Source organism: Pararhizobium sp. PWRC1-1, from assembly GCF_049897905.1.
Classification (GTDB): domain Bacteria; phylum Pseudomonadota; class Alphaproteobacteria; order Rhizobiales; family Rhizobiaceae; genus Pararhizobium.
Map to the genome: position 1 here is coordinate 57,165 of NZ_JAFCXE010000019.1, position 57,049 is coordinate 114,213.

Annotated in this window: 52 protein-coding genes and 3 pseudogenes (1 of these 55 running past the window's edge); 35 read left to right on the forward strand and 20 right to left on the reverse strand. The window is 57.9% G+C overall.

What is annotated here, in order from left to right; all coding sequences use genetic code 11:
- Nucleotides 1–107: 107 nt before the first annotated feature.
- The 4 genes from ACP7E0_RS24970 (at nt 108) to ACP7E0_RS24985 (ending at nt 4,350) form a co-directional block, all read left to right on the forward strand.
- A complete protein-coding gene (locus ACP7E0_RS24970; protein ID WP_426128784.1) occupies nt 108–1,364 on the forward strand; it encodes a glycosyltransferase family 4 protein in 1,257 nt (418 codons plus the stop codon).
- 435 nt (nt 1,365–1,799) lie between these two features.
- The gene (locus tag ACP7E0_RS24975) at nt 1,800–3,149 is read left to right on the forward strand and encodes a sensor histidine kinase (RefSeq protein WP_426128906.1); all 1,350 of its coding nucleotides are present in this window, start codon (nt 1,800–1,802) and stop codon (nt 3,147–3,149) included.
- Nucleotides 3,146–3,745, forward strand: coding sequence for a response regulator transcription factor (locus tag ACP7E0_RS24980; protein WP_426128786.1), 600 nt, complete (start codon nt 3,146–3,148; stop codon nt 3,743–3,745). Before ACP7E0_RS24975 ends, ACP7E0_RS24980 begins: the two co-directional genes overlap by 4 nt.
- Nucleotides 3,746–3,861: 116 nt before the next feature.
- The gene (locus tag ACP7E0_RS24985; protein WP_426128788.1) at nt 3,862–4,350 is read left to right on the forward strand and encodes a GlcG/HbpS family heme-binding protein; all 489 of its coding nucleotides are present in this window, start codon (nt 3,862–3,864) and stop codon (nt 4,348–4,350) included.
- Nucleotides 4,351–4,480: 130 nt separating this feature from the next.
- On the opposite strand, the gene ACP7E0_RS24990 is transcribed toward ACP7E0_RS24985, so the two are convergent.
- Nucleotides 4,481–4,795, reverse strand: coding sequence for a DUF6074 family protein (locus tag ACP7E0_RS24990; protein ID WP_426128790.1), 315 nt, complete (start codon nt 4,793–4,795; stop codon nt 4,481–4,483).
- Between the two features lie 399 nt (nt 4,796–5,194).
- On the opposite strand from ACP7E0_RS24990, the gene ACP7E0_RS24995 reads away from it, so the two are divergent.
- Genes ACP7E0_RS24995 through ACP7E0_RS25005 form a run of 3 tightly spaced genes read left to right on the forward strand, consistent with a single transcriptional unit; the run spans nt 5,195 to nt 8,039 of the window.
- The gene (locus tag ACP7E0_RS24995) at nt 5,195–5,749 is read left to right on the forward strand and encodes a MaoC family dehydratase (protein WP_426128792.1); all 555 of its coding nucleotides are present in this window, start codon (nt 5,195–5,197) and stop codon (nt 5,747–5,749) included.
- A complete protein-coding gene (locus ACP7E0_RS25000; RefSeq protein ID WP_426128794.1) occupies nt 5,749–6,909 on the forward strand; it encodes a CaiB/BaiF CoA transferase family protein in 1,161 nt (386 codons plus the stop codon). Before ACP7E0_RS24995 ends, ACP7E0_RS25000 begins: the two co-directional genes overlap by 1 nt.
- Entirely contained in the window at nt 6,906–8,039 is a 1,134-nt protein-coding gene (locus ACP7E0_RS25005; protein WP_426128796.1) for an extracellular solute-binding protein, read from the forward strand. Before ACP7E0_RS25000 ends, ACP7E0_RS25005 begins: the two co-directional genes overlap by 4 nt.
- 33 nt (nt 8,040–8,072) lie before the next feature.
- Here ACP7E0_RS25005 and ACP7E0_RS25010 read toward each other — a convergent pair whose 3' ends face one another.
- Nucleotides 8,073–8,909 (reverse strand): amidohydrolase family protein, encoded by an 837-nt coding sequence (locus ACP7E0_RS25010; RefSeq protein WP_426128798.1) that lies wholly within the window; start codon nt 8,907–8,909, stop codon nt 8,073–8,075.
- Between the two features lie 105 nt (nt 8,910–9,014).
- Nucleotides 9,015–9,800 carry an IclR family transcriptional regulator gene (locus tag ACP7E0_RS25015; RefSeq protein WP_426128800.1) on the reverse strand — a complete coding sequence of 262 codons (786 nt, stop codon included), beginning with the start codon at nt 9,798–9,800 and terminating at the stop codon, nt 9,015–9,017.
- Nucleotides 9,801–9,969: 169 nt separating this feature from the next.
- Here ACP7E0_RS25015 and ACP7E0_RS25020 point away from each other — a divergent pair, with 169 nt between their 5' ends.
- The 11 genes from ACP7E0_RS25020 to ACP7E0_RS25070 all read left to right on the forward strand — a co-directional run bounded on the left by ACP7E0_RS25020 (nt 9,970) and on the right by ACP7E0_RS25070 (nt 20,199).
- Nucleotides 9,970–11,286, forward strand: a complete 1,317-nt coding sequence (locus tag ACP7E0_RS25020; RefSeq protein WP_426128801.1) for a sugar ABC transporter substrate-binding protein — start codon at nt 9,970–9,972, stop codon at nt 11,284–11,286.
- 73 nt (nt 11,287–11,359) lie between these two features.
- A complete protein-coding gene (locus ACP7E0_RS25025) occupies nt 11,360–12,256 on the forward strand; it encodes a carbohydrate ABC transporter permease (protein ID WP_426128803.1) in 897 nt (298 codons plus the stop codon).
- Nucleotides 12,256–13,122: a carbohydrate ABC transporter permease gene (locus ACP7E0_RS25030; RefSeq protein ID WP_426128805.1), complete on the forward strand. Its 867-nt coding sequence runs from the start codon at nt 12,256–12,258 to the stop codon at nt 13,120–13,122. The genes ACP7E0_RS25025 and ACP7E0_RS25030 overlap by 1 nt, the downstream gene beginning before the upstream one ends.
- 4 nt (nt 13,123–13,126) lie before the next feature.
- On the forward strand, nt 13,127–14,224 hold the full coding sequence (locus ACP7E0_RS25035; protein WP_426128807.1) for an ABC transporter ATP-binding protein: 1,098 nt from the start codon (nt 13,127–13,129) through the stop codon (nt 14,222–14,224).
- Nucleotides 14,225–14,234: 10 nt separating this feature from the next.
- Nucleotides 14,235–15,347, forward strand: a complete 1,113-nt coding sequence (locus ACP7E0_RS25040; protein ID WP_426128809.1) for a mandelate racemase/muconate lactonizing enzyme family protein — start codon at nt 14,235–14,237, stop codon at nt 15,345–15,347.
- Nucleotides 15,348–15,359: 12 nt separating this feature from the next.
- Nucleotides 15,360–15,689 (forward strand): L-rhamnose mutarotase, encoded by a 330-nt coding sequence (locus ACP7E0_RS25045; RefSeq protein WP_426128811.1) that lies wholly within the window; start codon nt 15,360–15,362, stop codon nt 15,687–15,689.
- A complete protein-coding gene (locus tag ACP7E0_RS25050; RefSeq protein ID WP_426128813.1) occupies nt 15,682–16,767 on the forward strand; it encodes a Gfo/Idh/MocA family protein in 1,086 nt (361 codons plus the stop codon). Before ACP7E0_RS25045 ends, ACP7E0_RS25050 begins: the two co-directional genes overlap by 8 nt.
- On the forward strand, nt 16,764–17,213 hold the full coding sequence (locus ACP7E0_RS25055; protein WP_426128815.1) for a MaoC/PaaZ C-terminal domain-containing protein: 450 nt from the start codon (nt 16,764–16,766) through the stop codon (nt 17,211–17,213). The genes ACP7E0_RS25050 and ACP7E0_RS25055 overlap by 4 nt, the downstream gene beginning before the upstream one ends.
- A gap of 14 nt (nt 17,214–17,227) precedes the next feature.
- Nucleotides 17,228–17,962: an SDR family oxidoreductase gene (locus ACP7E0_RS25060; RefSeq protein ID WP_426128816.1), complete on the forward strand. Its 735-nt coding sequence runs from the start codon at nt 17,228–17,230 to the stop codon at nt 17,960–17,962.
- Between the two features lie 24 nt (nt 17,963–17,986).
- Nucleotides 17,987–18,832, forward strand: a complete 846-nt coding sequence (locus ACP7E0_RS25065) for a fumarylacetoacetate hydrolase family protein (RefSeq protein ID WP_426128818.1) — start codon at nt 17,987–17,989, stop codon at nt 18,830–18,832.
- Nucleotides 18,833–18,921: 89 nt separating this feature from the next.
- Nucleotides 18,922–20,199, forward strand: coding sequence for an L-fuconate dehydratase (locus tag ACP7E0_RS25070; RefSeq protein ID WP_426128820.1), 1,278 nt, complete (start codon nt 18,922–18,924; stop codon nt 20,197–20,199).
- Nucleotides 20,200–20,252: 53 nt separating this feature from the next.
- Here ACP7E0_RS25070 and ACP7E0_RS25075 read toward each other — a convergent pair whose 3' ends face one another.
- Complete coding sequence (locus ACP7E0_RS25075) at nt 20,253–21,296, reverse strand: class I SAM-dependent methyltransferase (protein ID WP_426128822.1); 1,044 nt, start codon at nt 21,294–21,296, stop codon at nt 20,253–20,255.
- Nucleotides 21,297–21,612: 316 nt separating this feature from the next.
- On the opposite strand from ACP7E0_RS25075, the gene ACP7E0_RS25080 reads away from it, so the two are divergent.
- Entirely contained in the window at nt 21,613–23,610 is a 1,998-nt protein-coding gene (locus ACP7E0_RS25080; RefSeq protein ID WP_426128824.1) for a putative bifunctional diguanylate cyclase/phosphodiesterase, read from the forward strand.
- A gap of 69 nt (nt 23,611–23,679) precedes the next feature.
- Here ACP7E0_RS25080 and repB (ACP7E0_RS25085) read toward each other — a convergent pair whose 3' ends face one another.
- Together repB (ACP7E0_RS25085) and repA (ACP7E0_RS25090) are read right to left on the reverse strand one after the other, a co-directional pair.
- Complete coding sequence (gene repB / locus ACP7E0_RS25085; RefSeq protein WP_426128826.1) at nt 23,680–24,705, reverse strand: plasmid partitioning protein RepB; 1,026 nt, start codon at nt 24,703–24,705, stop codon at nt 23,680–23,682.
- A 2-nt stretch (nt 24,706–24,707) separates the two neighbouring features.
- Nucleotides 24,708–25,907, reverse strand: coding sequence for a plasmid partitioning protein RepA (gene repA, locus ACP7E0_RS25090; RefSeq protein WP_426128828.1), 1,200 nt, complete (start codon nt 25,905–25,907; stop codon nt 24,708–24,710).
- A gap of 294 nt (nt 25,908–26,201) precedes the next feature.
- Between repA (ACP7E0_RS25090) and rpsU the strand changes: the two genes are divergently transcribed.
- The 4 genes from rpsU to ACP7E0_RS25110 all read left to right on the forward strand — a co-directional run bounded on the left by rpsU (nt 26,202) and on the right by ACP7E0_RS25110 (nt 27,643).
- The gene (gene rpsU, locus ACP7E0_RS25095; protein WP_113314708.1) at nt 26,202–26,435 is read left to right on the forward strand and encodes a 30S ribosomal protein S21; all 234 of its coding nucleotides are present in this window, start codon (nt 26,202–26,204) and stop codon (nt 26,433–26,435) included.
- A 98-nt stretch (nt 26,436–26,533) separates the two neighbouring features.
- Nucleotides 26,534–26,980 carry a hypothetical protein gene (locus ACP7E0_RS25100; RefSeq protein ID WP_426128830.1) on the forward strand — a complete coding sequence of 149 codons (447 nt, stop codon included), beginning with the start codon at nt 26,534–26,536 and terminating at the stop codon, nt 26,978–26,980.
- 150 nt (nt 26,981–27,130) lie between these two features.
- The gene (locus ACP7E0_RS25105) at nt 27,131–27,379 is read left to right on the forward strand and encodes a DUF982 domain-containing protein (RefSeq protein ID WP_426128831.1); all 249 of its coding nucleotides are present in this window, start codon (nt 27,131–27,133) and stop codon (nt 27,377–27,379) included.
- A gap of 33 nt (nt 27,380–27,412) precedes the next feature.
- Nucleotides 27,413–27,643 (forward strand): DUF982 domain-containing protein, encoded by a 231-nt coding sequence (locus tag ACP7E0_RS25110; protein ID WP_426128908.1) that lies wholly within the window; start codon nt 27,413–27,415, stop codon nt 27,641–27,643.
- Between the two features lie 54 nt (nt 27,644–27,697).
- Here the strand turns inward: ACP7E0_RS25110 and ACP7E0_RS25115 are convergent, their stop codons facing one another.
- Nucleotides 27,698–28,603 carry a S1C family serine protease gene (locus tag ACP7E0_RS25115; protein ID WP_426128833.1) on the reverse strand — a complete coding sequence of 302 codons (906 nt, stop codon included), beginning with the start codon at nt 28,601–28,603 and terminating at the stop codon, nt 27,698–27,700.
- Between the two features lie 378 nt (nt 28,604–28,981).
- Nucleotides 28,982–31,831, reverse strand: a complete 2,850-nt coding sequence (locus tag ACP7E0_RS25120; protein WP_426128835.1) for an ATP-binding protein — start codon at nt 31,829–31,831, stop codon at nt 28,982–28,984.
- 311 nt (nt 31,832–32,142) lie between these two features.
- Between ACP7E0_RS25120 and ACP7E0_RS25125 the strand changes: the two genes are divergently transcribed.
- From ACP7E0_RS25125 to ACP7E0_RS25155, 7 genes and pseudogenes are all read left to right on the forward strand, one after another.
- Nucleotides 32,143–33,177, forward strand: a complete 1,035-nt coding sequence (locus tag ACP7E0_RS25125; protein WP_426128837.1) for an enoyl-CoA hydratase/isomerase family protein — start codon at nt 32,143–32,145, stop codon at nt 33,175–33,177.
- Nucleotides 33,178–33,230: 53 nt separating this feature from the next.
- Nucleotides 33,231–34,028, forward strand: a pseudogene (locus ACP7E0_RS25130) (SDR family NAD(P)-dependent oxidoreductase); the annotation flags it as partial.
- Nucleotides 34,029–34,163: 135 nt separating this feature from the next.
- Nucleotides 34,164–34,760, forward strand: a complete 597-nt coding sequence (locus ACP7E0_RS25135; RefSeq protein WP_426128910.1) for a VOC family protein — start codon at nt 34,164–34,166, stop codon at nt 34,758–34,760.
- Nucleotides 34,761–34,842: 82 nt separating this feature from the next.
- Complete coding sequence (locus tag ACP7E0_RS25140) at nt 34,843–35,226, forward strand: cupin domain-containing protein (protein ID WP_426128912.1); 384 nt, start codon at nt 34,843–34,845, stop codon at nt 35,224–35,226.
- 25 nt (nt 35,227–35,251) lie between these two features.
- The gene (locus ACP7E0_RS25145; RefSeq protein ID WP_426128839.1) at nt 35,252–36,568 is read left to right on the forward strand and encodes an epoxide hydrolase family protein; all 1,317 of its coding nucleotides are present in this window, start codon (nt 35,252–35,254) and stop codon (nt 36,566–36,568) included.
- 132 nt (nt 36,569–36,700) lie between these two features.
- The gene (locus ACP7E0_RS25150; protein WP_426128841.1) at nt 36,701–37,414 is read left to right on the forward strand and encodes an SDR family NAD(P)-dependent oxidoreductase; all 714 of its coding nucleotides are present in this window, start codon (nt 36,701–36,703) and stop codon (nt 37,412–37,414) included.
- 66 nt (nt 37,415–37,480) lie between these two features.
- Nucleotides 37,481–37,720, forward strand: coding sequence for a tautomerase family protein (locus tag ACP7E0_RS25155; protein ID WP_426128843.1), 240 nt, complete (start codon nt 37,481–37,483; stop codon nt 37,718–37,720).
- Nucleotides 37,721–37,776: 56 nt separating this feature from the next.
- Here the strand turns inward: ACP7E0_RS25155 and ACP7E0_RS25160 are convergent, their stop codons facing one another.
- The 4 genes from ACP7E0_RS25160 to ACP7E0_RS25175 all read right to left on the reverse strand — a co-directional run bounded on the left by ACP7E0_RS25160 (nt 37,777) and on the right by ACP7E0_RS25175 (nt 42,470).
- Nucleotides 37,777–39,663: an adenylate/guanylate cyclase domain-containing protein gene (locus tag ACP7E0_RS25160; RefSeq protein WP_426128845.1), complete on the reverse strand. Its 1,887-nt coding sequence runs from the start codon at nt 39,661–39,663 to the stop codon at nt 37,777–37,779.
- A 316-nt stretch (nt 39,664–39,979) separates the two neighbouring features.
- Nucleotides 39,980–40,333 carry a hypothetical protein gene (locus tag ACP7E0_RS25165; protein WP_426128847.1) on the reverse strand — a complete coding sequence of 118 codons (354 nt, stop codon included), beginning with the start codon at nt 40,331–40,333 and terminating at the stop codon, nt 39,980–39,982.
- Nucleotides 40,334–40,725: 392 nt separating this feature from the next.
- Nucleotides 40,726–41,727, reverse strand: coding sequence for a sensor histidine kinase (locus ACP7E0_RS25170; RefSeq protein ID WP_426128849.1), 1,002 nt, complete (start codon nt 41,725–41,727; stop codon nt 40,726–40,728).
- 89 nt (nt 41,728–41,816) lie between these two features.
- Nucleotides 41,817–42,470, reverse strand: coding sequence for a TetR/AcrR family transcriptional regulator (locus tag ACP7E0_RS25175; RefSeq protein WP_426128851.1), 654 nt, complete (start codon nt 42,468–42,470; stop codon nt 41,817–41,819).
- A 124-nt stretch (nt 42,471–42,594) separates the two neighbouring features.
- Between ACP7E0_RS25175 and ACP7E0_RS25180 the strand changes: the two genes are divergently transcribed.
- The 5 genes from ACP7E0_RS25180 to repC all read left to right on the forward strand — a co-directional run bounded on the left by ACP7E0_RS25180 (nt 42,595) and on the right by repC (nt 51,187).
- The gene (locus ACP7E0_RS25180) at nt 42,595–43,962 is read left to right on the forward strand and encodes a cytochrome P450 (protein ID WP_426128853.1); all 1,368 of its coding nucleotides are present in this window, start codon (nt 42,595–42,597) and stop codon (nt 43,960–43,962) included.
- Nucleotides 43,963–44,561: 599 nt separating this feature from the next.
- The gene (locus ACP7E0_RS25185; RefSeq protein ID WP_426128855.1) at nt 44,562–44,963 is read left to right on the forward strand and encodes a hypothetical protein; all 402 of its coding nucleotides are present in this window, start codon (nt 44,562–44,564) and stop codon (nt 44,961–44,963) included.
- 2,512 nt (nt 44,964–47,475) lie between these two features.
- The gene (gene repA, locus ACP7E0_RS25190; protein ID WP_426128857.1) at nt 47,476–48,690 is read left to right on the forward strand and encodes a plasmid partitioning protein RepA; all 1,215 of its coding nucleotides are present in this window, start codon (nt 47,476–47,478) and stop codon (nt 48,688–48,690) included.
- Nucleotides 48,687–49,706 carry a plasmid partitioning protein RepB gene (gene repB, locus ACP7E0_RS25195; protein WP_426128859.1) on the forward strand — a complete coding sequence of 340 codons (1,020 nt, stop codon included), beginning with the start codon at nt 48,687–48,689 and terminating at the stop codon, nt 49,704–49,706. Before repA (ACP7E0_RS25190) ends, repB (ACP7E0_RS25195) begins: the two co-directional genes overlap by 4 nt.
- 179 nt (nt 49,707–49,885) lie before the next feature.
- A complete protein-coding gene (gene repC, locus ACP7E0_RS25200) occupies nt 49,886–51,187 on the forward strand; it encodes a plasmid replication protein RepC (RefSeq protein ID WP_426128861.1) in 1,302 nt (433 codons plus the stop codon).
- A gap of 836 nt (nt 51,188–52,023) precedes the next feature.
- On the opposite strand, the gene ACP7E0_RS25205 is transcribed toward repC, so the two are convergent.
- From ACP7E0_RS25205 to ACP7E0_RS25240, 8 genes and pseudogenes are all read right to left on the reverse strand, one after another.
- Entirely contained in the window at nt 52,024–52,362 is a 339-nt protein-coding gene (locus tag ACP7E0_RS25205; protein ID WP_426128916.1) for a hypothetical protein, read from the reverse strand.
- Nucleotides 52,250–53,392: pseudogene (locus ACP7E0_RS25210) on the reverse strand (site-specific integrase). Before ACP7E0_RS25210 ends, ACP7E0_RS25205 begins: the two are co-directional and overlap by 113 nt.
- A 343-nt stretch (nt 53,393–53,735) precedes the next feature.
- The gene (locus tag ACP7E0_RS25215) at nt 53,736–54,038 is read right to left on the reverse strand and encodes a PfkB family carbohydrate kinase (RefSeq protein WP_426128863.1); all 303 of its coding nucleotides are present in this window, start codon (nt 54,036–54,038) and stop codon (nt 53,736–53,738) included.
- A 110-nt stretch (nt 54,039–54,148) separates the two neighbouring features.
- Nucleotides 54,149–54,412, reverse strand: a pseudogene (locus ACP7E0_RS25220) (IS6 family transposase); the annotation flags it as partial.
- Between the two features lie 117 nt (nt 54,413–54,529).
- Nucleotides 54,530–54,874: a cytochrome C oxidase subunit IV family protein gene (locus tag ACP7E0_RS25225; RefSeq protein ID WP_426128865.1), complete on the reverse strand. Its 345-nt coding sequence runs from the start codon at nt 54,872–54,874 to the stop codon at nt 54,530–54,532.
- Between the two features lie 11 nt (nt 54,875–54,885).
- A complete protein-coding gene (locus ACP7E0_RS25230) occupies nt 54,886–55,605 on the reverse strand; it encodes a heme-copper oxidase subunit III family protein (protein WP_426128867.1) in 720 nt (239 codons plus the stop codon).
- A gap of 11 nt (nt 55,606–55,616) precedes the next feature.
- Nucleotides 55,617–56,324 carry a cytochrome c oxidase subunit 3 gene (locus tag ACP7E0_RS25235; RefSeq protein ID WP_426128869.1) on the reverse strand — a complete coding sequence of 236 codons (708 nt, stop codon included), beginning with the start codon at nt 56,322–56,324 and terminating at the stop codon, nt 55,617–55,619.
- Nucleotides 56,321–57,049, reverse strand: partial view of a cytochrome c oxidase subunit I gene (locus tag ACP7E0_RS25240; protein WP_426128871.1) — the 3' portion only. The gene runs 1,050 nt beyond the window's last position; 729 of the gene's 1,779 nt are visible here — the last part of the coding sequence; its start codon lies off the right edge, out of view; it ends in the stop codon at nt 56,321–56,323. The genes ACP7E0_RS25235 and ACP7E0_RS25240 overlap by 4 nt, the downstream gene beginning before the upstream one ends.

Sequence of the window (57,049 nt, forward strand, 5' to 3'; positions counted from 1 at the left end):
GGGGAGCTTGATAGCGCTGATCAATCACGCAACTCTGACGGTATTCAGAGCGCGCTTGCCAAGGACTTCGGTATGTCTGCGGAGCCGGCCAGGAACAGAGGAACGCAATGCGCCTTCTCGTCTACCCGCATGACCTCTCGATCGGCGGCAGCCAGATCAACGCCATAGATCTTGCGGCAGGAGCCGCTGGTGCTGGACATGATGTCATCGTTTACGGCATTCCAGGGCCGCTCGTTGACTACATAGCCGAACGCAAGTTGCTGTACATTCCGGCAAGCCCCCTCCACTATCGCCCCGCGCCGACCCGGATCGCACAACTTGCCAAGATTGCCTTTCAGAACAAGATCGACCTCATCCACGCCTACGAATGGCCGACATGCCTTGATGCCTACTATGGTGCTTCGCTGCTTCTCAATGTGCCGGTGCTTTGTACGGTCCTGAGCATGGAAGTGATGCCTTTCGTTCCACCATCCGTGCCACTGATCATGGGAACCGCTGATCTGGGTGAAGAAGCGCTGAAGACCCACCGTAGCAACGTCTGGGTTCTGGAGCCGCCCATTGATGTTGAGCGGGACAATCCCGGCATAGACGGTAGCTATTTCCGCCGCAGACATACCTCTTCGACGGAGAACTTTCTCATCGTCAGCGTCTCGCGCCTCGCGCTCGATCTCAAGCTTGATGCGCTGGTTCGTGCCATCGACGCCGTTGATCTGCTTGCCGCATCGTATCCGCTGAAATTGGTCCTGGTTGGCGACGGTCCAGCCCGCGAGGCGCTGGAAGCACGGGCAAAGGCCGTCAATCTGCGGCATGGACGGGCTGTCGTCGTCCTTCCCGGCGCGGAAATGGACCCCAGGGCCGCCTATGCCGGCGCCGATCTGGTGGTTGGTATGGGAAGCTCGGCCTTGCGCGCGCTATCGATCGGCCGGCCGGTGATCGTTCAGGGGGAAGAAGCGTTTTCCGAGATTTTTGAACCGAAAACCTATGATCTTTTTCTGAAGCAAGGGTTTTATGGCCTGGGCGACGCAAGGCCGGGCGCGCATCAGCTTGCGCGACAGATCGAAGAATTGGTTGTCGATCCACGCCGGCGTGCGGAACTCGGCATCTTCGGTCGGCGCATGGTCACTGAACGTTTCAGCTTGCGGCGAGCCATCGATTTGCAGCTGGGTATCTACCAGGAGGTTTTGGCCAACCCGCCACGCAGAAGCCTGGCTGATGCCGCTCGCTCAGCCCGCCTTGCCCTGGAGTTGGAATTTGCAAATCATGCCCCCTCCCGGAAACGCAACCGCAAAACCCGCGAAAGCGCTGTTCTGGACGCCGCTCGATCTGGACGCTGGCCGCCTCAGGCTGTCGAACACGGCCGTTAGAGGCGGGGCGTAGCGCCAAACAGGCCGAAAATCCGAAGCGCGCAGGCGTGCATTGATCGTCACCCCATCTCCGGCAATCGGTTCTAGGGTTACACCCTGCCATCCCTTGACAGGTTTATGCGTGATATCACCGGATTGTCTGTATCCTCTCCGGTAAGGTGAGCTATGGTAGTGCTTGCTGGCTCCCCCAATGCAGATTGAGTTTGCGTGACGAAAACCACTTTCAGATATTGGCTTGCCGGCGTTGGGCTTTGGCTCGCGGCGGTTTTCTCGTTTGCGTTCTATACAATCGATACGACTGAGCAGCACCTGTCCGATGAGCTGGAGGCGACCGGCCGGACCCTGCATCGCCTGATCTCGCAACGCGTGGCGCAGCATGATGCGCATATGACCAGCCTGATCGCCGTCACCAGCGGCGGTGCCGTCCGCCAGGTGATGGAGAGCATTACCCGGTTTTATCCGCGCATTGTTTGGATTGCGCTTGTTTCACTCGAGAGTGATGACACCTCGGCATCCCCTGGCGGCACCGTGATCAGGCCGCTGTTGGAAGTGCCTGATGGCGAGAACCAGGACCTTTCTCCGCTGGCAAACGAAATCGCCCGGCAGAGACCCGGAAAGATCAGTGTTTACCAAGGCCGTAACGGCCGGTACCTTTTGGCAAAACGGGCGCCGGCACCGTCCAATGCGGCAGTCGTGCTTGCCATCGATGCGCGGCTTTTGCTGGAGCCAGAAGAGCGGCCTGCATGGGCACGGCTCAGACTGATATTGGACGGGCAAGCTTTGCTCGACGTGCCGGCGGTGGACGCTGGAGATGCCCGTTTGCCGTACATCGCCGAGCCGCATTTTGAATCGGTGATCGACGGCGAAAGCCAGCGCCTATCCCTTACGCTCGACAGGCCGGTATCACTTGCGGACTTTTTGCCGGTGAAACAGCTGTTGGGCTTTGCCGCTGTGAGTGGGCTGGCTTTGTTTGTGATGATGTTTGCGCTGCGTCAACGCGCGGTCACGATGGAGTCACAGCGGACGATCCAGAAAGTAGAAGCTCGCGCCCTCCTGCGGGAGCGCGAGACGCTGCTTGCGCATGCTTCGCGCGTCAACGCGATGGGGGAAATGGCATCTGGGATTGCCCATGAACTGACGCAGCCGCTGACTGCGATTCTGAGCCGCAGCCAGGCCGCGCTCCGGCTGGCCAGCGCGGACAAGCCCGATATCCGGCCAATCTCCGAAGCACTGGAAATCAATGTGCGCGAAGCCAAGCGGGCCGGAGAGATGCTGAAACGCATGCGCGATTACGCCTCCAACAGAGCACCGAAACCGGTTACAAGTTCAATCAACGCAATCGTCACCGAAACCGTGGCCCTTACCGCAGCCGACCTCCGGCAACGGGGTATCAGTCTGGAATGCGGCCTGGCGCCGGAGCCGGTGCAGGCCTTAGTCGATGCCATCGAGCTGGAGCAGGTGCTGCACAATCTGATCCGCAACGCGGCCGATGCACTGGAAGGTGCTGGAGCCAAGGCAGCGCTCATCCGCATCGAGACTGAGGCGGTGAACGGCGAGGTCCAGATCGTGGTCGGGGACAACGGTCCGGGGATTACGCCCGATGCGCTGCAAAAGCTGTTTCATCCGTTCTTCACCACCAAACCGGAAGGCATGGGCCTCGGCCTGTCCTTGTGTGCAACGCTGGTGGAACGCGTCGATGGAAGAATAGAAGCGGCAAATATCCCCGGCAGCGGCGCAAGTTTCACCATCTTCTTGCCTGAAGCACAGGCACAGGACACGGCATGAGCCAACATCGGGTTTACCTTATCGACGACGACGAGGCTGTTCGCGAAGCGATCGCCTTTCTGCTCGGCACCTACGGCGTCAGTGTCGAGACCTTTGGCGACCCCAGGACGTTCCTGGCCCATATCAACGAGGAAAAGCCGGGTTGCATTTTGGTCGATCTTCGCATGCCGCTGGTTTCGGGATTGCAGCTCCATGCACAACTCACTGGGCGCGGTATCGACTGGCCGACGATCATGATCACCGGCCACGGCGACGTCGTAGCCTGCCGGCGTGCCTTCAAGGTGGGGATCCAGGACTTTTTGACCAAGCCGGTCGATGGCGAAGTCCTTATCGAGGCCCTACAGCAGGCATTTGCGAGCCTGGACGCTCATCTGGAAAGGCGCGAGGCGCGGTCACAGCTTGCGCGACTGACCGAGCGCGAACGCGAGGTCCTCGACATGGTCGCCGGCGGCTGGGCGAGCAAGGAGATTGCAGCAGCGCTCGGCGTGTCGGCACGAACCATCGACGCGCACAGGGCAAAGATCGCCGAAAAGCTTAACACCACGTCGGTGGCCGAGTTCGTCCGGCTGACTCTGGCCGACAAGGGGGCGTCATAGGTAGTTCTACCGAGACAACGTGGTGGTATCGCGGATTCTGCGATCCCTGTGGTTTTGATAGGTCTCGGCTCGAACAAGCGAAACGCTTTTTCCGAACAAGGGACTGGAACCACGCCATGATCAAGAGCTTTCTTCTCGCCACGTCGACAATCGTCCTCACCATCAGCGCCGCCCAGGCGGAGTTGCTGACCGAAAAAAATATCCCGTCGAGCCTTGCAGTTGAGATCGCCAGCAATGCTGTTCAGGCTTGCGCCGCAGACAAGTACAATGTGACTGCCGCCGTTGTAGACCGCGCTGGCGTTCTACGCGCCCTCGTCCGGGCCGACAATGCAGGACCCCATTCGGTCGAGGCCGCCCGCGCCAAGGCTTATACCTCGGCATCGTCGCGCACACCGACATCGAAGATGGCCGAGAATGTTGCCAACAACCCTGCGGCGGCCCAGCTCGTCAGTATTCCCGGTTTCCTGGTGCTTGCCGGCGGCGTGCCGATCAAGGCTGGTGACGTGACGATCGGCGCAATCGGCGTCGGTGGCGCTCCCGGCGGCAATTTCGACGAGGCATGCGCTGTTGCCGCGATCAAGAAAGTCGCCGACCAGCTGAAATAAGCACAGTTTCAATCCAAAAACCTCGCCTCCGGCTGCCACCGGGGGCGAGGTTCGTTTTGCGATTGGAGCGTTTCAGTCACACGATTTCGGGCAACTGCGGAGCAATCACTGCTGGTCTGGAATACTGCGATTATTGATTGAGACCGTAGCCGCTATGCGCCTCGGCGGCCAAGCGGTCAGAATAGCGCCGCATCATTTCCACCTGGACTTCCGTCTGGAAAGCCATGACCTGGTTGCGGATGGCATCTTCGGAGCATCCCAGATTGCTCAGCCGTTCCGCCAGCGCACGGCACTCGGTTTTCCAATACTGCAGAGCCTCGTTGCCATGGACATTTTCCAGCTCGCGGGCGCAGCGTCTGATGGTGCTTGCCTGTCCCGACAGAGGAAACGGCACGACCCGTTCTTCCATTTCCGAAAAACGCACATCCATCAACGCAGCACTCATCAGGCGGTTCTCCATGTTGGTGATTCTGATTTACAAAGCATATAGTTAACGCTTGGTATCCAGAGCGCGGCTTTGCCAATTTTAGCGGCCGAAACACCCATTTCGGATCGGATAAAGTGTGGAGTGGCTGAGCCAACCAATAATTCCCAGCATCGTGTCACAGCCGTCTGCCGGCGTTCACACCGCTGCACCGAGGCCTCTCCAGCGCATTCCTCCTCCGTACCGTGGCACCTACTTTTTGACGAACCGTTCACAGTCGCCTGGGCAAACACGAGGGCCAAAGCGTGAGGTTGCCCCTTGCAAAAATCATCCATATGTGAAAATATTCTTTAAATAAGAAAACTGGAGGACGCACATGGACATCATTTGGTCGGCAGTAATTTACGAGGGGTTCACGCGATGAGCGCCGCCGCACCAACCGTGGGCGTGTCCTCGACCCACCCTTCGGACATGCCAACGGACCATGCGTCGCTGCCTGTCTGGAACGCCGAAAACTGGCTCTATGAAGATTGGCCGGTCGGCCAGCGCATCCGCTCTTTGCGGCGCACGATGGCCGAGGGCGACAGCCACATGTTCAACATGCTGGTCACCGATATTCACCCTTACGTTCAGGACCAGATGTTTGCCGAGCGCGAAGGCATTTTCGGCAAGCGGCTGATTGCCGGTGCCTTCGTGTTTTCAGCCGGCCTTGGGCTTGTCGCCACCAACTGCGTCAATGCTTTTTCCTATGGCTATGACAAGCTGCGCTTCATCAAGCCGGTCTTCATCGGCGACACCATCTACACGATCCGCACCAACCTCGATAAACGCCCGCGCTACAAGGACATGGGCCTGATCCGCGCTAGCTATGAGGTGTTCAAGGGCGAAGGCGAACTGGTGCTCTACTGCGAGCATCTGCAGACCGTGAAATACAAGAACCCGGCCGATCTTGCCGGCAAGACGGAAAAACAATAATGTCAGCCGATACCGACCTTCCCCTCGCCGGTCTGATCGTCGTCGATCTCAGCCAGTTTCTCTCCGGCCCCTACTGTTCCCTGCGGCTGATGGATCTCGGCGCCCGCGTCATCAAGATCGAGCGGCCCGATGGCGGCGACCTCTCACGCCGCCTCTATCTCAGCGATACCGAGATCGGTGGCGATTCCACCATCTTCCATGCGATCAACCGGGCCAAGGAAAGCCTGGCCCTCGATCTGAAGGACGAGAAGGATCTGGCCTCGCTGCGGAAATTGCTCGCCAGGGCCGACGTGCTGATCCAGAATTTCCGGCCCGGTGTTATCGAACGTCTCGGGCTCGATTACGAGGTAGTGAAGGCGATCAATCCGCGCCTCGTCTACGCCTCGATCAGCGGCTACGGCGAGGAAGGTCCCTGGGTCAAGCGGCCGGGACAGGACCTTTTGGCGCAATCGCGTTCGGGCGTGATGTGGCTGAACGGCGATGAGGATCAGGGGCCGGTTCCTTTCGGTCTGGCGATCGGCGACATGCTGGCCGGTGCTGCGCTCGCCCAGGGCATTCTGGCGGCGCTCGTCCGGCGCAGCATCAAGGGAACCGGCAGCCATGTCGAAACCAGCCTGCTCGAAGCTCTGGTCGATTTCCAGTTCGAGGTTTTGACGACCCACCTCAACGATGGCCGGCGGCTACCAAAGCGGGCAAATTTCCGCAGCGCCCACGCCTATCTCTCCGCACCCTACGGCGTCTATGCAGCGGCCGACGGCTATCTCGCCATCGCCATGACGCCGATCCCCAAGCTTGCCGACCTGCTCTGCATGGATGAGCTTGCGCGTTACCGCAACAACTCATCCACCTGGTTTACGGCTCGCGACGAGATCAAGGCGCTGATCGCCAAGCGCATCGTCACCAAGACCACCGATGAGTGGTTGGCAATTCTCGAACCGGCCGATATCTGGTGCGCCCGAGTGTTGAACTGGAACGAGCTTCTGGCGAGTGATGGCTTTCAGGTTCTCGACATGCTGCAGACCGTCACCCGCGAGGACAATATTTCGATCACCACGACGCGCTCGCCGCTGCGCGTCAACGGCGTGCGGGCCAAGGTAGATCGCGCCGCACCACGCATCGGTGAACACAGCCAAGCCATTCGCGAAGAGTTTGGCCTATGACCATCACACTCAAAGGCATGACCTGGAACCATCCGCGTGGCTACGATCCGATGGTCGCCTGCTCGCACCGCTGGTTCGATGAAGCCGGCGTCAGGGTCGAATGGGAAAAGCGGTCGCTGCAGGATTTCGAGACGTTTCCGGTCGAGGAATTGGCAAGGCAGTTCGATCTCATCGTCATCGATCACCCGCATGTCGGTCAGATCACTCACGAGAAATGCCTGCTGCCGCTGGATATCGCCGGACGCGAAAGCGAGCGAGGCGCGTTGGCGGCCGCCAGTGTCGGCCAATCCTTTTCCAGCTATACCTGGCAGGGCCGTCAATGGGCATTCCCGATTGATGCAGCAACGCAGGTTCAAGCCTGGCGCCCTGATCTGCAGGCCGCGCCGACCGCCAACTGGGCCGAGGTACTTGAATTGGCGCGTTCAGGAAAAGTCCTCATTCCACTTCGCCCGCCGCATTCGCTGATGAGCTTTTATACGCTCTGCGGCAATCTTGGGCGGCCCTGCGCCGTCGAAGGGCCGGGTGAACTGATCGACATCGGCACGGGCGCGCAAGTTTTCGAAATGCTGCGCGAAATCGCCGCTCTGATCGATCCGGCCTGTTTCGAGATGGACCCGATCGCGGTTCTCGAGCGGATGGCGGCGCCCGAGACAAAAGCTGTCGTCTCGCCGCTGATCTATGGTTATGTAAGCTATTCGGTGAAGGATTTCCGGCCGGGCGTCCTCCGTTTCGGCGATATTCCGCCGGCGGGCAAGAGCGGGCCGGTCGGCTCAGCGCTGGGCGGAACCGGCATTGCCGTCTCGGCTTTTTCCAAAAACCCGGACGCTGCCATCAATTTTGCCTATTGGATCGCCAGCGGCGAAGTTCAGAAAGCCGATTATGCCACTGGTGGCGGCCAACCTGGCCATGCGCACGCATGGGAAGATGCGGTCGTCAATGTCGCCACCGCCGACTTCTATCGCGCCACCCGCGCAACGCTCGATGCTGCCTGGGTCAGGCCCCGCCACGACGGCTATATGTCCTTCCAGCAAGCGGCATCGGACCGCTTGAACAAAGGCCTGTTACAGCGTCAACCGGCCAGGACGGTCGTCAGTGACATCAACCGATTGTTTGCTGAGAGCTTTCGATAAGAAGCAGGCCGGCGGATCACGCCGGCCGCCTGATTAGAGCCGCCAAAGTTTCTTGGCGTTGCCCGACAAAAGCTTCTCGCGCTCGCCTTGCGAACAACCGGTCAGCAGCGCGTGGGTCGCGGCCATCCAGGTCGACAGGCCACCGCCCAGCGTGCAAACCGGCCAGTCGCTGCCCCAAACGACACGATCCCAACCGAATTGCGCGATGGTGTGCTCGACATAGGGGCGAAGCGTCTCGACAGACCAGCTTTCCGCTTCGGCATACGCAACGACGCCCGAAATTTTGGCGGTTACATTTTGGCGTTTGGCGATCTCGGTCATATTGTCCCGCCACGGCTGCACCGCGCTGGACGCGATGGCTGGGACGCCACAATGGTCGAGGATGAACTGAACGTGCGGTGCCAGGTCGGCAAGCGCAATGGCTTTGGGGATCTGATGCGGCAGGACGCAGAGGTCGAAGGACAGGCCGGTTCCGCCAAGCCGTTTGATATTCTCGCGAAACAGCGCGCCTTCCGACACATCATCGGGAACGACATGCAGCACGCGACGGAAACCTTTGACGAACGGGTTGGCTCGCTGACGCTCGAGATAGGCGGCAAAAGCCGCCTCTTCCGGACGGCAGGCGGCGATAGCGCCGGCAATCAGGTTTTCGGGGCGCTTGGAAAGATCCTGGACATAGTCGATTTCAGCTTCGGCCTGCGTCGTATCGACATCGACCTCCATATGAATGGCGGCGCCAATGCCGCAGCGTTTTGCCTCTGTCGCATAGGTTTCATAGAGAAAATCTCGATCAAGCGCCGGTACGCCCGATAGCCACGGATAGGCAAGAGCTGCCCTATCGATCAGGTGCAGATGGGTGTCGATGATCATCGTCCGTGTCCTCCCAAGCGTGGCAACCGACTATTTCACACAAGAAGATATTATTCAAATAAGAATTTTGGCGCGCAACCACGCTTCATTCCACTGGAACGGTGCTCATTCCGTGTGATTGACGTCCGATCCGGCCAGCAGCGAAAGCTGGGCAGCCGTCTTTTGCAGGAGCGCAATGCTCTCGGTGATATCGGGTGCCGATGGGGCGTTGACCAGCGCGATATAGGGGCAGGTCAATGCGGCAATGCCGCGGCCGTCAGGTCCCAGGATCGGGGCAGAAAGGTTGTAGACGCCGGCGGTCTGGGCGCTGGCCATCATTTCGTAGCCACGCTGGCGGATGCGATCGAGCCGTTCGAGAAAGTCGTCGGACAGCGGTGGCTCCGACTGGCTTTTGACATGCTCTGAAATCATCATCTGGCGTTCTTCTTCACTACGGAAAGCGAGCAGAACATGGCCAGATCCGGTATCGAACAGACTGATATGCGAGCCGACCCGGATCGAGATCCCCCAGTAATCTGGAGCTTCCTGCTGGGCAATCACCACGGCAAAGCCACGATCGAACACCGCCAGATGGTTGGCCTGGCGGCTGCGTTGGGCAAGATCGCGCATCAGCGGCGTCGCATAGGATGCCAGTCGCCGGACCGGCGCATGCAGTTGCGCCAGGCCGAACAGCTTGAGCGTCAGCGAGTAGCGGTCACCATCAATCCGCGTCACGTAACCACGCCGCACCAGCCGGTCGAGCATGCGGTAGAATTCGTTCGGACTGCGCTCCAGCTTCTTGGAAATCTCGGCCTGCGTCAGGCCGCCATCGACGCCGGCCAAAAGCTCGAGAATATCAAGCCCCTTGTCCAGCGCTGGTGCGCGGTATCTGTCGGATTCATCAGCGTCCATCAACACATCCCCCTGTGAATGAATTACTTCATATACGCATACGAGGCGCGCCACAAAGCAAAGTTGCGGCTTGACGCAAGGGTACATTTGCTGTTTGTATATAAATCAATTCCTCACAAATGAGGAATTCCCGCCATTGGGAATGGTGTGGACGTGAGGAGGAGAAATCATGAACAAGCTGCTTTCCGGCGTATCAGCCGGAGTAATGTTGTTTGCCTGCTCGGTCGCGGCACAGGCCGCAGACCTGCCCGGTAAATTCGACGGCGTGACCATCGATGCGAAGCTCATCGGCGGCCAGCAATACGAAAAACTCTATGAGCGCATCGGCGAGTGGGAAAAGGCGACAGGCGCCAAGGTCAACATCCTCTCGAAGAAGAACCATTTTGAGCTCGACAAGGAAATCAAGTCGGATATCGCCACCGGTGGCCTCAGCTGGTGCGTCGGCTCGAACCATTCGTCGTTCGCGCCGCAATATCCGGATATCTACACCAACCTGACGCCGCTGATCCCGGCCGAGGAAATCGCCAAGTTCGTGCCAGCACTGATTGCCGCCTCGACCCTCAACGGCAAGCTGGTGATGCTGCCGCGCGCCCAGTTCGACGTTTCGGCACTCTATTACCAGAAGAGCCTCTATCAGGACGAAGCCAAGAAAACGGCCTTCAAAGCCAAATACGGCTACGACCTGACGCCGCCTGATACCTGGGCGCAGGTCTCCGACCAGGCCGAGTTTTTCTCCTCGCCGCCGACATTCTACGGCACGCAGTTTGCCGGCAAGGAAGAGGCGATCAACGGCCGCTTCTACGAGATGCTGGTTGCCGAAGGCGGCGAATATCTCGACAAGGATGGCCGCCCGGCCTTCAATTCAGACGCCGGCGTGCGCGCGCTCGACTGGTTCGTCAATCTCTACAAGAACAAGGCCGTACCGGCCGGCACCACAAACTATCTCTGGGACGATCTCGGCCAGGGCTTCGCGTCCGGCTCGATCGCGCTTAATCTCGACTGGCCTGGCTGGGCGAGCTTCTTCAACGACCCAAAATCTTCCAAGGTTGCCGGCAATGTCGGCGTGAAGGTTCAGCCAGCGGGTTCGTCCGGCACGCGCACCGGCTGGTCCGGTCACCATGGTTTCTCGGTCACGGAATCCTGCGCCAACAAGGAAGCCGCTGCATCACTGGTCTGGTGGCTGACCAACGAAGACAGCCAGAAGCTGGAATCGGCGACCGGTCCGCTGCCGACACGCAGCGCCGTCTGGGATTTCAACATCAAGGCCGCCGAAGGCGACACCTACAAGACCGAAGTGCTGCAGGCCTTCCTGGAAGCGGCAAAGCATGCCTTCCCGGTTCCGCAGACAGCCGAATGGATCGAGATTTCCAACTCGGTCTATCCGGAACTCCAGGCTGCTATCCTTGGTGACAAGACATCCAAGCAGGCGCTTGATAGCGCCGCCGAGAAAGCCACGACCATACTGCAGGATGCCGGCAAGCTTTGATTGAACTGACGCGGCGCAACGGCTTTCGCCGTGGCGCCGCTTTCAATTTCCGGCGCAAATCAAAGGGGGCGACATGAAACTTTCCAGATTATCGGCACCGGTGCTGCTGCTGTTTCCTGCGTTCCTGGTTCTTGCGGCAGTCGTCGTCGTGCCTCTGGCGCTCTCCTTCTATTCGAGCTTCACGCCGTTCCGCCTCACCAAGCCGGAATCGCTCTATGTCTTCATCGGCCTGCGCAACTATATCACCGTCATTTCGAGCTGGGATTTCTGGGTCGCGTTCGGCCGCACGGTGCTGTTCCTGACGATTGCGCTCAATGCCGAAATGCTGCTCGGCCTCGGTCTTGCGCTGCTGGTCTCCAAGGCCGTGCGCGGCCAGCGGCTGCTGCGCACCATGATGATGTTTCCGATGATGTTTTCGCCGGTACTCGTCGGTTTCCAGTTCAAATTCCTGTTCAATGACAATATCGGCCTGATCAACAACGGCCTGCAGGCGTTGGGGCTGACCGACCAAGCAATTCCGTGGCTGATCAATGGCAATCTGGCGCTGTTTTCGATCACCGTTGCCGAAGTCTGGTCTTCGACCTCCGTCTTTGCCATCCTAATCCTTGCCGGGCTTCTGGCGATGCCGCGGGATCCGATCGAGGCAGCTCATGTCGACGGCTGCACGCCGCTGCAGACCTTCCGCTACATCACCTGGCCGTATCTCATGCCGTTCGCCTTCATCGCCATGACCATCCGTTCGCTCGACGTTGCAAGAGCCTATGACATCGTCAAGATCATGACGGATGGCGGCCCCGCCAAGCGCACCGAGCTTTTGTGGACTTTGGTCGGACGCACCGCCTATGGCGACGCTCGCATGGGGTTGGCCAATGCCATGGCCTATTTTGCCATCGTGCTGTCGATCCTCTTCACCGTCTATTTCTTCCGCAAGCTCGCAGCCGCGCGCCAGCAGATCGGAGCTGAGTGGTAATGGATATCAATTCGTCCCACCGCCTGCGCAAGCGCCTCTATTCGCTCGCCCATATCATCACGCTGTTTGTGGCGATGCTGCTCATCTGCCTGCCCGGCTTCTGGATCATCCTGTCGTCGCTACGCCCGACTGTTGAGATCATGGCAAAGCCGCCCGTCTGGATTCCGCAGGAACTGTCGCTCGACGCTTACCGATCGATGTTTTCTGGTGCCGGCCAGGGTGGCATTCCGGTCTGGTCTTATTTCCGCAATTCGTTGATCGTCTCGATCACCTCGACATTTATTGCGCTCGGGATCGGCATGGCCGGCGGCTACGCCTTCGCGCGCTACAGGTTCAAGGGCAAATCGGCGATCTTCCTCGGCTTCATGCTCACCCGCGCCGTGCCCGGGATCGCGCTGTCACTGCCTTTGTTCATGATCTTTGCCCGCACCGGCATTATCGATACGCATTTCGCACTGATCCTCACCTATGTTGCGCTCAACGTACCCTTTACCATCTGGCTGATCGACGGCTTCTTCCGGCAGGTGCCGAAAGATCTGGCGGAAGCTGCCCAGATCGACGGCTGCACGCGCTGGCAGGCTTTCTGGCAGGTGGAGTTTCCGCTGGCCGGCCCCGGCATCGCCTCGGCGGGTATCTTTGCCTTTCTGATCTCGTGGAACGAATATGCGCTGGCGTCGCAGATCACCCGCTCGGTAAATTCAAAGACGCTGCCGGTCGGCCTGCTCGACTATACCGCCGAGTTTACGATCGACTGGCGCGGCATGTGCGCGCTGGCCGTCGTGATGATCATCCCGGCGCTTACACTCACCTTCGTCATACAAAAACACCTCGTCTCCGGCCTCACCTTCGGCGCGGTCAAAGGATAATTTCATGGCTCCCGTCAGTCTCAAGAAACTGGTCAAGCGCTACGGCGCGCTGGAAGTGGTGCACGGTATCGACCTTGAAGTGAAGGACCGTGAGTTCATCGCCCTGGTCGGCCCGTCCGGATGCGGAAAATCAACGACACTGCGGATGATCGCCGGACTGGAAGATGTCAGCGGCGGCACGATCGAGATTGGTGATAATGTCGTCAACGACCTGCCGCCCCGCGCCCGCAACATTTCCATGGTATTCCAGTCTTATGCGCTCTATCCGCACATGACCGTTGGCGAAAACATGGGCTTTTCGCTGAAGATCGCCGGCCGGCCGATCGAGGAGATCAAGGAAAAGGTGGCGGATGCCGCCGCCATTCTCGACCTTTCCCATCTGCTCGAACGCCGCCCCTCGCAGCTTTCCGGTGGCCAGCGCCAGCGCGTGGCCATGGGCCGGGCAATCGTCCGGCGCCCGGATGTGTTCCTGTTTGACGAGCCGCTGTCCAATCTCGACGCCAAGCTTCGCACGCAGGTCCGCACCGAAATCAAGAAACTGCATGCCCGCATGCAGGCAACGATGATCTATGTCACGCATGATCAGGTCGAGGCGATGACGTTGTCCGACCGCATCGTCATCATGCGCGACGGCCATATCGAGCAGATCGGCACGCCGGAAGAGGTGTTCAACCGCCCGCTGACCAAGTTCGTCGCGGGTTTCATCGGCTCGCCGCCGATGAACATGGACGACGTGACGGTTGCCGACGGCAAGCTGGTCTTCGCCAGCGGCGCCACCCTGCCAATCCCGCCGAAATTCCGCCCGAGCCTGACGGCCGGTCAGAAGCTGACTTTTGGACTTCGGCCCGACGATTTCTTTCCAACCGGTCATGGCTTGAATTCCGGCGATGCCGAGGCGGTTGCCGAACTGGAGCTGCCGGTTTCCATCACCGAACCGCTGGGGAACGAGACGCTGGTCTTTGTCGGCTTCAACGGCCGCGATTGGGTGTCGCGTATGCTCAACCCGCGCCCCCTGCCCTCCGGCCAGACCATCAAAATGAGCTTTGATCTTTCGCAAGCGCACCTGTTTGACCTGACGACCGGCAAGAGCCTGGTAGCCTGAGGAACTTTTGATGGCCCGTATTGAAAAAATTGAACTGCGCATGGTCGACCTTCAACCAAAGGCGAAGCGCACAGACGCGATCCAGAGCTTCGTCAGCCAGGAAACTCCTTTCGTCACCATTACGGATTCTGACGGTGCAACGGGTACCGGCTATAGCTATACGATCGGCACGGGCGGTTCCTCGGTCATGCGGCTTTTGTCGGACCATCTCGTGCCGCTGTTGATCGGCGCGGATGCCGATTGCATCGAGGCGATCTGGCACAAGCTGGAATTTGCCACACACGCAACGACGATCGGCCCAATCACCGCGCTGGCGCTCGCCGCCGTCGATACAGCACTTTGGGATCTGCGGGCGAAGAAGCAGAACCTTCCCCTGTGGAAACTGGCCGGTGGCGCCCGCGACCGTTGCCCGCTCTACACGACCGAAGGCGGATGGCTACATATCGACAAGCAGGCATTGGTCGATGACGCGCTACAGGCGAAGGCCAAGGGCTTTTCCGGCTCGAAGATCAAGATCGGCCGGCCACACGGTTCGGAAGATTACGACCGGCTGTCCGCCGTGCGAGCAGCCGTCGGCCCAGCTTTCGAGCTCATGACCGATTGCAATCAGGGTTTTGCCGTCGATGAAGCGATCCGGCGGGCCGGGCGCTTGCAGGAGCTTGATCTTGCCTGGATCGAGGAGCCGCTTCCCGCCGACGATCTCGATGGCCATATCCGTCTTTCCCGCTCGACCAGAACGCCGATTGCGGTCGGTGAATCGATGTATTCGATCCGCCATTTCCGCGAATATATGCAGAAAGGCGCTTGCTCGATCGTTCAGGTCGACGTTGCCCGTATCGGCGGCATCACGCCGTGGCTGAAGGTTGCCCATACGGCGGAAGCCTTCGACATTCCCGTTTGCCCGCATTTCCTGATGGAACTGCATGTCAGCCTCGTTTGCGCGATACAGAACGGCAAATATGTCGAGTATATTCCCCAGCTTGACGATCTGACGGAAAAGCGCATGGAGATTGTCGACGGCAAGGCGCTCGCCCCATCCGAGCCGGGCATCGGCATCGCCTGGGACTGGGATGCGGTCAAGTCGCGCTCGGTCGAAGAGTTTACCCGCGAATTCCTGGCCTGACGGGAGACGGTTATGCTGCGCATGAGCATGGTGATCGGGCTTGAGCCGACAAAGGTTGCGGAGTACACGCAGCTGCATGCCGCCGTGTGGCCGGAGATCCTTGCCCTGATCTCGGACTGCAACATCAGCAACTACTCGATCTTCCTGAAGGAGCCGGAGAACCTGTTGTTCGGTTATTGGGAATATACCGGCAGCAATTTCGAAGCCGACATGGCCAAGATGGCGGCGCATCCGAAAAACAAGGAATGGTGGTCGGTCTGCATGCCCTGCCAGAAGCCGCTTGCCACCCGCAAGAACGGCGAGTGGTGGGCGATGATGGAAGAGGTTTTTCATCATGACTGAGCGTTTCGATCCGGCAACGCTTCGCCAATGGTGGCCAAAGCCTGCAGCACCATGCCCCATCGTCATTTTCGGCGCCGGCAGCATCGTCGGCGACGCCCATCTGCCGGCCTACAAGAAGGCCGGTTTCCCGGTCGCCGGTCTCTACGATCCGAATGCTGACAAAGCGCGCGCACTGGCACAAACCTGGGGCATCCGCGCTTTTGCCAGCCAAGATGAAGCGCTCGCGGTCAAGGACGCCATCTTTGATCTTGCGACGCCTCCGGCAACACATACCGCCATCCTGTCGAAACTGCCGCCTGGCGCTGCAGTACTTATCCAGAAGCCGATGGGTTCGGACCTTGCCGCCGCAACCGAAATCCTCAATATCTGCCGCGCCCAGCAGCTGAAGGCTGCGGTCAATTTCCAGCTGCGTTTCGCGCCGATGATGCTGGCCCTAAAAGATGCGGTCGAGCGCGGTTTCCTTGGCGAAATCGTCGATTTCGACGCTTGGCTGGCGTTGGCGACACCGTGGGGCTTGTGGCCTTTCCTCAAGGGCCTGCCGCGTATCGAAATTGCCATGCACTCGATCCACTATCTGGATTTCATCCGCGGTCTGATCGGCAATCCGCTCGGCGTTCACGCCAAGACCATCGGCCATCCGAACCATGACGTGGCCCAGACCCGCACGGCCGCCATCCTCGATTATGGCGACAGGCTGCGTTGCGTTCTTTCGGTCAACCATGACCATGAATTCGGCCGCAAATTCCAGGCCTGCGAGTTCCGCATTTCGGGCACGAAGGGCGCCGCCTATATCAAGCTCGGCGTCAATCTCGACTATCCGCGCGGTGAACCGGACGAGCTCTGGATTCGCCCGGCAGGTGGCGACGAATGGGTTTCCGTGCCGCTGCAAGGCGCATGGTTTCCGGATGCCTTTGCTAATCGCATGGCCAACCTGCAGCGTTTTGCCACCGGCGAGGTCGACGTGCTGATCGGCTCCGTCGAGGATGCCTGGCAGACTATGGCCCTGGTGGAAGCCGCCTATCAATCCAGCGCGCAGCCAGCGACGCCAATTGCGCCGCTACCGGGATTTGAACCATGAGCGAACAGATCATCCATTTCGAAGAGTACGAACTCGGCTCCGTCCGGCTGACCACCGGCCGAACCATCACCGAGACCGATTTCGTCGTTCATGCCGGCCATACCGGCGATTTCTTCCCGCATCACATGGATGCCGAATTCGCCAAGACTTTACCCGGAGGCCAACGCATCGCCCATGGCACGATGATCTTTTCGATCGGTGTCGGCCTCACCGCATCGCTGATCAATCCGGTCGCATTTTCATACGGCTATGATCGATTGCGGTTTGTTCGTCCCGTCCACATTGGTGATACGATCCGCACGCGCGTCACCATCGCGGCCAAGAATGACGACCCGAAACGGCCGGCATCCGGCCGTGTCACCGAACGCTGCGAAGTTATCAACCAACGCGGGGAAGTCGTGCTCGCCGCCGACCACATTCTTATCGTCGAACGCAAGAAAACCTAAAAGAGGCCAATGACATGACCGCCAAACTGATCGGCAAGAAAGTCCTGATCACCGCTGCAGCGCAAGGCATAGGCCAGGCGTCCGCCCTCGCCTTCGCCCGCGTGGGCGCGACTGTCCATGCCACCGACATCAACGTCGACGCGCTTGCCAACCTGGCCAAGGAACCGGGCGTCTCCACCCACATTCTCAATGTGCTGGAAGCCGATGCAGTTTCGACGCTGGTTGCCGAAATCGGTGACATCGATGTGCTGTTCAACTGCGCCGGCGTCGTTCATGGCGGCTCGGTCCTGGAAATGAAGGACAGCGATCTCGAATTCGCCTTCGATCTCAACGTCAAGGCGATGATCCGGACCATTCGCGCCGTGCTGCCCGGCATGCTGACGCGCGGCGACGGTTCCATCGTCAACATGTCGTCTGTCGCCTCCAGCATCAAGGGCGTGCCGAACCGCTTTGCCTATGGCGTCACCAAGGCTGCCGTCATCGGCCTGACCAAGGCCATCGCCGCCGATTATGTCGCGCAAGGCATCCGCTGCAACGCCATTTGCCCCGGCACGGTCGAAAGCCCGTCGCTACAGGAACGCATGCGCTCGCAGGGCGATTACGATACCGCCCGCGCCGCCTTCATCGCCCGCCAGCCGATGGGCCGGCTCGGCACGCCGGAAGAGATCGCCGACCTCGCGGTCTATCTCGCCGGCGCCACCTATACGACCGGCCAGGCCTACGCCATCGACGGCGGCTGGACGATTTGACGCCTTAAAACAGGAAACACGCTCATGAAACTTCTTCGCTATGGCGCACCCGGCACTGAGAAGCCCGCAATGCTCGACACCGACGGCGTCATCCGTGACCTTTCGGCTCATGTCACCGATATCGGCGGCAAGGATATAGATCCCGCGGCACTTGCCGAGTTGGCAAAGCTCGATCGGGCAAGCCTGCCGGTCGTCGGCGGTACGCCACGCATCGGCCCTTGCGTCACCGGCACCGGCAAATTCATCTGCATCGGCCTCAACTATGCCGACCATGCGGCCGAATCGGGCATGGCAGTTCCGCCGGAACCCGTCGTTTTCATGAAGGCGACCTCGGCGATTGTCGGCCCGAATGATGATCTGCTGATCCCGCGCGGTTCGGAAAAGACCGACTGGGAAGTCGAACTCGGCGTCGTCATCGGCAAGACTGCCAAATATGTCTCCGAAGCAGATGCCCTCGATTATGTCGCCGGCTATTGCACCGTTCACGATGTTTCCGAGCGCGCCTTCCAAATCGAACGCTCCGGCCAGTGGACCAAGGGCAAGTCCTGCGACACGTTCGGCCCGATCGGCCCCTGGCTGGTGACGAAGGACGAAGTCGCCGATCCTCAGAATCTCGGGCTCTGGCTGAAGGTCAACGGCGAAACCGTGCAGAACGGCACGACCAAAACCATGGTCTACGGAGCGGCCTTCCTCGTTTCCTATCTCAGCCAGTTCATGTCGCTGCATCCCGGCGACATCATTTCGACAGGTACGCCGCCCGGCGTCGGCATGGGCATGAAGCCACCGCGCTACCTGAAACCCGGCGATATCGTGGAACTCGGCATCCAAGGTCTGGGAAGCCAGAAGCAAACCACGCGAGCAGATATCTAACCGGTTGGCCGGTGCGGGGCTTCTCTGCACCGGCCAATTCAAAATCCCATGACCACAGCCTGCCGCCCATACTTTTTCGGAGCAAACCCATGACCCGCATCACCGATCTCCGCGTCTTCGACCTGCGCTTCCCCACCTCGCAAAGCCTGGACGGTTCGGACGCGATGAACCCCGATCCGGATTATTCCGCGGCTTACGTCATTCTCTATACCGACACGGACAGGCTCTCCGGTCACGGTCTGACCTTCACCATCGGCCGTGGCAACGAAATCTGCTGTGCGGCCATCAATGCGATGAAGCACCTGGTCATCGGCGCCCAACTCGGCGAGATCCTTGCCCATCCCGGCAAATTCTGGCGCCACCTGACCGGCGACAGCCAGCTCCGCTGGATCGGCCCGGACAAGGGTGCGATGCATCTTGCCACCGGCGCTGTCGTCAATGCCGTGTGGGACCTGCTTGCCAAACAGGCGGGCAAACCCGTCTGGCGGCTAATCGCAGACATGCCGGCCGAGCAGATCGCCGATATTGTTGACTACCGCTATTTGACCGATGTGCTCACCCGCGATGAGGCCGTTGCCATTCTCAAGCGCGCAGAGGCGGGCAAGGCCGAGCGCATCGCAACGCTCGAGGCAGAGGGATACGCCTGCTACACCACATCGGCCGGCTGGCTTGGATATGACGATGAAAAACTCCGCCGCCTGTGCCAGGAAGCGATCGATGCCGGCTTCAACCACGTCAAGATGAAGGTCGGCCGCGATCTCGACGACGATATTCGCCGCCTGCGCATCGCCCGTGACGTCATCGGCCCGGACCGCTATCTGATGATCGATGCCAATCAGGTCTGGGAAGTCGATGAGGCGATCGAATGGGTCAATAAGCTGGCTTTTGCCAAGCCATTCTTCATCGAGGAACCGACCAGCCCCGACGACATTGCCGGGCACCGCAAGATCCGCGCAGGCATTGGCACCGTCAAGGTCGCGACGGGCGAGATGTGCCAGAACCGCATCATGTTCAAGCAGTTCATCGCCGAGGGCGCGATCGACATCGTCCAGATCGATTCATGCCGCATGGGCGGCCTGAACGAAGTGCTTGCGGTTCTTCTGATTGGCGCAAAATATGATCTGCCGGTCTGGCCACATGCTGGTGGTGTCGGGCTGTGCGAATATGTCCAGCATCTGTCGATGATCGATTATGTTGCCGTATCTAGTACCAAGGACGGCCGGGTGATCGAATATGTCGACCACCTGCACGAACACTTCATCGATCCGTGCGTCATCGAAAACGCCGCCTATATGCCACCGAAGGCAGCAGGCTTCTCAATCGAGATGAAACCCGCGTCGATCAATCAGTACCTGTTCCAGAAATAAGCTGGAACCGGGGCCATTCTGGCCCCGGTTTTCGTTTCGAGCGAAATGCGCTTTCACTGACGTTTTGTAATCAAACCATAGACGATGTTACGGTTGGCACCGAACTGCACACTCGCTTCGAACTCATCGCGCCCCGCACTTGCGTGGATAATGTTCCACATATGAACTTCCGAGCGCAGTAGCAGCGCCCAGTTCATGAACGTCTCCATATAGCCGTCGACCTTGATATCGGTCGCAAAGTTGGCAAACAGGAATACGCCGTTCGGTTTCAACATCTCCAGGCAACGCTGCGTGAGCTTCACCGCGACATTCTCGGCGAGATAGTCATAGAGGCCTGCCGCATAGACGAAATCGAACTGGCCGAGCCTGTGACCCTTGGTGAGGATACCGCGGACGGAACCGTCGATAGCCTCGACGCCACTACCGGCGAAGTCGCGCCTGATCGAGCCGACACTGATCGGGTCCTGATCCAACGCAACCCACCGCTTGATCCGCCGTCGGCGCAGAGCAACGGAGTTGTTAGCTTCCCGCAAGTGGCCGGCGGCGATCGTGAGGACTTCCGTGTCGCTACCGCGTTTTTCCGCGATATCATCCACATGCTGGGTCAGCAGATCACGGCGTTCCCGCACCGCAACCGACGAGGACGCATCCTTGGTGTAGTCGTACAGGACTCTTCCAAGCGGTGAAGCCTTGGCGATGTCGCTCTCAACGCTTGGGTGACCATAGATGAAGTCAAGCAACTGAGCGTCGCCGGAATAGCCCCTTGGCTTGGTAAAGGACCAGCGAGTGAACGGATCCTGAAGAAAGTACTCCGATACCGGGTGGTTCTGCGCGATGGGGATAAGTTCTTGCCAGACGCTGGGATGAAACTTAGCGCGTGTCTCATGAAGCGTTCCGGCCAACCGGTGAATGATCTCTGCCGGATCCCTGCCATATTCAAACTGCTGCCTGGCGATCTGCAAGATCAGCGCCATCTCCGCTTTGCCAGTTGCCAGTTGCTCGCTATACAACGCCCCCTTGGATGAGCCGAATTCGGCGGCCATCGCCTCGGGCGTTATTAGACTTTCACCATCAAACACGACTTTAAGTTGGCTCACGCTGCACCCTATACCCGTTAATAGACTGTTTACCGTAATCAGCAAAATGACTTGATTTGCAAGATTTTGTACAGCACGAAAAATTTCTCGTGCACGCTTCCTTGTCCGGTAACGTCGGGTGTTTCGGCGGCATGTGTCGGTTTAATTTAACGAAAACTTCACGGGCATCACATAAGATAGTGCTTGGAGATGCACGCTTCCGTTGTGTTGTCCGATCTGAAAGGATCGTAAGCGTGCAGCTGCCTGAGCAGCGGCCTTCGGTGGAAATGCAGTGCCAAAACTCCGCTGAACGCGACGCAACTCAATGGAACAGTGCATGAAGCACACGCTGGCCGACGTAGTGGAAATCGATCTGCACAAGCAGCCTGAAAGGCCGTTGTCAGCAGAACTCCGCTCACTTTACAGAAAAGAGGGCGAAAGCACCCGCAGACATGCAACCCGGCAGGGGCTGTGGGTTGCCGTTCTGATCTACGTCCTCTTTTCCATTCCGGACATTTTGCTGATTTGGGATGTGGCAACCTACACTATTGTCGCCCGTTTTGTTGTCGGCATAGCAGTCCTGATCGCCTTTGAAATTCAATTTCACAGAAACGTTAAAACGGATTGGCTCGATCGAACCTGCGCCGCGGCGCTTGTGTTGGGATATGTCGGCTGGTTGTGCCCGGCAATGATGAGTCACCAGATGCAGAATCTGTCCTATTACATGGTTTTCGGCGCCATTTTCATGATGGGCGCTAACCTCTTCTTCAGCTTCCAGTTCCGTCTCTCGTTGATGACGTCCGGCATCGTACTCGGTATCTTCTTCCTGTCGCTCCTTTCTTTTTTTCCGGACAACTCAGCTTACCCGCTGGCTTTCGGCACATTTTACGTCTCCTGTTTCGTCTTTACCTCATATGTGAACTGGAAGCTCAACCGCGAACGATACAATGTCTTCCTGAACGCGTTTGAGGCCCGGCTGCAGCAGAAGGAGGCCTCGGAACGAGGAGACGCCTTGCTCCGGCTGTCAAATACCGATCCTTTGACAGGTTTGGAAAACCGTCGGGCGATCGACCAGAGGTTGCGGGATTATTGGGCCGGTTGGCAAAGCCACCGCACCAGTTTTGCCGCGATCCTGATCGATGTAGACTTCTTCAAAAAATATAACGACTGCTACGGTCACCAGGAAGGAGACCGCTGTCTCATTCTTGTCGCGGATGCGCTCACTGATTCGATACGCTCCTACAACGGTTCAATCGGCCGTTATGGCGGCGAGGAATTCATCGTTTTGGCACGCGTGGAAAGCAAAGACCAAGTTAGGGAACTTGCTGAAACCATCTGCCGAACCGTGGAAAACATGGGTCTGGTGCACCAGCAGCGCCGCGATGGCATGTCTATCGTCACAGTCAGCGTCGGGGCTGCATTCACCAGAAGCGAAGCCGGCACGAAACTTGAAAAGATCATTCATGAAGCCGACCGTGCCCTGTACGGCGCAAAGGCAAGCGGGCGGAACTGCGTCAAGCTGTTTGATCCGAACGATCCGCATAGCAGCGACGAAAGCGAGAATGTCGCCGCCCTGTTGAAAATCGCTACGGCTCAAAACCTCGTGTCGCTGGTTTATCAACCGATCCGCAATGTCTCATCGGGCAATGTCGAAGCTGTTGAGGCTCTGATGCGCCTGACGATGATTGATGGCACGTCGGTTTCCCCCGGCCTGTTCATTCCTATCGCCGAGCGAACAGGGGCCATCCTAAACCTTGGATACTGGGCGATCCGAACGGTTTGTTGCGAACTTCTGATCGACAATCATGTCCGCGTCGTCAGCGTCAATGTTTCTCCGATCCAGCTCAAGACACCCGGTTTTGCAACATCCGTTGCTGCTATTCTGGGCGAAACGGGCGTTGCCGGCGGCAGGCTTGCCTTCGAGATCACCGAAGGTCTTGAAATGGAGATGAATTCCGATATCCTCCGATGCATCAGCGATCTGAAGACACTGGGTATCAAGATATGGCTCGACGATTTCGGAACGGGTTTTGCCGGCCTCTCCTGGCTTCGTCTGATCGATTTTGACACGGTGAAGATCGACCGTTCATTCTTGCATGACAGTAATACCCCGAGGGGCGAGGCCATGCTCCAGGATATTATCGGGCTCGTCCGCAACCGGGGCCATAAAATCCTGGTAGAAGGCGTCGAAACGGACGAACAGCTGGCTCTGATGCATGAATTCCGCATCGATCAGGTGCAAGGTTTCCATGTCGGCCGTCCGGCACCGGCGGAAAAATTCCGGGCGAAACCCCATGTCGACGAGGATGCATCGCGTTTGCGAAGACCGGCGTAGCAGGATCAACGTACAAAGCCGGTCTCGCCAATTCGGGTTTCAAAGCCGATGCCCGGCCCCTTGCGCTGTTCAGGTCGCAGTTGCTGCCACTTCTTTCGACTGCACAAACTCTTCGTAAAGCGTGGTAAGCCGGGCTTCGATATAGGACCCGAAGTCCGGCTCAACAGTTTTATCAAAAGACAGTTTCAGCAGGTCATCGGTCTCAGAAATCTTTACGGCCTTTTTGCCTATGCCAGTCTTCCAGACAGAGATTCTTGCCTTGTCGCGAATTTTACGAAGGTGATCATAGACCAGCTGAAAGCGCTCATTCGATTTCAAGTTGGCAAAACCAGGTTCGACGACAACCTTGAGAGCTTTCGCCTTCTTGCTCTCATCCTCGATCAGGTCGGCAAGCTCAGCCCAGCGCGTGCGCCCGAAATCCGGAGCCGCCCCGATGGCTTCAATCAATTCCGCAGGCAGGCGGTTTACCAATGCGATCATTCTGGAGAGAGCCGCCTTGTCCACACCGAGAGCCGACATGATGAGGTCGCGGCTGAAATTTCGTTGTTCCAGCCGTGACGCAAAAAAAGACCGTTCGATGAATGTCAGGTCGGTGCGCGCATTGTTTTCCTGCCCCTGACTTACGACCAACTGTTCGTCGCTCAGGTCCCGGATAACCGCTTTGACTGTCCCGCCGATCTTGCGGATGGCCGCCAGACGCCGGTGTCCGTAGGCAACCTGGAAACGTCCTTCCCTTTCTGGATGCGGACGAACAAGGATGGGGACTTGCTGTCCATGATCGCGGATCTGGGCAACAAGAATTTGCTGGTCCTCGAAACTGATACCCAAACGATCGACAACGAATGAACTGTCCACGACGGCGGGATCGAGCTCGACAATCGCCTGTCCGCGCGCAAGCTGTTCCTCAAGCGCATCGACACGCTGCGCCTTCTCGTGGATACCCCCCAGGGACTGCGAAATAGCCCCAACAGGGCTGGCGCGCTTCAATGGCTTTTCAAATCCTGCCAGAGGACGCGAATTCGCAAAAGGCGGCTCGCCTTCGACCGCCGAACCCGTTTCAGCCTGCGGGAGCGAGAATACATTCTTGCGCGCCATTGTTATTTCCTTCCCCAGGTCCGTTTGACTAGATCTTCGATTTCGTTATTGACCGCCGTGAGGGATTCCAGTGCGCGGTCGTAGGTTCCCCTGGTGAATTGACTTCTTTCGACTTCATAAAGTGTCTGTTTGGTCAAGCCGGCATCGGAAATGGCGGTCGATTTCAGCATTGCGTTTTCCAGCACGCGATTTCCGAAAATGGATCTCATGAAACCTGACATCTGCGACTGCGGTCCATCATTGGGCTCATAGCGGGTGACCAGATATCGCATCCAATCATAGTCCATCGAACCGCCGGCCTCTTCGACGACCGACAGGAGGTCACCCGTCATATGCAGGAACTGGCTCATCGACATGACATCGAGCATCTGCGGATGCACGGTAATCAACACGGCCGTTGCAGCGCAAAGAGCCGATAGCGTCAAGAAGCCCAGCTGGGGCGGGCAATCGATAACCACGATGTCATAGGCGCTTTCGATCTCGGCCAGGCATTCACCAATGCGCGCAAAGAACATCGAATCCGTTTTGTGCCGCCCGGCGAGAGCCTTCGGCGTCTCATGCTCGAACTCCATCAGTTCAAGATTGCCCGGGATGATGTGGAGATTGGGCGTGTAGGTTGCGCGCACAATCTCCGTTACGTCACGCCTTGCTGCGTCGTAACGGATTGCACCATAGAGCGTCTCGTTCTCGCCAACATCCAGTTCGGGCTGATGTCCGAACAATGCAGACAGCGAGGCCTGCGGGTCGAGATCGATGGCCAAAACCCGGTAGCCGCGAAGTGCTAGAAACTGTGCAAGATGTGCCGATGTCGTCGTCTTGCCGGAACCGCCCTTGAAGTTCATCACCGAAATGACCTGAAGCTTCTCACCGTCGCGCCGGTGGCGAACGTACTTTCGAGGCCCCTTGCCCCCTTCGTCGAGAAAGTGACGGAGATTTTCAATATCCTGCACGGAATATTGCCGGCGGCCGTTCGCCAGTGGTTCAGGCCCATGCCCGTCAGCGACGATCTGGCGAAGGTAGCCCTGATGGATACCGATGAAATCAGCTGCCTCTGCAGGCGTGAATTGGCGAATGCTCTTTTGGGCTGTCGGCGGAAATGTCCGCTGCTGGTGCGCCCGCAACTGGCGGGACAGTTCCTCGGCGTCCGAAGAGATCAACGAGCGCAAAGTCTCATTGGTTTTGCCGCTTGCCGTGTTCAACATATAGGTCTCATTTTATCTGCGCTTATTTTCTGTTTAACGTCTAAAATGCGCTGATTGCACTAATTCCGATTCTCCACTGTATGGCAAAGTCTTTTTGATAAACAACCCATGAAAGATACCTTCAGGCGGGATCGAGCCTGTTGTACGCGTACAATCCTCGACCGCGACGTTGTCGACCTCGTCGATACCCGGACAGAAAAGTAAAAAATCGTGATCGACACCGCTGGTAAATTTCAGCGGAATCGCTAGATTGCCCCCGCCTTCTAACGGGCGGTCAGAGTTGAAAGATTTCAAATGCAGGTATTAGTTCGCGACAACAATGTCGACCAGGCGCTCCGGGTGCTGAAGAAGAAGCTTCAACGGGAAGGCGTCTTTCGCGAAATGCGGATGCGTGAAGCCTATGAGAAGCCGTCGGTAAAGAAAGCACGCCAGAAAGCCGAAGCGATCAGCCGTCAGCGCAAACTCGCCCGTAAGCAGCTGCAGCGCGAAGGCCTGTTGCCGGCACCAAAAAAGAAAACGGGTGCCTGACGCAGGACCAAGCGATCATCAGCACCGATCATTCATGGCCGGTCCTGTTCATGGAACCGGTCCTTTGAGCCGGTTTACCGTGCAATCCTAGGCGTTCCATGGCCGTATTTTTCAGGACCTCGATAACCGACGCCACAGCATTTGAAATGCTTGAGGAACGCCTGTCGAGCGGTATTGATTTTGACGGATACTTCAACTTGTTTGGTGTGCAGGACGAGCTGACCGTCTCCTGGACACCGGCCATGAGCGCTGCTGAATTCAAGCACGACGTGACAGACGCCCTGCGGCTGGTATGGGAGACCGCGCGTTTTTGGCTGGTTTACCAGCGCAGTGACAGCCGCAACGATCTGGGAATAAACGAAATCAGAAACGCGGCGATCAGGCTGAGCCGCGGCTATTTTGAAGCAGTCGTCGTCACGCTCTGCCTGCTTGGACGCGCTGACAATAAAAGCGATCTCGAACTGATTTTCCTGTGCTTCCGGGAGGAGGCCGAGCGGCGCAATTTCCGCGTCCGGTATGAAGGCAAGTTCGTACCGACGCCCTAGCTCCTTGGACAAAATTCGATTTTCACACAGCCGGGCGTTTTCAAACGAATCCCGCCGGCGATGATCACGGTATCTCCTGGGAACAAATATTAGCGCTCCGAGTTATTCTGGTGGTTCTGGGAGGAACCCAAAGATGATCTAGAAACGGAAATGAATTGCAGCAATATCTGCTGGGCTGAGCCCGTACGGGTGCGTGTTGGCCACGGTATACCTGTCGAGATCGATGGTCCGCAGTCGGCGTTGAACACAATGACGCAACGATGGCCGCAAAAGCGTGGCGAACACTACGACCGTGCGAGAAGCCTTTGCATGGCGGCGCTGGGCAGGCGCGTATCGGCCACCTCCATTCGTGACGACTTCGTCGCGGCATGTTTGGAAGCAGGGATACTCGCCCAATAACTCATGACCCAGATCATTCGCATACACATCGGGATGAGATGGGAGTACCCGGTTCGGGTTCTGGCCGCGGATGGCAGGGTAGACAAAATCGTCGGCCCGGGTGATGCCCTCGCCTTCCTCTTGAAGGGTTGGAACTGTCATAAAGGCCCATCCTACAAGATCGCCCGAAAGTCCTGCCAGGGTGCCCTACGCGGGCATATCGGCACCGCACTCTCTCGCTCCCATTTCATCACGGCATGTATCGAGGTAGGTGTTCTTGAATGAGGCGGAACAGCCCCGGGCGTTAAAGCCAAATCCGCCCCTTATCTGTTGCCAAGGCTACTGCAGCTGGGGCTTTTTCAAGAAACTGTCGCGATCAACCGACTTCACGCGAAGCCAGGCCTCACGGCCATCACGTAATATCCTGACGGGAATTTCTGATCCCGCTGGGCCACTTTTCCAGACCTGACGGTAAAAATCGGCAAGGCCTGCAATCTCGCTATCGCGAACTTCCGCAATGATGTCCCCACCCCGTAACCCAGCCTTGGCGGCGGGCCCATCAGCAGCAACACTCATGACAACCACGTCGCCGTTGCTCTCCGTCGCAAAGGCGCCAAGCCACGGACGCGCCGGCGTGTTCACCTTTCCTCGAGCAAGCAAATCGTCAAGAATGGGAGGAAGCAGATTGATCGGCACAACCATATTGATATCGGAACTGGTTCCGTTCCGGCTCATTACCAGCTTGAGGGAGCCGATCCCCAGGAGCCTGCCGTCCTGCCCGACAACGGCAGCACCACCCCAGGAGGGGTGGGCAGGCGCAACAAAGATCGCTTCGTCCAGCAGGTATTCCCAATATCCGGCGAACTCCCGCTTCGCCACGATCTTCGTCTCCAAGGATCGGCCAAAGCCGTCGGCAAAGATTGCTGGGTCGCCGACCTGCACTTTTGTAGCATCGCCGAGCATCAAGGCCGGGCTGTCCAGTGCGCCAAGCGCTCGAACGAGACCCAAACCAGTTTCCTGATGATAGGCAAGCGAATGACCGGCGACGACCTTTCCATCAGCCCTCGTGATCCAGACTTCCTCCGCTTCGGTGATCAGATAGCCAATCGTCAGGACCAGGCCATCCTCGCGAATGACCACGCCGCTGCCTTCACGCACAGTCCCGAGTGAATGCGCAGTAAAGGCATCATCCGGGATTATGGTACGAATGCCGACCATCGAACGGGAGACTGCATGCGTATCCATTTTTTATCTCAACAGGAAGTTTCCAGGGCCTACGTGAGATAGGAATGCACATCGCGCCCCGCAAGCCTCCGAGCACGAAAGGTACGTTTTGCGGTGCGGCGCAAAGGCGCCAGGGAGAGGGTCGCTCTTGATCGCCTCCAGGGCCATATTGAACTTCGGCCTCAACTTCGCAGACCGTCCCGATCATCCCAGCAAGTTGCTCCGATTCCCGATCGCCTTGCCGGTATAAACTCGATTACCAGGGCCGCCATATCACCAGCATCATCGGATTGGGGATTAACGCCTTGCCGCGCAAATTTGATCGAAGCCAGACCAGGCTTTACCCGAAAAAATCCGTCCTCGTCGTCGGAACAGCCACAGTTGCCCTCCAAAGTCCGACTAGGCCAATTCGTCCAATAGAGCCTTGGCCCGTTTGACCCTCGGCGCAGAAAATCCCTCGCTAAGGCGGCCATATACTGGAGCCAGGGCCGCAAGCGCCTCGTCGTGTTTGTGCGCACGTCGCAACAGCTCAGCCAAGGAGATTGCTGCAGATAGTTCCCAGTAAACCGCCTGCTGCGCGCTTGCTTGTCCCATTGATTGGCGCAAGGAGCTCTCGATCAACGCCGGGTTCTGTGAGCCACGCAGGACCAGAAGTTCAGCTTCTACCCTGTGGATTTCAGGCACGAACCAGCGGTAGTCTGTGTCGACCGCGAACCGCAGCGCCTTACCGATTTCCTCAAGGCTCTCGTCGAACCGACCGATAGCTCCTAATGCGGCGGCAAGCTCCGTCAAAAAAAAGGGATAGAACAGAAGATAAGTTGCTTGTTGCATTTCAGCGAGGCCGCAGCGGAGAGGTTCGATCCCCGCCTCAGGGTTGTCACCCCTCGCCGCCAGGCTGCCACGGATACAGAGGCCAACTGCGTGGAACGGGCGCAACCCGTGTTTGTACGCGATATGCACGAGTTCTTCGCCAAGGGCGCTTGCCTTGTCGAATTCGCCAAGGCTCAACGCGACGAAGCCGGCTGTCCACGCAAGAGTGACACACAGTACGAACGGTTGATTGGTTTCCCGCGCCTCTTCGATCGCCTGGCTTGCCGTCCGGGAAGCTGCATCCAAAAATCCTTGCGACAGCAGATTGACCGTGTTGTGCGCCATTGCCGACGTTCGCACATCGGCGCCGAGCCGCATCATATCGCGCCGCCGTCTGGCGGACGGATATTGGTCAATCACCCACTGTAACCGCTCGCTAGCCTCGGCGTGCGACGCCATATAGGTCTGCGGTATTCCCACCAGCCAAGCGGCCGTTGCTTGGGATTGCAGGTCACGCCCGCTGGCAACCACTTCATATTCGCGAGCAAAGGCGAGTGCGTCTTTCAGTGCCATCGAGCGAGCGGAAAAGAGCCAAAGGCCGCAGGTTGCGCGCTGCTGGTAGTCGAAATCCTGAAAGGCATGTGCAAGCGCCAGCCCCCCGGTAAGCATGTCCCGGGCTCGAGGGCTCATCCCCTGAGTATAGATCAGGGCGTAGCCGAGGCTGCATCGCAAAACCATTTCCGTGCGGGTTCCGGTGGCGTCGCCAAGCTGTCCGAGCGCCTTTCCGGCCCACTCGCCTGCCTCAGCGACCAGCGACACCGCGACCCAGAAATCGCTTGCAGCGGCGGCAAGCGCAACTCCGAGAGTAGCGTCTCCACCAGACGACAACGCCCATTTTAACGCCCCACGAAGATTGCCAGTCTCTAAGCGAAAGTCCTCGAGTTCGTCGAACGTTGCGTCGAACTCGTTCTCTAATGCGAGCGGTGAAAACAGGATCAAGCAAAATTCCGCGAGGCGGCGCATGGCCTCGCCATATTCATCCGCTTCCGCCAGCTTCGCGATTGAGTACACTCGAACGGATTCCAGTAGTCGCCATCGTCGAGCCGTCTCCGATCCCTCCAGCACCACCAGAGATTTGGAAACCATGCTGGAAATACCAAGTGCGACACTCGATTCTATACCGGCAACCACCGCCGTGGCTGCCTCGATCGTGAACCCCGCGGGGAAGATTCCAAGGTGCCGAAGGAGCCGGCGCTCCGCCTCGGGCAATAGATCATAACTCCAATCCAGCGTCGCGCGCAGCGTCTGATGTCGCGGCAGGGCGGTGCGACGGCCGCCGGTAAGCAACGCGAAGCGATCGTCAAGGCGTCCTGCAACCTGCTGGATGCCGAGCGTTGCTGCCCGGGCAGCCGCGAACTCTATGGCGAGCGGAATGCCGTCCAGTTGACGGCAGATCGAAGCAATGGCCGGCAGTTTATCACCCTGCGGCTCAAAATCTGCCCGCAGCGAACGCGTCCGAGCAACGAATAATTGCACGGCGCTATGCTCCAGGGCATCCTGCGATCCCTCCAGATCCTCGGATGGCACCTCTAGCGCCGGCACAGGATAGGCACACTCGCCGTCGATCCGAAGGAGCTCCCGGCTGGTCGCCAGCACATTGACTTCCGGGCACACGCGAAGGACGTTTTCGGTGAGCGCGGCTGCAGCCTCGATGACATGCTCGCAATTGTCGAGGATCAAAAGAGCCCTACTGCCGCCGATCGCCCTGGCCACCAATTCCGGTGAGAGCTTCTCGCCGTGTATTTGCAGATTGAGGACATGAGCAACCGTCGATGAAACCCGGTCCGGCTCTGATAACGACACCAACTCAATGAATAAGACATCGCCCTGGAAGGTTGGAAACAATCTGCGGCCAACTTCCGATGCAAGCACTGTCTTTCCGATACCGCCCGGACCGGTCAATGTCACCACACGATGGGCCGAGACGAGGACAGTCAGGTGTTTGACTGCGGTCTCACGCCCGACGAGCGGCGAGGTGGCCATCGGAATATTGATCGTGAATGGAACGGCTGGGGACTGTGCCCGCTCGTGCAGATGGTGCTGCGTGGTAGAATTTTCTTGCCGCGCTGTCCAGTCGCCGAGCAGCCGGTAGCCCCGGCCGGCGGTTGTCTTGAGGATATCTCGATCGTCGGCGAGAACCTTCCGGATCGCAGAAATATGGACCTGAATCGTGTTGTCCTCGACGACGAGACCGGGCCATACCCGCTTCATCAGATCGTCCTTGGTCACCAGTTCGCCGGCCGATGCCAACAATGTTTCGATAATCTCGAAGGCACGGCTGCCGATCGGTACCACTGAGCCAAGGGACCTTAATTCCCGACGCGCGAGATCGACCTCCCAACCGCGGAACGCAAACACGCGTAGTTCTTTCTGTCCCACCACGATGACCGTCTCATTTTGTTCAGGTCCGCCAATTTATAATTTAGGACCCGCTTACACGCAATGGCCGCCCCTTATTGCGAGCATAGAACGGTACGACCCCTATCGGCAGCGATCAGACGGTTTCAGAATATTTCAGGTTTGCTCACAGAGCTTAAGTGGCGCCCCAATTGGACTGCGCCTACCATCCGTTCATTAGGAAAACGGCCGCCGGCCACCAAAAATTCCCACGGAACCGCCTGAGAGTTGGCGATTCAATACAGGAGGACGACATGTCATCAGTATCGCTTTCACCTCTGCCGCACGGCCGATTGGAGAAGTCGCCGCTTGGTGCCGCAGCGCCAGAGAAGAGTGTTCCGACGCAGCGAAACTTCATTGGGGCAAGCAGACCCAGTGCTGTCTCGGCAGGAATTCTTGCCGTCGCAATCATGATTGCCAGTGCGGCCCCGGCGGCCGGCGCGCCCGCTCAAGTCGTGACAACCCAAGTGACAGCAACTTTGCCCCAAAGTGCAACGTCATCCGCAAATCAGGTACTTGTGGAGCGGCGCACGCCTTCCTACTGGCGCGTAACATTCAACAATCCGCCATTCAACATCTTCGGCCCGGAAACCATCCCGCAGCTTAACACCGTGATCACGGCGATCGAAAATGATCCTAACCTCAAGGTCGTTGTATTCGACAGTGCGGTTCCTGGGTTCTTCCTCACTCACTATGATTTTGTTCCTCCGTTGTCAGATTCCACAGGCCTGCCATCCGGGCCGACCGGTCTTCATCCTCTGCCCGACATGCTCGTTCGCTTGTCGCGCGCGCCGGTCGTATCGATCAGTTTGATCCGTGGAAGAGCGACCGGCGTCGGGAGCGAACTTGCGTTAGCGACCGATATGCGTTTCGCAAGCCGCGAAAAGGCCATCCTGTCTCAATGGGAAGTCGGCGCGGCGCTCGTGCCGGGTGGCGGACCGATGGCAAGGCTTCCAAGATTGATGGGCCGCGGGCGGGCACTGGAAATACTGCTCGGCGCCGACGACATCGACGGCGATTTGGCCGAGAGATATGGCTACGTCAATCGCTCGCTGCCGGACGATCAGCTTGACGGGTTCGTGAATGCGCTCGCTCTGCGCATCTCGAACTTTGACGGCAAAGCAATTGCCGACACGAAGCGGCTGGTCGATTTCGCAAGCCTTCCCAGTGATCCGGAGATCGCCGCTGGATGGGATGCATTCATAACATCCGTTCAACGTCCTGAGGCGCAAGCCAAAATCACCCAACTTATGAAACTGGGTCTGCAAACCAACGGCGAGATCGAACGCAAACTTGGTCATTACACCGAGACCCTCACCCAGGACTAACTCTCGTATCCTCGGACAAATCGAACCGCGCACATCAAACAGGGGAAGCCCCAATGACAACCGCCAAAAACGGTATCGCCGTGATCACCGGCGCCTCGGCCGGTATTGGAGCGATCTATGCCAATCGCCTGGCGCATCGCGGCTACGACCTCATCCTCGTGGCACGCAACCAAAACACGTTGGACGATGTGGCCCATCGCCTGGTCAGCGCAACGGGTCGTAACGTGCAGACCGCTGCGGCCGACCTCAACAACAAGACAGATCTCAAACGAATCGAGACGCTGTTGGCCACCAATCCCGCCATCACCATGCTCGTCAACAACGCTGGCGTCGGCGCCCTGGTATCGCTGCTTGAATCAAACGTCGATGAGATGGAGGCGATGATCGCCTTGAACATCATCGCACTCACACGGCTCACATACGCTGTTGTTCCTGCTTTCGTGGCCAGCGGACGTGGCACGATCATCAACATTTCCTCGGCCGTCGCCATCGCGCCGGAGATTTTGAACGGCGTCTATGGCGGCACCAAATCCTTTGTACTGGCGTTCAGCCAATCCCTTCACAAGGAGCTTTCCGACAGGAATATCCGTATCCAAACCGTGCTCCCCGGAGCCACCGCGACCAATTTCTGGGCCGCGGCCGGTGGCTCCTTGGACAACCTGCCCGGCAAGATGGTCATGCAATCGGATGACCTCGTTGATGCAGCACTTGCCGGCCTGGACCAGGGCGAACAGGTCACGATTCCCTCACTCCCGGATCGGGCCGATTGGGACGCATACGAAGCGGCACGGCAAAGACTGATACCGAGCCTTTCCCTTAGCAACCCATCGGCTCGCTACCGCACCCCTGCACCGCTTAGTGTGCCGATCCACAGCAGCCAACCCAACATCAGAAAGGAAACGACAATGCCACAGTTAGAAGAATCCCGTCAGGGCGACAAAAAATCCGATACGGCAATCCGGACCGCGATCGCGCTACCTCTCGACATGAAGCTTGAGGTTGCCACCATCCCGGTTTCGGATGTGGAACGCGCCAAGACTTTCTACACAGGCCTTGGCTGGAGACTGGATGCCGACTTTACCGTCGGAGATGCGTTCAGGGTCGTGCAGGTCACTCCTCCCGGCTCACCCAGTTCCGTGCACTTTGGAACGGACGCTACATCAGCAGAGCCAGGCTCAGCTCAGGGCCTTTTCCTTATCGTCTCGGACATCGAGGCGACACGGGCCGAGCTTATCGCCCGCGGCGTCGCGGTAAGCGACGTGTTTCACCGCGCCGGTCCGGGAAAGCCTGCGATCAGCGGCCGGGATCCGCAGCGGCGCAGCTACGGCTCGTTCGCCACATTCAGCGACCCGGATGGCAATACTTGGCTCCTGCAGGAGGTCACCACCAGGCTGCCAGGACGCGTAGACACGGACACAACGATGTTCACGTCATCGATCGAGTTTGCGGCCGCGCTTCGACGCGCCGCCTCCGCACACGGCGAACACGAAAAGCGGAACGGTGATCAACATGATGCAAACTGGCCAGACTGGTACGCCGCATACATCGTGGCGGAACAGGCCGGCCAGCCCCTCCCGCTCTGAAACGGAGCTTGCCTGACACCCACCATCGCCGCCCTATCGACAACATCTGAACCCTTAAAAGGTAGAGCAAATGAACACTCACATGGTCATCATCTCAGCCATTGCGCTGTCCATCATGCCGTTTTCCACAGTCCAGGCCCAGCAACTGCAGGTTCAGCGAACCGATCTCGTCAAAAGCGATATCAGCGTCCCCGGAAAGGAAGTTGTCCAGGTCAGGGTCGACTTCGATCCAGGCGTTTTCGCGGTCAGCCACAGGCATCCCGGAGAAGAAGTCGCGTACGTACTCGAGGGTACGCTCGAGTACGAGCTCGAGGGGCAAAAGCCCGTCACGCTTAAAGCTGGCCAGTCGCTCTTCATTCCTGCTGGAACGCCGCATTCCGCCAGGAACATCGGTGACAGCAAGGCATCGGAACTGGCCACCTACATCGTCAGCAAGGGCGTCGCGCTCGTCCAGCCGGTCAAATAGACCCCAACTGAGAAGGATTTCAGCCATGACAGGACAGAAATCAAATCAAGCAATGCAGATTTCCCGACGATCTCTGATAGTCGGCAGTGCTGCAATCGGACTGTCCACGGCCATCCCCACGCTGGCGATCGCCGCTGACGCGGTCGACGCAGCATCCGCCGCAGGCGGCGAGATCCGGCCGTTCCGGGCCGAAATTCCCGAGACCGCACTGATCGATTTACGGCAGCGTCTTGTCGCGACCCGTTGGCCGGATGACGAAACGGTGCCCGACAGGTCTCAGGGCGTGCAGTCGGCCAAACTGAGGGAACTGGTCAATTATTGGCAGTCATCCTACGACTGGCGAAAGGCCGAAGAGAAGCTCAACGCGGTTCCCCAGTTCTTGACCAACATTGATGGCCTGGACATCCATTTCATCCACGTACGTTCAAGGCATGAAAACGCACTGCCGCTCATCATGACGCATGGCTGGCCAGGTTCGGTCTTCGAATTGCTGAACGTCATAGGACCACTCACCGATCCGACATCTCATGGCGGCCAGGCAGGAGATGCGTTCCATCTGGTGCTGCCGTCGATCCCTGGATTCGGTTATTCGCAGAAACCGACCAGCACGGGCTGGAATCCACAACGCATCGCTACGGCATGGGACACGTTGATGAAGCGTCTCGGTTATAACAGTTATGTCTCCCAGGGCGGCGATTGGGGCGCGATCATCAGTGATGCCCTTGGCCGTCAAGCACCCGATGGTCTCTTGGGCATCCACGTCAACCGGGTCGAACGCGCGACAACGTTTCCCATTGCAGCAGCACAGGCGCTCATGAACGGCGCACCAGCACCAGACAGTCTCTCCCCGGAAGAAAAGATGGTTTTCGGAGAGGTTCGAGATTTCGTGAACAACGGCTTCGGCTACGCGGCCATCATGAATACCCGTCCCGAGACGATAGGTTACGGCCTCGCGGACTCACCTGTGGGCCTGGCGGCATGGCTGTACGACAAGATAGCCGACTGGGTGTTTACCCGTGGGGATCCGGAAACGGCTCTGAGCGCGGAAGCTATCCTCGATAATATTACACTGTACTGGCTGACGAATACCGGCCCTTCGAGCGGACGGATCTACTGGGAGAACACCGCTTCCGGAGCAAAATTGACACCCATCAAAGTTCCGGTCGGCGTCACCGTCTTTCCCGGCGAAGTGTACAAGCCGCCGAAGAAATGGCTCTCCAAGGCCTACCCTCAACTCGTCTACTACAATCAGGTTTCCAAGGGCGGTCACTTTGCAGCTTGGGAGGAACCCGAACTGTTTAGCGAAGAGATTAGAGCCGCGTTCAAGACCATGCGGACTTAAGCGCCGCCAATCGATGACTTTGCTTGAGCGCAAGTCATCTCACGCGGAATCTCGAGGTCTTTGCAGCGCTTCGCCACGAACAAATGCGCGTCGAACGGACGATGCACTCAACCGTCATGAAAGGATCAGATCATGAGCACTGAACAGAAAATCGCTATTGTCACGGGCGCCTCGCAAGGCATCGGCGCAGCCCTGGTGCGCGCTTATCGCGACCGGAACTACCGCGTCATCGCCACCTCCCGATCCGTTGAGCCCGATTCCGATGCTGATATTCTCGCCGTAGCCGGCGATATCAGCAAGCCCGAGACTGCCGAGCGCGTTGTCCGTGAAGCGCTAGAGCGCTTCGGCCGCATTGACACGCTGGTGAACAATGCCGGAGTTTTCGTTGCCAAGCCGTTCGTCGAGTTCACCCAGGAAGACTACGACAGAAACATGGGCGTCAACGTCGCCGGCTTCTTCCACATCACCCAGCGCGTCGCCGGCGAAATGCTGAAACAGGGCTCCGGCCATATCGTCACGATCACCACAAGCCTGGTTGATCAGCCAATTGCCGGTGTCCCTGCAGCGCTTGCCTCCCTGACTAAGGGTGGTCTAAACGCCGTGACCAAAGAGCTTGCCATCGAGTTCGCCAAGAGCGGCGTTCGCGTCAACGCCGTGTCGCCGGGGATCATCAAGTCGCCGATGAACCCGCCGGAAACGCACGCGGCACTCGCAGGGCTGCACCCCGTCGGGCGAATGGGCGAAATCCGCGATATCGTCGAGGCCGTCCTCTATCTCGAGACGGCAAGCTTCGTCACCGGCGAGATCCTGCATGTCGATGGCGGCCAGAGCGCCGGACGCTGGTGAGCACCTGATGGTAGTTCGGTCAGGTGCCGAAACAAACACATCAAGAGCTCGAAAAAGGAGACTGCAATGCCTATCGTCACCGTACAGGTCACCCGCGAAGGAACTGCACCTGGTCGCGTTTCGGTATCCGCCGAGGAAAAAGCGGCCATCATCGCGGGCGTCAGTCAGGTGCTGCTCGACGTGCTGAACAAGCCACTTGAATCGACCTACGTAGTCATCGAAGAAGTTGAGCTCGATAACTGGGGTTGGGGCGGGCTTCCGACGGTCCAGTATCGGCGACAGCGCGCCGAGGCCACGAAGCCCTAAACCTTGCATTACAGCTGAGCCCTACGATTTGGCTCAATCACCGCCGAGTGTCGACACTATTGTGGATGACTAATCGGTATGGCTTTGAGATGACTTTCAATCGTGTAGACGCTAACGGGCTCAAGCTTCCCGCGTATGATGATCGGCCCCAACGCCTTCACAGTAAGAAGGCCACGAGTTTTCACCAGCGTCGCATCCGTCAGCACAATCTCCAACCCGCTGCTCTTGGCTACGCCAACGAGCCGGCTCGCGAGATTGACCACATCGCCGATTGCTGTGTAGCTCAGCCGTTCTGCTGAGCCGATATTGCCGACCAAGGCCATACCGGTGTTGATGCCGATCCGCACACGGACTGCGTCATGTTTAGGCGACATCGGAGGCAGAGCATGCATAGAGGCGCTGATGGCAGCCGCGGCGCGACATGCGCGCAGTGCGTGATCTGGCTCATCACCCGGTGCATTCCAGATCGCCATAACCGCATCGCCGATAAACTTGTCCACCGTCCCGCCCTCGGCGTGGATGGCTGCGGTGGACAACGTCAAAAAGCCGGTGAGACTTGGCTCAACCCCAGCACCAAGTTCCTCTGTCAGTTCCGTGAAACCCGGCAGGTCGGCGAACAGGACTGTTATTTCCCTCAGCTCCCCCCCGGGCTTGGGCTCTATGTTGCCATCGACAAGAGGACGCACGACGTCGAGCGGAAGGTATCGTGCGAAAGCGGAAAGACCGTTCGACATCCGCTTCAACACGAGCGAAAAATCATCAAGCTCTGCCAATATAGTCGGGCGATACCGCACTGCTTCGAGTTCGAATCTCCCGATCAGATACAACTGCTCTGCAAGACGCGATAGGGGCCGGGCAAACAAAATCTTGGCGAACCCAAGCGCCAAGACTGCCGCAAATATGGCAACGCCGAGGACCACAAAAATCACACGCTGGCTGTTGGCGTCGTTGTCCCCAGCTAGGGTTGCACGCGGGATGGCGGCGACCAGCCGCCAGTCTTCAAACGGGAGTTTGCTAGAAGAGACGAAGACCGGCCCGAGGTCCTTACTGCCGATCAGAGTGCGAAAGCTGTCATTCTTTTCTTGCGTTTGCGCTGATAAAACTGACGCGGCCAAAGAATCCGACGTGGGGAAATCGTTGAGATGGCCAATCATCACACCGTCCAAAGCCCCAGAAGTCGCCAGCACCATGCTGCTTCGGGTGAGCAGGAAGATTTTGCTGTCCTTCGGGATCATAAGTGCTCTGAGCGTGGTTGAAAGCCGTTGTAGACTGACAGCGACCATGACCACGCCAGTGACATGTTCCTCCAAGCGGACCTTGCCTGAGACGACGATAGCTGGCTCAAACCCCAGCGGGAGCGTGTTGACGACGCTCCAAGATAACTGTTCGTTACTTTCGCCAAGCCTGTACCATTGAGAGCGTTCGGCGATATAGTTGCTTGCAATCTCAGGGCGGTTTTCAACTATGAGTTTGTCGCTCATCGAATTGTAGATTTTGCGGCGGAGCGGACGGGTATTACCTGAAGGCACGCCGCCGATTTCCACGATTTCAATTTTTCCTTCGGGAATTAAATGGGCCCCGTAGAAACGGCCATCGGGAGACGCAATGCCCATCCATGCGATCGCCGGTTGCCCCTTCATCAGCGACAACAATAGTGAATCGCGGTTCGTAGCGTCGCCAGGCCGGAACGTACTCAGTGCAAAAACTGATCTCGCGATTCCCGCCGTGCTCGAAACAGCGGTGAGACTGGAGACAAGCTCATTGCGGACCGTTGCGTTACTTTGGGCGTCGAGCATCGCTACTACTTTTTCGACATTCTGGCTAGCAGTCCGATACCAAATCAAATGGACGAGGCCTGCGGTAGAGAGAATGGTGAGCAGTAATAGCGTGAAGAACGCATGCTGTATTTTCACGCGGGGGAAGACGTTGGCATTTATATGCACGGGTTCGGCTACTCCCTCTTCACTGCTAACATGCGAGAACCGGGGCTGAAGTGCAAGGCCGAGTTGAGAGACGGGCCGACTGAGAAGGGCAGTGCGGGCGGCATCGAAAAATATCCATCGTCAACACTTGGGCGCGGCCAAGAAAAGCCGCGGCGTGATGATCCACTCCTCGACCCGAGCACGACCAATCGTAAAGCGCAGAGGGTATTGACTGCGAGTGCGGCGCGAAGCGTGGCCGCAACTTGAGGCAACAGGCTTGTAAAGCAGTTCAGCTGATCTTGAGGCGGCCTAGGTGCTGCTCAGATCGACGATTGCGTTATCGATCACAGCCTCTGAGCGACCCTAATGCAGCATCTATGGCGACAAATTCCGCGTCCAGCGCCGCCATCATCGCGGTCTTCTCCTCTCCCTCTCCGTTCGCGCTGACATTCAGTTCGCCGGCGTCGATCACCACGATGCCTTCGTCACTGTGCGATGATGCAGACACGCCGGCGGCGAAGCCGTGCCCGCGGAGGCCGCGGAGACTATGGGGCCTGAGCGCCCAGCCGGGCGGTTGCGCAGACATGCGCTGGCGGTTATTCGGGACGTCGCGGGCGATGGTCAGTTTGTGGGTGGGGGTGCGAATATCGCGGGTGGCGTCGTGGAGGAAGAGGTCTTCGATATGCACCAATTCGCCGTCAATCCACAGTGAGGCACAGGCGTCGGCAAAATGGGATCTTTCGATCCATCCTCCCCCAGTACGGCGGCTGCATCGCAAGTACATGGACGATCAAGCGTAAATACCTCAGGCAATGAGGCATTCATCGCAGATCCCGCAGCCGTCGTCGTCCATCCATCTGCTCACACGCCGGCAGCCTGGAGGGATGATTCAACCGCCGTGTCGAACAAAAAAAATCGGCCACAGATTCCGCCATTTCGTCGCTCCATCACCAGGGTGAAGATGAGATAGGGGCGCCAATTGCCGACGACAAGATCGGGCAATGTATGTGACGGGTCGTGGCCACCTGCGAGGCTAACCTGCCGCCATGAAATCTGGAATCCAAAACATGGTATATCGGCCAGTCACTTAGCGAGCTTGTCTCCGCTTAACTGCAAAACGACGACGACACCTTTTTCCGACCAGTCATAGGTGATCGTCCCTCCGAGCTGGCCGGATACACTCCGGTTGAGCAACTTGCTACCATACCCCTCGGCACCATCGGGGGATTCGACCGCCGGCCCACCACGCTCGGTCCAGGTAAGGGTCACCTCGTCGCCCTCTGTCGATCCGGAAAGGTCGAGAATTCCGGTATCGATGGAAAGGGCGCCATACTTCATGGAGTTTGTCGCCAGTTCATGGAATACGAGCGCCAACGCAGTCGCCGCTCCCTCCCCTACGCCCATGCGCGGTACCGCGACACGGATACGCCCTTTGAAAGCGCCTAGATCCTCGTAGGGCGCCAGCAGCACGGACAGTAGGTCACCCAACAGGGTCGCATGTCCTTGCGCACCGGGAATCGGCCTCACGAGGTCATGTGCCCTTCCAAGGGCCGCCAGTCGAGCCGTCAGCTCCTTGGCCATCTCCTTTGCAGTTGTCGTCGATTGCGCGGTGATGTTGGTGAGACCCATGGCGATGGCCAGGAGGTTCTTGACCCGATGGCTCATTTCGCCAGCGAGCAACTCGTTGCCTTCTTCGGCCTGTTTTCGGCCTGTTACATCCAAAAATACACCAAACATCTGGCCCTCGTGCAAGGCGGTGTCATCGCCTATGCCTCGCGCCGAGATCCAGCGTATCTCATCACCAATGATAATTCGGAAATCGATCTCGTATGAACCTACGATCCCCCGCGTTGCCGTAAATGCCGCGCGCACGCGATCACGATCGGCTGGATGGATATGGGCGGAAAGATCCTCGAATTTGACCTCCCCGCTTTTAACCAAACCCCAAAGCTTGAATGCTTGCTCGTCCATTGCAAAACGGTCGTCGGTGACGTTCCATGACCACAGCGCAACACCTGCTGCGTGGATGGCCCGACGAAGGTTTTCCGGCTTCCAGAGGGGATGGCTGGGATCGCTGAACGGCATCAAAATCTCCATGGACAGAGGTTGTGCTTAATATAGAAGTTCGGAGAAATCTATTGCAATAGCAGTCGAGTATCCCTTGTAATCGAACATCAAGGCACATCTTCCTGCGTGAAAGAACCATCGAGCATGGCCTGAAGCTCGATTTTCCCCACCTCCGAAAGGTATGGTTTAAAGAGGCTCGCGACCTGGTTTAGTCCCCAGTCGAGATGCTCCGGTGTTAGATCGTCAATTCCTTCTTGCAAGCTCAGGTAAACGGCCCAGTAGGTCGATACGATCCAGACATTGGCAAGCAGATGGGGGGCGTCGTCGACTGGGACGTCTATCAACTCAGCGGCCGTCATTTGATGGAGCATGCCTTCCACGACGACGCGCATACCCATGCTCAGCGTACGCGTTGGCTCGCGCAGCGACGGCGCAAGTGCGATTACGCCGGGCAGATCCCGGAAAATGTACCGGTGGGTCCAGACAATCGAAAACCAGCGCCGCATGAATTTCGAGTAAATGCCGGGCTCCGTGGCCGAATTCGAACTCGCGTGCATCATGAACGCAGATGCGTCTCCCTCCAGTTTCCTGAACAGAGCCTCTAAAAGCGCTTCTTTCGTTTTGAAGTAGTAATAGAGGTTGCCCTCATTGATCCCGACGGTGCGCGCAATTTCCGCGGTCGTGACCCGGTCCGGTCCCCTGTCGTTGAACAGGGCCAGAGTGGCTTGTAGGACCCGATCACGCGTACTTACACGTTGCATTTTCCCTCCACTGTCGCCCCCGGCCATGTTACCCCTTGCAAACCTAAGGTACACACCTTATTTGAATTAAGGCGGTTACCTTAACGGGTACTTTATCGTCGAGACGCAATCAAGGATTCGAGGCATGCCTACCGCGATTGAGAATGACACGGAGCTGAAGACAAGCTTCCCCCTGACGCCACAATCGACGCTTGGCGCGCTCGTGGCAATCGTTCGCAATCCGCTTGACGCTCTGCCCCCTTCGATCTTCAAAGAACCGCTCGTCTTCTCGAAGACCGCCGGGGAGGTAAAGGTCTATCTTGCAGACCCCGTCCTGATCCACGAGGCGCTGGTGAAAAACGCAGATTCGCTTGGAAAAGGCGACCAGGTTCGACGGGCTCTTGGACCGGCTCTCGGTGAGGGTCTGCTGACAGCGGACGGCGCGCATTGGAAGTGGCAGCGGCAGTCGGTCGCAGGCGCCTTTCGGCACGACAAGCTTGTCGAGCTGCAGCCGACGATGATTGAAGCCGCCGAGCGCACGCGCAACCGGTGGCTTGAGAATGGTCAGGGGACCATCGATATCGGCCACGAGATGATGCGCACCACATTCGACATTATCGTCGAAACGATGATGTCCGGCGGCCACGGTATCGAGGTGGGGAAGGTCGAGACAGGCATTTCCGATTTTCTCAGGCCGACCGGCTGGACGTTCGCGCTGGGCCTTGTGCACGCGCCCGAGTGGATACCCTATCCCGGTCGCGGCAAGGCGAAAGCAGCTGTCGCATTTCTGCGTTCCAGCCTCCTGAGCGTCATCGAGGCGCGGCGGAAAAGCCCGGATGATCGCCGCGACCTTGTGAACATGCTTTTGTCGGCCTCAGACCCTGAAAGCGGGAGGACGATGACTGATGCGGAAATCGTCGACAACCTCATGACCTTCATCACCGCCGGTCACGAGACGACAGCGCTCGGCCTCATATGGACCTTCGATCTGCTTGCTAGACATCCAGAAGTCGAGAGCCAGGTCCTGGCCGAAATCGACGCGATCACGGAGGGCCGGCCGATAACCGCCGTTGACGTTCCAAAGCTCGTCTACACACGCCAGGTATTTTCCGAGGCTATGCGCGTCTATCCGCCCGCCCCTATCATCACCAGAACCGCTCTCAAGGATTTCCAACTGGGCGAATACCTGATCCCGGCGGGAACCGTGCTGATCGTCCCGATCTATGCGGTCCATCACCATGCATCGCTCTGGCAGGATCCGGAGGTGTTCGACCCGGGCCGGTTCAGCTCGGAGGCTGCCAAGGCACGACATCGCTACGCCTATATGCCTTTTGGCGCCGGACCGCGGGTCTGTATCGGTAGTGCTTTCGCGGTGATGGAGGCGGTCGCCATTCTTGCCGTGCTGCTTCAAAAAGTTCGGCTTGCCGCCATCGAACCGCAACCGCCCAAGCCGGTCATGAAGGTCACGCTGCGGCCGAACAAGACGCTCGGTATGAATCTGGTCTTGCGGTAGGCTCGAATGCTCTGCGCAGACAGGCAAGCTTGCTTGACCAATGCGCATATCTACGAATATCAAAGCCTCACGTCACGCAACGCGGCCAAACCCTCTATCTTTCGGGGCAAAAGAAGGGTCCCCTCGATGTCGGTCATCCAACGCAACAAGGTAATCATTACAGGCAGCGGTACTCAAACGTTGCTGTTCGCCCATGGCGTTTCGCGACACGTGTTGAAAGTCGACTGGCCCCTTTAGGAACCCGCACTCTGGACGCGTAAGACAAGGAAGTGGAAGACACGATTGTCCAGAGTGCTCTCTCAAGCCTGCACATTATAATGCTTATCTTTTGGATCGTTCAACCCAATTCCGGTTCGAACCAGAAGCGCCACTGCGAATACACGCTCAGGCACCGCCGCCATCCCATAAAGATCGGCCTCGATCACAAACCCCCACCAGCATAGACAAGCACTGCTCCGCATGCCAGGGCGTATCGATGGCGATCGGACCAGTCTAAATGCCGCGCTCCATCCAATAGAGCCAGCACGACAATCGCCATAGACAGGCTTGTGATCGCGGTCATCCCCGTGGCCATCCTTCTGGAATGTGTCGCTTGAGACATGCTCGACGTCGTGCTCGGCGAGCCGGGGGGATTGATTTCCTCCGAAGGGCTTGCTGCAATTCAAGACGGATATGGATTGTGGCCCTCGGAAGAAGCTGGTCTCCTGTTCCGCCTGGAGGAGGCGGGCGTCCCGGCTATGGCTGGTAGCATGGGTGTTGCGGCACTTGAGGAAATCGCCCCGGGTTTTCGGGCACGAGGGGCACTTCCATCGTTCAGTTTCTCGATTGCGGCAGACCGTGCGATCACGATGGAGAAGTTCGGCCGCCTTGCGCGCTGTCGTAGGATCGACAGACCAGTGGCTAACACTGTTGATCTAACCGGCCCCTATGAGAGCGATGAGACCGGTCTTTTCGCGACCGTTGGCGAGGCTGGCGAACATTGGATGATGCGGGTTTCTTAACCCTTTGGCGCTGCGTCTTTGGAGCTGGAACCGTGTGATGGCGACTTGTTTCTGGCCTGCGGACCGGGATCTGCATGACAGTTTGCGCATTGCACCTTGGATACTGCCCTGGCTCTATTCGGTGCAAGTCAGCGCGGAAGGGCTGGTCTTCAACAGCGACCGAGGACGCGATGTGATGCTTTGCAAGCAGAAACCATTTCCAGTATTCATCTGAAGCATTTGGGCGTGGCCACTCTCGCATCCGCGTCCGTCGGTTGCGTAGAGGTCTGCGACCATGCCCCCAGTCATATGATCCCGCGCGGGATCATCAGGGAAACCCGACCTTCAGGCACCAACTGCGCCTGAAGGAGCCTGTTGAATACTCTGGAGACCTCAGGCAATTGCACACCAGGGTATGGCAGTCATCGTGCGTGTTTATCGGGGTGTGGACGGGATGCGCAGCGCGACCGGTCAGTCCACGAATTGCCAAGGCCAAAACGGGCAATGACATCGCCAAAAGCCCGGCCCGGAACTTCTACCGCTTGAAACCGTCCTCCAGAATGAGGGGTTGGCCGAAGGTTTGCCGCGCTGCTGAACGTGCGCTTAGCGCCAGTTCAATCGGCAATAACCGCACCATCTGTCCCCGCCAGATAACGTCCAATAATGTTGGATTTCCTACCCATCCAGGCATCCGGCGGGATGGTAGGTATCGCATCGGAAATTTATCACCAGACAGCCTGTAAGCAGTTAGATATTATCGCGCATGGGCGAGTTGTCTACACTATTGCGCGTCGCAGAGGCGCAACCTCATTCATCGTTTGGAAAAATTACGGCGCCTTTGTTCAATAGCGGATCTCCGGATATAAATGTCCAGCCGAATCCATTGGGGGCGAACACAACGTCTTCTGCCTCAATAAAGAGGGGTGGTATTTTTTGTCATTTTGAGGTGCATCTGGACAACAGTGCGCTGTGGAACCGGCAGATTTCGCCTGTCTTTGGAAATGGAAAACAACACCGCTCGGAAATGGTCGGCTGGCGCGCGTCTCATGAAATAACGCAGCTCCCTACCACGGGCATCTTATCGTCGAACGCCACGCGGTGCGGCTTTGAAAGCTCCCGGAACACATGAGGCGGTGAATCCAACACCGGCGACCCTCTTTAACGACGCTTATTCGGACATTCCGTTTGTTTGGAGTCAGGTGTACCAGCTTCCCCTACCCCAAAAATTTCGCGCGCTCTTTCCGTCATTGATGGATACAGAGACAATCGTAAGGCGCCACGCCGGGCCTTCTACCAGGAAACACCACCCCACAATAGGGCCAACCTTCCTCAATAGGACATTCGAGGAGCCTTCTTACCTTGACGCGCACTCCAGTGCATAGGCTTTCCTCGGCCTCCAGGAGACTTCCGATAAGGCTGACGCTGACCCGATCGCCATCGGATCACACGGGAGGTGCATCTGATCTGGACCTAGATGGAAACTTTAAGGGCTATCCTCACCACACGCCGCCGTCCAAGAGAATCTAGAAAGAGTTGGGCCGCGTTTCTTATGCCCGGTAACGATATCGATTACGGAGACCCCTTCGAACTGGACAATCTGCTTGCGGTCGGAACCATATCGTACGCATACCCCCACCGGACTAACCGCCTGGTTGAGACCCAGCAATTTCAGTCATCCCATCGCTGCATCCCTCGCCCGTCAAACGAACGCGTGCTACCGCCAATCATTGGCGTTCTTTCTTTCTGAATGATCTTCCACAATCCGAGCTTAAGGGGAATATCTTGTATCGCTTCCTGCCGCTAGGACATCATCAGAATGGCAGTCCATTTGTCGTCGCCTATCTGCCCTCAGCTACGAGCATGTCTTTGTCGAGCCGCAAGGGCAATCGAGCCCATTCATCCCGGAATATGGGCATCAATACAGCCTACCGCGGAAGGCATTTTGAGCCGCAGGAAAAATTCACAGACGACCTTTGCACTACCCGCAATCTCGGCACCCGGATGTTCGTGCCATCGAATTGGCCAGAGCGGTAGTTAAGGAACCTTTGGCGAACGGATCAGATCAAACTCCAGGACGCACCGCGATCACTGTTATGCTGGCCAAATTGACATCATCGGTTAGCAGCTATCACGGTGGCCGCAAGGGCACTTCTCGCGATGAACTGGTGCTCCGCATTGCAAGTCTGATGATTGACATTCTAAATGGGTGTGTCGCCGGCTCAATACGGGTGAGGGTCACATTTGAGCTGGCAGCATGCTCGTGCCCTTCCCGGTATGCAAGCACGATCTGCTTCAGTTTTTGTGCGCGGTTAGCCGCGGCTAACCGCGCTCAGGATATCGTGACGAGAGGTATCGTTGCCGGAGCCGCACCATCCAGTTAGCCGCGGCTAACTGGATGGTGCGGCATTTGTCTGGCAACTTTCGCCAATTAAAAAGCTCTTGCCCTAACGCGAGAATCGGAGCTTACATGGTAACTGCGGTAAAAGCCGAATTCTTCGCTTAAAACCGCAGTTGGAAAAAGTGGCAAGACAACATGACTCAAACCGCTGAGAAGATCATAGCGCCCAACGTGTCGGACCTCAAAGGCCTGATTCAGCGGCATTCCTCTGCGTTGTCAGCGCAGCTTCAGGCCCACCACGCCAGTATCTATCCCTTACATGCTGAAAAGACCATTCGCACGTTCACTCCAGCAGAGACATCAAAGCTCATCGGAATTGGCGAGGGATATCTCCGTCAGGTAGCCGCCGAAATGCCCTCTTTGTCCGCAAGTCAACATGGCGGGCGGCGCAGCTACGGCGTCGATGACATCAGCGAAATCCGGAAGCACCTCGATCAAGGCTCGCGTGGAGGCCGGCGTTATCTTCCGCACCGGCGAGACGATGAAGAGCTGCAGGTCATCGCGGTTATGAATTTCAAAGGCGGTTCTGGAAAAACGACAACGTCGGCCCATCTGGCCCAGCATCTTGCCTTGCGCGGGTATCGTGTCCTTGCCATTGATCTTGATCCGCAGGCCAGTCTGTCAGCGCTTTTTGGTCACCAGCCGGAAATTGACGTCGGCCAGAATGAAACACTCTATGGCGCAATCCGCTATGACGAACAGCAAAGGCCGATCGCTGAGATCGTAAGGGCGACCTATATCCCTGATCTCCACCTGATACCCGGCAATTTGGAGCTTATGGAGTTCGAGCACGACACCCCGCGCGCGTTGATGAAGCGCCAAGCTGGCGACACTTTGTTTTTTGCACGCATCGGCCAAGCGATCGCGCAGGCGCAGAATCTTTATGACGTTGTGATCATCGATTGCCCGCCGCAACTCGGTTATCTGACATTGTCGGCGCTGACCGCCGCGACTTCTGTTCTTGTCACCGTCCATCCGCAAATGCTCGATGTGATGTCAATGAATCAGTTTCTCGCAATGACCGGAGACCTACTTGAAGAGATCGCGGCCGCCGGCGCCCGTTCCGACTACAACTGGATGCGATACCTGGTCACCCGCTTTGAGCCCAGCGACGGGCCACAGAACCAGATGGTCGCTTTCCTGCGGTCGATATTCGGGGACAATGTCCTCATACATCCACAGTTGAAAAGCACTGCGATTTCGGATGCCGGCCTGACCAATCAAACGCTTTTTGAAGTCGAGCGCAATCAATTCACGCGCTCAACCTACGACCGGGCACTTGAATCGATCAACAACGTCAATGCCGAAATCGAAACATTGATCAAGAAAGCATGGGGTAGGGCAGCATGAGCCGTAAGGACGTCTTCGCCAGTCTTAACCCGCAGGCAGCTTCCGAGGCCGACAGCCATGCAGGCGTGCGTGCTCCAAAGAACCGTTTGCGGCCGATACTTGGTTCGCCAGAGTTGATACTGGACACCTCACGTACTCCGGTTGGCGCAATTGGCCAGTCGTTGAGTGAGATCAGTGAACGGAACCGCAGGGCAGAGGATATCGAGAAGCGTCTGGCCGAAGGTTTAACTGTCATCTCCCTGGACACGGCCGTGATTGATCCATCGTTCATTCAGGACCGTATGCCTGGGGCCACAGAGGCGCATGAACGGTTGGTGGCTTCTATTCGCGAGCAGGGTCAGCAGGTTCCGATTCTGGTGCGACCGCACCCGGAAAAGTCGGGGCGTTTTCAGGTCGCATTCGGTCATCGCCGTTTGCGCGCGCTCAACGAGCTTGGCTTGCCGGTCAGTGCAGTCGTCCGCGACCTCACCGATGAGCAGCTCGTCGTGGCGCAGGGCCAAGAAAACAATGAGCGCCAGGATCTCACTTATATCGAGAAAGCACGCTTTGCCGAGCGTCTTCAGCGGCGTTTCCCCCGCGAGACAATCATGGCTGCAATGTCTCTCTACAAGAGCGACCTTTCCAATATGCTGTCGGTCGTATCCCGCATACCTAGCAGCTTGATCGATGCAATTGGCCCAGCACCATCCGTTGGTCGGCGCAACTGGATGGAACTTGCCGATATCTTATCGGACACCAAGTCCGTTGAGCGTGCCCTCACCCACCTCGATAGTGCGGAAATCAAAGATCTCACGTCAGAAGAGCGTTTCAAGGCGCTGCTTGCTCATCTTAAGCCGCGACCAAACAAGGCCCAGGCAGACGTCTGGTCGACACCCCACGGTGAACGCCTTGCAAAGGTTACGCAAAGCGACGCGCGCGTCGAAATTGTCATCGATCGAACGCAAGCGCCGGAGTTTGCGGCATTCGTGCTCGATCGGCTTCAGTCTCTGTTCGAAGAGCATCGCTCAAAGAGCTGAGTTCAAATTTATCAGTCAGGAGAATACCGCAAAAGAAAAAAGCCCCCGAAACGTTGCCGTCACGGAAGCCCTTTTCATGTTTCGCAGCTAGAGAATCGCATTTCCGGGAATCACTGTCAAGAGATTAGGCGTCAATTCGGCGAGTGGATTTCTTTTGCCTAGGAGAAGGTGAAGGAAAAATGAAAAACGGACATGTGACGACGCCCTTCGGGCGCCGTACGATGACGTTTGGCATGCTCGCAACTCAGATTCTGAGCCGTGAGGGTAACACTGCCAAGTCCGTCGACAAGTGGAAGATCTACCGTGCTCTGTGTGAAGCGAGGCCGCTATTGGGCATTACCGACCGCGCACTCGCGGTCATGAATGCCCTGCTCAGCTTCTATCCCAAAAATGAGCTCAGCAACGAAAGCAACCTCGTCGTATTTCCATCCAACACACAGCTTTGCCTGCGCTCACACGGGATGGCAGAGCAAACGATCCGACGCCACCTCTCCGCACTCGTGGAGGCGGGACTTATAGCCCGTAAAGATAGCCCAAACGGCAAACGTTACGCCCATCGGGGACGGCAGGGGGAGGTAAGTGAAGCTTTCGGTTTCTCACTTTCTCCCCTGCTCGCCCGTGCCGATGAAATTGAACATCTCGCCACAAAAGTGGTTGCAGAGAGGCTTTACATCCTCAGACTACGGGAACGTATCAGCATCTGCCGCCGCGATATAACCAAACTGATCGATGCCGCGCTCTCCGGCCGGATCTGTGGCGACTGGTCCGGCATCCATGCCGGTTTCCGCCTCTTGATCGATGGCGTTTCGCGCAAACCATCCATAGAAGAACTGGAGACCTTGCTTGAAAAGATCACCACCATTCAGGGTAACGTCATCAACCAATTGGAAACGCAGCTTAAAACGCAACAAGTAGGCGGCAATCCCGTTCAAAATGAGCGGCACATACAGAATTCAGACTCTGAATCTATCTCTGAATCTGAACTAGCCCTGGAGCAGACACAGCATCCAAACTCCGACGGAGTATTCCAATCAAGAACACCACAGCTGTTTGAAACAGCCGTACCCCCTACCCGAAGCGGCCAGAGCATCTCAGCCAAACAATCCGACACTCATTCCCTTGCCGTAAGAAATCTAAAAACTTTCCCGCTTGGACTGGTTCTCAAAGCTTGCCCGGACGTGTCGAATTACGGCCCCGGTGGGCAAATCAGCAATTGGCGCGATATGATGTCGGCGGCAATTGTTGTGCGATCCATGCTGGGTGTCAGTCCTTCAGCTTACGAGGAAGCGGTGGCGGTCATGGGGCCTGAGAACACCGCCATTGTAATGGCGTGCATTCTGGAGAGGGGAGGTCACATCAACTCAGCCGGAGGCTATCTCCGAAATCTAACTCAACGAACACTGAAGGGCGAATTCGCCCTAGGGCCCATGCTGATGTCTCTTTTGCGTTTGACAGGGACAGAGAGCCAGAAAGCAGGATAGTATGCGCTATTATTCTGCGACCTGAAGAGTGGATCTGCTGTTTCGCATAGAAAACGGACATCGCTCACGTTTCAAGGGATTATCGGTCGTTATTTGCTGACGGCAAGGGGTGCGCTTTTTGCAACATTAATGCACTAAACTGCTCCTTTCTTTAGACGTATTTTGACTGCCCAATCCTGAGAAACCTCCGGTAGCTGTCACAGCTAAACAGCTTGAATTGGGGAGAATATGAAATGGCAGTTAAAAGATGCAAAGAACCGTACTCGAAGGTCCTTCAAAGGCACCGACAGAAGGACCCCAGCTCGTCACTTCGCTGGGAGAACCGGTAGCGGCCCTCGTCTTGAAGAAAACTACGATACTTTACTGACGAGCGATCCTGCCCAGACCGTTGTTTTCCCGGATGACCGCCGTGCCTACGGGGCGGATTGGACACAGTTCTCCCCTACGCCCGCACGCGACGACTGTCGGCGTCTACGTCACCGACTTTGTGGATGGACGGTCGCGTTCGATGAAAAATAGTGCCAGAAAACCCAACACCGTTTTGGCAATTGAGTAGGGATTGGGCGCGGATTTCGCGGCGGTCTCGCCAAGGGTCAACGCCGCGACTCGCCATCCCGGGCTTCTGTCGTCATCCGAGGTTGAGGAGCACTGAGTGTTAAAACTTGCCTAACAAGCGTTTCCCGGGATGAGGCGGAAGAGGCGTGCTCCAGAGATTGGTTAGCGTATTTGACCTGGAAGAAGACTATCAGGCATCGAAAAGAAGTCGATATGGGAGACGGTGCGGAAGCAAAACATGGCAGTGTCGCATATCGATCGACGCTATCAACGTTCAAAGGTCAGTTGTACATGTACAACATGAGGTATCGCATCGGGCACAACGATTGGCCGACGGTGCCATCGTTACGGTGGAAATCGCCGTGATGGAGAAGCTGGCGGGTATCGGTCCCATCAAGATGGCCGAAACCCATGACCTGCAGAAACAGCCTCCGCGCATTGACGGAACCCGCGGAGATATCGATGCGTATATTGGATGGTGACCCCGCCCAAAGATCGGAATTCCCGCTAAAGCCCTGCAGCCTTGGTCCGATTGGCCCGAAAATGACCCAGCGCCGCTGATAGCGCCGGGTCATTTTCCGCAGAGGCATGGCCGAGCTACTTCTGAGCGTATTGCTCATCGACTTCTGCTGAGGAAGCCAGGCGAGCTCTTAGCGAATGCCCGGAGAATTTCAAGACACGGTCGACTTCGTTCAAGTCACCGCGAACACCGGCGGCCATTGCGGTACGCTTAACAAGGCGCGCCACTTCCTTGTCGTTCAACCGTTCCGCACCGACGGACTTTCCCTGTCCCGTGACACGACGGAAGAGGGGACCATGCACAAGCTTGGCGAACTTGATCCAGGTTTCGATCGCAACGACCGGGCAGGTGGAATCCGAGGAGCCGCGCCCGACGTCGACCTTCCGCCATCCCGTCTTGCCGCGTAAGGTCACCAGAATGCCTTTGTCCAATATCTCGATCCAGCCACGGCCGTCCTCTGTCTGATCTGCCTTAATGTCCAGCCCAACAATTTCAGAGCGGCGAAGACCGCCAGCATAGCCGATCAACAGCATGGCGCGGTCACGCATGCCACGCAGACTGCCACGATCCAAGGTCTCCAGCATGGCGATAATGTCGGCGGCCAATACGGCTTCCTTCTGCACCGGCGGGCGGGCATGGGAGCTGCGGATACCGGCCATCACCGTGGCAACATGGCGGTCCTTGCGGTCCAGCGGCATGCCGCGCTGGGCATAGCTCCAGGAGAGCGATGACAGGCGGCGCTCGATCGTCGATACAGAATTGGCCCTTGCTCCACGCTCGATCGTGCCGGATGCACAGGCTGTGATGTAGAGCCCGATGGTCTGCGGATTCGGGGGAAGGGGCGAAAGCCTGGAGCGACGGCACCAGGCGGAGAAATGCGTCCAATCGGATGCATAGGCCTTGCGGGTGTTGGCAGAGTTCGCCGTTTCGACATAGCCACGCGCCCGATCTGTCAGCTGCTCGAGGTGGGCCGGCAGGCGAGGATCGGGGTCAGAAATGGGGGAGGGGAGCCGGGCGAAGTGGACCAGCGGCTGTGGCGTGGAAATATCAGCGTCGGCCCCGATGCTCTCTGGTGGAGCAGACGTTTCCCGGGCATGATTTCCGGTGGTTTCATCGATGATTTGCGTCATTTCTTTATAATGACAATTACATTTCATAATGCAACATTATCGGTCGTTATGCGAAAGTGACGGCTGGTGCGGATTGTGTGTGAATATAAACTGCACACTAGATATGCTTGTCCGCATGGATTTACTCACGTCTCAGCCAGCTGGGCGTCCCTACCGCTCGCTCAGCTACGTGGCTGGGCAACGCCGCGCGGTCGCGAGCGAACGAGTTGGAAGCTGCTTTCCATGCCGGTATCGATACATTGAAAGTGAAGAGCCGAGATTTTCATTGATACACTGATGCCAGAACAGTCGGTGACAGGCCCGAGTTCGTCTCAGTTCCCCCGCAGGGTGGTGAGAGACGGGCCTATCTGGCCGTGTGATGGTTTAGGGAAAGCGGCGAAATTGCACCTCGCCGCATTTTCCGCTGTGGTTTCTGCAACGCCGTCAGAGCGCGCTGGGTGGCGTGTGGCTGGCGCGTGTCACGTATTCGCGAGAAAAAATCTACTTCCTGTCGCGTCGGACAGCCAAGCCGCCCGCCAAACTTTGTGCGTTTCAACGATGCCGAGGCGCAAGCAAAGCGCGCCGCCTCATTGACGCTCTTGTTTTCAAAAAACTGCCAACGCAAAGCGCTGTGGAAAATATCGCCTGCGGCCTGTGTGTCGCCCACCTCGGCTTTGGAGCAGTTACGTGGCGAATATCTCCTTGCGGCGTTGTCACGTTGTTGACGGGAGGCGAGATTGAATGGCTGGAGGTGAGGTCAGACAGCAGTTGGGGCGCCGCTTTCCACTGCGCCACAGCGCAGAGCCGGTGGATATGGGTGGTGAGCTCAGCGCTTTTGATGCGGTGCGGCGACGTAAATTCGAACTCCCGAAAAGATCGAGACGAAGTTGCAGACTGCCGACCGATCGAAATCCCTGCATCATTCGTTCTCGTTCTCGTTGTCGTTGTCGAAACAGTACGTGAGTCCTCCGCCCGACTGTTAAGCCCTTTATGCGACCAGTGTTCGACGCTTGGCATAACTTCCCGTTTTGCCGCGCCGCTGTCCCGTTGTCTGCTTGATGAGTGTTGGCGGTGAGATGAGCCGTGCACACGGCGGCGCGGGCTGATGGTCGATCCGCTGGATTTCTCGGTGTTGCGCGCCGTCTCCAGACCATGGAGCTACGATGCAGCGCCGAAGAATGCAAGCCGGGTGAAGATGGTATAGTTCGATTCCGATACCATCAGCGCGACGAAAACCAGCACCAGCAGCGGTGGCAGCAGGATGACGTAGACGAGCGCCAGCCGTTCCCAGGCCAGGTGCATGAAGACGGCAACGATCAATCCCGCCTTCAACATCATGAACAGAAGGATCAGCGACCATCGCAGATAGCCCTGGATCTGGAGATAATCGACCAGGTAGGAAAAGGCGCTGAGTACGAAAAGCAGGCCCCAGACGACAAGATAGAGCCGGATTGAGTGATGCTGTCCGCTTTGCGCTTGTGCATGTGCCGTTGTTTCGCCCATGACGGTGCTCCTCACCACAGATAGAAGAATGCAAAGATGAAGACCCAGACCAGATCGACGAAGTGCCAATAGAGGCCCATGATCTCGACCGCCTCGTAGTTGCCCTTCCGACTGGTGAAAAAGCCGCGCCGTTCCGTGTCCAAATCGCCCCGCCAGACCTTGCGGGCGACGATGATGAGGAAGATGACTCCGATCGTGACATGGGTGCCGTGAAAGCCGGTAATCATGAAGAAGGACGAACCGAATTGCGCGGCACCCCACGGATTTCCCCAGGGGCGCGCGCCCTCAGAGATCAGCTTGGTCCATTCAAAAGCCTGCATGCCGACGAAAGCGCCGCCGAGAAGTGCGGTCAAGAGCATCAGCGCGGCCGTCCGGCCGCGTTCGCGGCGATAGCCGAAATTGACCGCCATCGCCATGGTGCCGCTGCTTGAGATCAGCACGAAGGTCATGATAGCGATCAGGATCAGCGGAACGTTTTCTCCAGCGATATGGAGTGCGAAGACCTCGCTCGGATTGGGCCATGCAACCGGTGTGGACATGCGGGCGGTCATATAGGACAGCAGGAAGCATCCGAAGATGAAGGTGTCGCTGAGGAGAAAGATCCACATCATCGCCTTGCCCCAGGAGGCGGTTTTGAAGGCGCGCTGATCCGAACCGAAATCGGCAGCGACGCCCCGCAGGCCGGCCGGCCGGAGGTCGGGATCGCTGTGTGTCTGGACAGATTGTGCCATCTGAAAATCTCCTAGCTGAGCAGTTGGCGGCAGAGATCGACGAAATCGTTCGCCCAGCCGGCAAAGAGCGCGAAGAGTATGAGCCAGACGGCGAGCATGAAATGGGAATAGAGGGTGCAGAGATCGACGCTGAGGCGAAGCCGCGCCGGCGAGATATCGGCTGCAAATGCCCTGACGGTCGTGCGGCCGGTCACGACAAGCCCACCGAGAATATGCAGACCGTGCAGGCCGGTCAGGATGTAGAAGAAACTGTTGGCGGGATTGTCGGCAAGCACATAGCCGGCTGCGTTCAGGTCCCGCCAGGCCTCAATCTGTCCTGCGAGAAAGAGGGCCGCAAGAAGCAGGCCGGCGACAAGGGCAGGCCGCACGTTCTCCATGCGGTTATGCCGCGCCTCGGTTTTTGCCCATTGCAGCGCGGCGCTGCTGGCGGCGAGCAGGGCGGTGTTCACCCAGAGCAGCCACGGAACCGGCATTCCCCACCAGTCCGGGGAAGCCATGCGCATAAAATAAGCGCTGATGAATAGGCTGAAGAGGGCGCCGACGACGCCGAGGAACACATAGAGGCCGATTTTTATCGCCGGAGCAGGCGGGTCTTTCAGGCCGGTTGACGTTTGCACCGGGCTCGCTTCAAGCCAGGGTTTCGAGGTCAGCCGTTGCCCTGCCATCCACCAGGCGATGATGGCGCCGATGACGGCGAGGAAGAGCAGCGTGACGTTCATGTCATGACCTCCCGCGTGACGCGGTCAGTTGCAGGTTGCGTCTGCGGAATGAAATCCTCGGGCGCTCCCGGCACACTGTAGTCATAGGCCCAGCGGTAGACGATCGGCAGGTCCTTGCCCCAGTTGCCATGGGCGGGCGGCGTCTGCGGCGTCTGCCATTCGAGCGTCGTCGCGCGCCACGGATTACCGCCTGCCTCTTTGCCCCTGAAAAGGCTCCAGATCAGATTGAACAGGAAGACCATCTGCGCGGCTCCGACAACAAGCGCCATGACGGTGATGAAGATGTTCAGCGTGTGGGCCGAAGGCGGAACGAAGCTTGTCTCTCCGATCTCGTAGTAGCGGCGCGGCACGCCGAGCAGGCCGAGATAATGCATCGGAAAGAAGATAGCATACGCGCCGAGAAAGGTGGTCCAGTAGTGGATATGGCCGAGCACCTCGTTCAGCATGCGCCCGGTCACCTTCGGGTACCAATGGTAGATCGCCCCGAAGACCACGAGGATCGGTGCCACGCCCATGACCATGTGGAAATGGGCGACGACAAACATCGTGTCGGATAGCGGAACATCGACAACGACATTGCCGAGAAACAGGCCCGTTAGCCCGCCATTGACGAAGGTGACGATAAAGGCCAGTGCAAAGAGCATGGGCAGCGTCAGGTGAATGTCGCCGCGCCACAACGTCAGCACCCAGTTATACACCTTGATCGCCGTCGGGACTGCGATGAT

Coding starts and splice junctions, on each gene's coding strand:
- ACP7E0_RS25230 (WP_426128867.1), bottom strand. CDS start 55,605: ATGGCACAATCTGTCCAGACACACAGCGATCCCGACCTCCGGCCGGCC.
- ACP7E0_RS25110 (WP_426128908.1), top strand. CDS start 27,413: ATGAGATGGGAGTACCCGGTTCGGGTTCTGGCCGCGGATGGCAGGGTA.
- ACP7E0_RS25030 (WP_426128805.1), top strand. CDS start 12,256: ATGGATATCAATTCGTCCCACCGCCTGCGCAAGCGCCTCTATTCGCTC.
- ACP7E0_RS24970 (WP_426128784.1), top strand. CDS start 108: ATGCGCCTTCTCGTCTACCCGCATGACCTCTCGATCGGCGGCAGCCAG.
- ACP7E0_RS25070 (WP_426128820.1), top strand. CDS start 18,922: ATGACCCGCATCACCGATCTCCGCGTCTTCGACCTGCGCTTCCCCACC.
- repB (WP_426128859.1), top strand. CDS start 48,687: ATGAGCCGTAAGGACGTCTTCGCCAGTCTTAACCCGCAGGCAGCTTCC.
- rpsU (WP_113314708.1), top strand. CDS start 26,202: ATGCAGGTATTAGTTCGCGACAACAATGTCGACCAGGCGCTCCGGGTG.
- ACP7E0_RS25065 (WP_426128818.1), top strand. CDS start 17,987: ATGAAACTTCTTCGCTATGGCGCACCCGGCACTGAGAAGCCCGCAATG.
- ACP7E0_RS25015 (WP_426128800.1), bottom strand. CDS start 9,800: ATGGACGCTGATGAATCCGACAGATACCGCGCACCAGCGCTGGACAAG.
- ACP7E0_RS25135 (WP_426128910.1), top strand. CDS start 34,164: ATGAAGCTTGAGGTTGCCACCATCCCGGTTTCGGATGTGGAACGCGCC.
- ACP7E0_RS25010 (WP_426128798.1), bottom strand. CDS start 8,909: ATGATCATCGACACCCATCTGCACCTGATCGATAGGGCAGCTCTTGCC.
- ACP7E0_RS25225 (WP_426128865.1), bottom strand. CDS start 54,874: ATGGGCGAAACAACGGCACATGCACAAGCGCAAAGCGGACAGCATCAC.
- repC (WP_426128861.1), top strand. CDS start 49,886: ATGAAAAACGGACATGTGACGACGCCCTTCGGGCGCCGTACGATGACG.
- ACP7E0_RS25055 (WP_426128815.1), top strand. CDS start 16,764: ATGAGCGAACAGATCATCCATTTCGAAGAGTACGAACTCGGCTCCGTC.
- ACP7E0_RS25180 (WP_426128853.1), top strand. CDS start 42,595: ATGCCTACCGCGATTGAGAATGACACGGAGCTGAAGACAAGCTTCCCC.
- ACP7E0_RS25170 (WP_426128849.1), bottom strand. CDS start 41,727: ATGCCGTTCAGCGATCCCAGCCATCCCCTCTGGAAGCCGGAAAACCTT.
- ACP7E0_RS25025 (WP_426128803.1), top strand. CDS start 11,360: ATGAAACTTTCCAGATTATCGGCACCGGTGCTGCTGCTGTTTCCTGCG.
- ACP7E0_RS25020 (WP_426128801.1), top strand. CDS start 9,970: ATGAACAAGCTGCTTTCCGGCGTATCAGCCGGAGTAATGTTGTTTGCC.
- ACP7E0_RS25050 (WP_426128813.1), top strand. CDS start 15,682: ATGACTGAGCGTTTCGATCCGGCAACGCTTCGCCAATGGTGGCCAAAG.
- ACP7E0_RS24980 (WP_426128786.1), top strand. CDS start 3,146: ATGAGCCAACATCGGGTTTACCTTATCGACGACGACGAGGCTGTTCGC.
- ACP7E0_RS25145 (WP_426128839.1), top strand. CDS start 35,252: ATGACAGGACAGAAATCAAATCAAGCAATGCAGATTTCCCGACGATCT.
- ACP7E0_RS25000 (WP_426128794.1), top strand. CDS start 5,749: ATGTCAGCCGATACCGACCTTCCCCTCGCCGGTCTGATCGTCGTCGAT.
- ACP7E0_RS24985 (WP_426128788.1), top strand. CDS start 3,862: ATGATCAAGAGCTTTCTTCTCGCCACGTCGACAATCGTCCTCACCATC.
- ACP7E0_RS25115 (WP_426128833.1), bottom strand. CDS start 28,603: ATGGATACGCATGCAGTCTCCCGTTCGATGGTCGGCATTCGTACCATA.
- ACP7E0_RS25080 (WP_426128824.1), top strand. CDS start 21,613: ATGAAGCACACGCTGGCCGACGTAGTGGAAATCGATCTGCACAAGCAG.
- ACP7E0_RS25155 (WP_426128843.1), top strand. CDS start 37,481: ATGCCTATCGTCACCGTACAGGTCACCCGCGAAGGAACTGCACCTGGT.
- ACP7E0_RS25100 (WP_426128830.1), top strand. CDS start 26,534: ATGGCCGTATTTTTCAGGACCTCGATAACCGACGCCACAGCATTTGAA.
- repA (WP_426128857.1), top strand. CDS start 47,476: ATGACTCAAACCGCTGAGAAGATCATAGCGCCCAACGTGTCGGACCTC.
- ACP7E0_RS25150 (WP_426128841.1), top strand. CDS start 36,701: ATGAGCACTGAACAGAAAATCGCTATTGTCACGGGCGCCTCGCAAGGC.
- ACP7E0_RS24995 (WP_426128792.1), top strand. CDS start 5,195: ATGAGCGCCGCCGCACCAACCGTGGGCGTGTCCTCGACCCACCCTTCG.
- ACP7E0_RS24990 (WP_426128790.1), bottom strand. CDS start 4,795: ATGAGTGCTGCGTTGATGGATGTGCGTTTTTCGGAAATGGAAGAACGG.
- ACP7E0_RS25205 (WP_426128916.1), bottom strand. CDS start 52,362: ATGAGCAATACGCTCAGAAGTAGCTCGGCCATGCCTCTGCGGAAAATG.
- ACP7E0_RS25005 (WP_426128796.1), top strand. CDS start 6,906: ATGACCATCACACTCAAAGGCATGACCTGGAACCATCCGCGTGGCTAC.
- ACP7E0_RS24975 (WP_426128906.1), top strand. CDS start 1,800: ATGGAGAGCATTACCCGGTTTTATCCGCGCATTGTTTGGATTGCGCTT.
- ACP7E0_RS25045 (WP_426128811.1), top strand. CDS start 15,360: ATGCTGCGCATGAGCATGGTGATCGGGCTTGAGCCGACAAAGGTTGCG.
- ACP7E0_RS25035 (WP_426128807.1), top strand. CDS start 13,127: ATGGCTCCCGTCAGTCTCAAGAAACTGGTCAAGCGCTACGGCGCGCTG.
- ACP7E0_RS25175 (WP_426128851.1), bottom strand. CDS start 42,470: ATGCAACGTGTAAGTACGCGTGATCGGGTCCTACAAGCCACTCTGGCC.
- ACP7E0_RS25040 (WP_426128809.1), top strand. CDS start 14,235: ATGGCCCGTATTGAAAAAATTGAACTGCGCATGGTCGACCTTCAACCA.
- repA (WP_426128828.1), bottom strand. CDS start 25,907: ATGTTGAACACGGCAAGCGGCAAAACCAATGAGACTTTGCGCTCGTTG.
- ACP7E0_RS25060 (WP_426128816.1), top strand. CDS start 17,228: ATGACCGCCAAACTGATCGGCAAGAAAGTCCTGATCACCGCTGCAGCG.
- ACP7E0_RS25185 (WP_426128855.1), top strand. CDS start 44,562: ATGCTCGACGTCGTGCTCGGCGAGCCGGGGGGATTGATTTCCTCCGAA.
- ACP7E0_RS25105 (WP_426128831.1), top strand. CDS start 27,131: ATGAATTGCAGCAATATCTGCTGGGCTGAGCCCGTACGGGTGCGTGTT.
- ACP7E0_RS25235 (WP_426128869.1), bottom strand. CDS start 56,324: ATGAACGTCACGCTGCTCTTCCTCGCCGTCATCGGCGCCATCATCGCC.
- repB (WP_426128826.1), bottom strand. CDS start 24,705: ATGGCGCGCAAGAATGTATTCTCGCTCCCGCAGGCTGAAACGGGTTCG.
- ACP7E0_RS25140 (WP_426128912.1), top strand. CDS start 34,843: ATGGTCATCATCTCAGCCATTGCGCTGTCCATCATGCCGTTTTCCACA.